The sequence below is a fragment of the Novosphingobium sp. genome, from assembly GCF_027489515.1.
Classification (GTDB): Bacteria; Pseudomonadota; Alphaproteobacteria; order Sphingomonadales; family Sphingomonadaceae; genus Novosphingobium.
In genome coordinates this window covers 1-57,014 of record NZ_JAIXZS010000098.1, presented here as the reverse complement: position 1 = coordinate 57,014, position 57,014 = coordinate 1, and the positions used below count along the sequence as shown (strand labels likewise).

Here is a 57,014-nt window from a genome sequence, read left to right as displayed (position 1 = left end):
ACAAATATTTAATGGAAGCAGCTTGCGTCCTGATTGGCGACCCTCGCAAGTTCGGCCGCGATCTCCGCGCTTCGCACAGGCTTCACGAGGTGCCCTTGCATCCCGGCCGCAAGGCACTGGTCAATGCTTTCCTGATAGCCGTTCGCGGTCACCGCAATGATCGGAAGCATTCCGGCGGTAATGCCGCTTTCCCGCAGCAACCTGGTTGCGGTCATGCCGTCCATTCCCGGCATCTGGATATCCATGAGAACCACTCCAAATGGCTGGGTCTCGGCGATGGCCTCATGAACCATCGCGATCGCTTCTTCGCCTGTCTGCGCCAATGTTACACGATGGCCCAGCTTTTCCAGCATGGCCGTAAGGATCAGCTGGTTGGTGCGGCCATCTTCGGCAACAAGAATGCGCATCGATGGCAGCTCGGGCAAGGATGGCGCCGGGGCAGGTAGCGTGGTGGAAACGGTCGCGGCGTCCGGAAGGGTCAGTTTGATCCGCAGTACCAGGGAAGTACCGACACCAAGCTCGCTCCTGAGGGTCAAGGTTCCGCCCATGGCTTCGGCAATCCGGCGCGAGATCGGCAAGCCCAGACCCGTACCGCCGTAGGAAGCGACAATGCTTTCCTCACCTTGACCGAAGTCTTCGAAGACCTTCGCCTGCGCAGCTTGCGAGATGCCGATCCCGGTATCGTCCACCGCGATCACCAATTGGTCCCCTTCAGTTCGGGCGGAAAGCCGGATCTGCCCCGTCTCGGTGAACTTGACGGCGTTGCCGATGAGGTTTGCAAGGATCTGGCGCAGGCGCAGGCTGTCGCCCACAATCGACCGCGGCACATCGGGGGCGATATCGAGATCGAGCGCCAGCCGCTTGCCAACCGCGCTGGCGGTCATCAGGCTCATGCAATCGGCAAGGCAATCGTGCAGATTGAAAGGCTCAGCCAACAGCTGCAGCCGCCCTGCATCGATCTTGGCGATATCGAGAATGTCGTTGAGCAGCTTCATCATCGTCGCGCCGGATTCGGAAATCAGCCGGACATAGTTTCGGCTGGTATCGTCGAGCGGATGATCAAGAAGCAGTTCCGAGAGGCCGATCACGCCATTCATCGGCGTGCGGATCTCGTGACTGAGGTTGGCAAGGAATGTGCTCTTCGCGGCAGTGGCCTGTTCGGCACGGTGGCGCGCTTCGATGAGATCGGTTTCGAGCAGCTTGCGCGCGGTGATATCGCGCACTGAAGCGACAATCTCGTGCGGGGCGCCCTTGCGGGTCCGTAGCAGCCGGCAATTGGCCTCAAGCCAGCGGTATTCGGTTTCGGTCTTCGCGGGGAGCGCCCGGTAGGCCACGCTGAGATTGTCGACCTTGCCCTGGAGGAGCTGGTCGAACCCGGTGCGGACAGCCCCGATATCATCGGGGTGGATGCGGATCAGCATCGGCACGCCAAGAAGCGCGTTCGGATCGTAGCCGAGGACCTGACGCACCGAAGGCGTGACGTAGAGGCAATGACCGTCGAGCCCGATCCGGAACACCATGTCATTGATGTTCTCGGTAACCAGCCTGAGCTCACGGGTGCGGCTTGCCAGTTCTATGTCGCTCGCCTTGCGCTGGGTCACATCGGTGACCGCGGCGATATAGCCGCTGAGCCGCGAGCCGTTCTCGAACTCACCGGTTGCGGTGAAGGTCAGCCAGCGCTTGAGCCCGGACCTGTCGATGTAGTTGATCTCGTTCTCGAAGACCGCACCCGGGGTCATCAGCGAGTGATTGATCTGATCGATTGCCTGGGTGTTGGCGAGGCCGAGCACTTCGGACCAGAGTTTGCCAACAATCGCCGAGGCCGGCGCCATGACGAGCAGTTCGATGCGCTGGTTGACGTAGGTGATCAGGCCATGGCGATCACAGCGCAGGATGCCGATGGGCGAGGTGTCGCACAGCTGCCGGAAACGCTGCTCGCTGGCCTCCAGCGCGACAACATAGCGCCGTTGGTCGGAAACATCGCGAATACTGCCCGCGATGCCTTCGAACCGTCCGTCCGGCGTGGTGATCCGGCGGATGCTGATGTCCGCTTCGCGGATCTCTCCGTCGCGCCGTGCAAAGCTGCGATGGGTGCGCAGTTCGTCGGGTTCGGCCCCGCGGGACCGCTCGGACTGCACCAGCGTCTCGACGATATCGCCAAGATCGAGCACGGCCGGGCCCGATCCTTCAAGCGTTTCCGCAACGGTGAAGCCGGTCATCGCCTCCCATGCCGGATTGAGGAACGTCCAGCGCCCCCGGACATCGGTGCGAAACACGACTTCCTGCATGTTGTGGAGGATCTCGGACGTGAAGGCCAGCGTCTGCGCAAGCTCCTGCTCGAGACGGCGGCGTGCCTCCATCGATGCCGCGATCGGCAGGAGGCAGCCGTAGCAGCAAAGATACGCCGTCTCGATGAAAAGATACCGGCCCTCGGGCGCTATCGCCAGCACGTCGGCCGGGCCGTTGCCAAAGGCAACCGCCACCGTGGCGATCAGGATGGAGAGCAAGTGCGCTGCGGCGGTATCGCGGATTCCCAATGAGACGCTGACCCAGACCAGCGCGGGGCACACGAAGAAGATGTAGGTGTGCCCACCGCTCAGAAAGACGAGTGCCGTGAGCGCGGCGACTGACACAAACCCTGCCGCCCGCCGGAGCGAGAGCAGGCTGGACAGGTGAAACGAGCGGTCTTCCAGCAACCCGAGGAAGAGCGGCGTAGCAATGACAATGCCGATGGCATTGGGCAGGACCCATCGGAATGCGTTGGTTTCTTGAAGGCCCGAGAGGCTGGACAACTCGGACATGGCAGCGAACGCGCCTCCGGGTTGCTGCACGGAAAGCATGAACACGGTAAATATCAGACTGAACAGCGGCGCGATCACCGTGGCGACAATGCCAAGCTTCAGCACCGCATCTGGCATGGTCAGATCAAGACCACCCGGCGCGAGCTTCTTGAGTGCGGCGCCGCCCATCACGGCCTGCAAACCGGCGAGGAGAGCAGCAACAGCCGCGTTTGCCGGCGGAATGCCGCCAAGCATGAGGCCGAATAGCGAAGCAAGCAGCATGCGCAGGATCTGCGTCCATGGCCTCCGCCAATCGAGCGCGAACACAGCTGCCAGCATCACCGACGGCACGAGCATGACGGTGAGCGCGTCTACATTGGGATAGACGAACCGCGCCTCGAACAGCGACAGCACGAGAATGAACCCATCGCGCGCGCCTTGCGCTCTGTTCATCGAGGGTCCGCTCGCCGCGAGGTTCATGCAGCCTCGCCGGTCGACGCCCATCTCTCGCGCTTGCGGTAGAGCGTCGAGGCGCTGACGCCCAACATTCTGGCGGCGGTCGGCAGGCTTCCGGCAGCGTCCTCGATCGCGCGGGTAATCACGAGACGCTCGATCTCGTCGAGCGTCATGCCGCGAAAGGCGGCGGCAAGATCAGGCAGCGGCGCGGCGGCGGCCACGGAAGCCTCAGCCGGCAAGGGCGCGGGAGAGAGCGGCACTGGCACCGCGCCCGGCTCGGCCGGAAGCGCCGACAGGGGCAGGTCCGGGCCATCCCAGAGGACCGCCGCGCGTCGCAGGACGTTCTGCAGTTCGCGCACATTGCCCGGCCAGCGATAGGCCTTGAGCGCCGCCAGTTGCGCTGGTCCAAGCGGGCCGAAGTGCTTGCCTTCCTCGCGCGCGAAACGCTGGAGAAAGGTCTCGGCCAGTTCAGCGATATCGTTGCCGCGATCGCGCAGCGGCGGCATGTGGACGGGCACCACCGCGAGGCGGTAGTAAAGGTCTTCGCGGAAGCGCCCTTCGGCCACTTCCCGCAGCGGATCGCGGTTGGTGGCGCAAACGATGCGCACGTCGACTTCGTCGACCCTGCTGGTGCCGACGCGCTGGACCGTGCCGGTCTGCAGAAAGCGCAGCAACTTGACCTGCAGCGGCAGGGCCATCTCGCAGACTTCGTCGAGGAACAGCGTGCCCTTATGCGCAGCCTGAACTGCACCGATGCGATCGCTGACGGCCCCGGTGAACGAGCCCTTCACGTGGCCGAACAGCTCGGATTCCAGGAGGTTTTCGGGGATCGCACCGCAGTTGATGGCAATGAAGGCGCCGTTGCTGCGCCCGGATTCGCGGTGGATGGTGTCGGCGCAGACTTCCTTGCCGGTCCCGCTTTCGCCGGTGATCAGCACCGTTGCGCGGCTGCGCGCGATGCAACTGATCTGCCGGTAGATCTCGCGCATCACCCCCGAACTGCCGACAAACCCGCCCGGTGTGGCGACGGGCGCCCGAGGATCTGCCGATTGTGCGGGGGCAGGAGCCACCAGTGTAGGTCCGGCCTCGATCGCGCTGGCGACAACGGCAAGCAGGCGCTTCGCTGCGAGGGGCTTGACCAGAAAGTCGTATGCCCCAAGCCGCATGGCCTCGATCGCGCGCGACAGCGAGCCGTCTGCAGTAACCACTATGACGGGTTGTTTTGCGAGCAGATCGACATTGCTGCGCAGGAGTTCGAGACCGTCAATATCGGGAAGCTGGAGATCGAGCAGCAGCGCGCTGAAGGCCTCACCCTGCGCCAGAGCGCGCAGGACGGCAGCCCCGGTATCGACGACAACCGCCTCGTAGCCGGCCTTCTCGAGATGGCCCGCGTACATGAGAGCGAGGGCAGGAATGTCTTCGACGATGAGGATGCGCTTGCGGGTCATGAACGGTACCAGAGTTAGTAGGTTTCCGGCGTAACTAAGCAGGATGCGTGCCAAATCGCGAAAGGCATGAACGGCAGCATAAGGACCTTTCCTTAGCAGTTCGTTCGCATTTCGCGAATGTTGATGTTTGCAAAATGCCAATCCTGGCCTTTGCAAAATGCGAAGAAGGCGCGATTGCAAAACGGGAATCGGCCCGGATTCAGCCGAAACAGCGCAATTCCATCAGATTTCGGGAACTGGCACAGGGATTGCCATGCTGGGGCAAACCCCGGAGATTCCCATGTCCCAGATGCTTCGCCCCACACTGACCCGATTGAAGGGCTCGCCACGCATCGTCGCGATGATGGTGCTCGCCCTGACCAGCGGCTGCGCGACCATGCCGACGCCCCGCAATGTGGCCAGTGCCCAGTATCAACCCACCCAGCGCCTCGAAGAGACTGCCCGTGCAGAGCGCTGCCTGACCCCGCAGCTGCCCGCCGCCCTCGGCGCACTGGCGGCGGAACCGGCCGAGGCGCTGGCCGCGTTCCCCGATGTGATGGGGCCGGGTGACCGGCTGCGGCTCGATGTCAGCGGCGACAAGGATGTGCTTTCGCACGACTATGTAATTGCGGCGAACGGCAGCCTGACGATCAACGGAATCGGGGCAATCGCTGCGGCCGGGCGCAGCAGCGGCGCCGTGTCTGAAGAGGTGCGCAGCAGGCTCGTTGCAGCCGGCCTGATCCGCGACATCGCCAACAATCTCCGGCTTGTGCCGACCGAGCGCGCCGGGGTTTCGGTGTCGGTCGAAGGTGCGGTGTTCGAGCCGGGCGTGATCGTCGCGGGGGAACGCGCCACCGACGCGCGCGCAACGACAGTTGCCAACCCGGCTCTGGGCGATTTCAACAATGGCCGATCGCTGGCAACCGCCATCCGGGCGGCGGGCGGACTGCGCCCAGATGCAGCGCTCGATGCCGTCTACCTCGTGCGCGGTGATCGCTATGCCCGGATCGATCTCAGCCCGGTGCTGGGCGGTGTCGAAGGCAGCGACGGCACCGGCGGCCTGCCTGTCGATCCGCAGCTTGCCCGCGGCGACCGCATCATCATTCCGTCCAAGGGCTGCTTCCAGCAGAAGCTGGTCCGCCCCAGCCCCGTCACCGCACCGGGCATCCGCGTCTACATGTCGAACCTTTCGCGCCCGGCGGCCAGCAATGCAGCTTCCGCCATCGGCCGGGATGCGACGAGCCTGCCTTATGGCACGCGCTTTCTGCAGGGCCTGATCGCGGCCAACTGCGTCGGCGGCTCGGCGCTCAACGCGGGGCGCAGCGCGGTGCTGATCTCGCGCAATCCGGTCAACGGCCATTCGGTGGTCATTGCCCGGAAGGTCGAGGCCCTCGTCCGCGATGCCGATCGCGACGAGGTCGATCCCTACCTGATGCCCGGCGATGCGATCGCCTGCTACGACAGCACGGCGATGACGTTTGTCGATGCCGTGGGCGTCGTGGGCAGTCTGCTCGGGCCGGCGGTTCTTGCAAAGAATCTCAAGCCATGAACTTCGCACAGCAAATTCAGCCCGACCGGCGGCTCGTCCGGATCTGGGGTTTCGTTCGCAACGGCTTGCCTTCGGTAGGCCGCTACCGGCGCTATCTTGTGATCATCGGACCGGTGATCGCCTCCATCTGGATCCTGACCGCCCTCTATCTGATCGCCGTGCCGCGCAGCTACACGAGCCAGTTCAGCCTGATCCTGCCCGGATCGGGTGTCGGCAGCTCGATCAACGTCGAATCGATCGGTCAGGCACAAGGCACGAGCAATTCCGCCTTCGCCAGTTCCACGCTCAGCCCGACCGAGAACTACAAGCAGCTGCTGACGGCCGATGTCACCCTGCGGGCCGCAGCGCGCATCGCGCACGAGAGCGAGGACACGTTCCCGACACCGACCATAAAGCTCGTGGACCAGACAAACCTCATCGCGATCAGCATCACCGCGCATAGTGCCGAAGGTGCGCATCGCCGCGCCATGGCCTTGCAGCAGGCCTTCGTCGAGGAGCTCACGGCTCTGCGTGCGGATGAGGCCAAGAAGCGCGAGGAAAGCGATCTTGCGCATCTGAGCGAGCTTTCCGACAAGGTGAAGGCGGCGCAGCGCAAGCTGATCGAGTTCCAGGCCAGCCATGGCCTTGCCACGCTCGAGCAGTTCAACAGCCGGATCGCCTCGGTTGACACGATCCGCGACAAGGAACGCGATCTGCGCGTACAGATGCGCATGCAGGGCGGCACGGCCTCGCGCCTTTCGGGAACGCTCGGTGCCAGCCCCGGCGGTGCGAACGTGATCATGCGGCTCAAGGGCGATCCGATCTTTGCGGAACTTGCGCAGCGGTATGCTGCCGCCAATGCCGATGCCCAGCTCAAGGCGGGAACCCTCGGCCCCCAGCACAGCGCACGGGCTCAGGCCGATGCGGAGAGCGCGCAGCTGCGCGCTGCGCTGGTGCATCGCGGGCAGGAGCTGACCGGCCTTTCCGAACAGGCCCTGCTGCGCCAGACCGATCTGCAGCTGGGTGACGGCCGCTCGACTCTGATGCAGGCGATGAGTGCCAGCGATGCGCAGGCGGCAGGTACGCGCAGCGCGCTCGCCGAACTCCACGGCGATCTGGCGCGCGCCCGGGCCGATGCCCCGCAGTTGATCCTGCAGGCCCAGCAGCTCGCAGATCTCCAGCGCGACCAGCGCGTGACCGAGGCGGTGTTCTCCTCCGCGCTTGCCCGGCTCGATACCAACAAGCAGGACCCCTTCGCGTCCTACCCGCTGGTGCAGGTGCTTGCCGCGCCTTCGCTGCCCAAGGCGCCATCGAGCCCTTCGGCGATCATTGCTCTGGCCGGCGCGCTCGCGGCGACCTTGATGACCCTCCTTGCCTTTGGACTCCTATGGCTACGCCAACCGATCCTGCGCCGAATGCTGCAGAACGCCTGATCGCCTTCACGATCGGCGGGAGCTATTGGCTCTGGCTGGTCGGCGGGCTCTACATGGCCGGCCCGCTGCTGGGCTGGGCGCTTGCTATCATGGCGGCGCGCAACTGCTATCTCGCCCCTGCCTTGCCCGAAGGCGAGCGGCCCGGCCCCTTGCCGATCCAGGTCTGGGCCTGGCTGCTCGGCATGGCCGCAATGCTCCTGATCCTGCTGGTCGCGCATGCCCAGTTCGGCCTGGGCAGCGCCCAGACAGTCAAGTCGGCAGTCGGCTGGGCAAAGGGCTGGGCCTTGCTCGGGCTGTTCCCCTTCGCGGGCTATGTCTTGCCGATCCGGCTCAGCGTGTTGGCGCGCGCAGTCTGCCGATTGGGCCGCCAGACCATGATCCTGATGCCGCTGTTCCTCGCTGCGCCGTTCCTCCACCTGCCCTCGATCCTGTGGGTCTCCCCCCTGAAGGTCTTGGGCAGTGCCAGCGATGAATTCTTCGCCGTGGTACTCTACACGGTCGACCCCGAGATCGGCACCCCGCGCTGGCAGTTCTTCGCTCCTTGGTCGCCGGCCGCCGGGATGGTCGCGGTGATCCACTTTCTCATCGCGCGCGAAGAGCGGTCGGCGCCATGGCGCTGGACGGGCTATTCGGCGAGTGTGCTGATCGCCCTCCTCTCGCAATCGCGCATGGCACTGGTCGCGCTGGCGATCATCATCCCCCTCGCCCTGCTCGCGGGCAAGCTCGGCAAGGCGCACACCTGGTTTGCCTTCGCACCGGTTACGCTGGTGGCCAGTTGGCTGCTGCCACAGCTTGCAGCGCTCAGCGAGCAAGCCTCGAGCAGCTTCAACGGCGCGCGCGCCTCCTCGTCGCGCGTTCGCGCAACGCTAGGCCGCATCGCGGTCGAGCGCTGGCAGCACGAAGCCTACTGGTTCGGCCACGGGATTGTCGAACGCGGACCGCACCTCGTCGAATACATGCCGATCGGAAGCCACCACAGCTGGTACGGCCTGCTCTACGTCAAGGGCCTGCTGGGGGTTATCGCCCTTGGAGTTCCGATGGTTTCATCGCTCATCGGCTGCGTGTTGGCAGCAGCCGGAGGCCGGTATGGGCGTCTGGCGCTCACGATGAGCCTTACCTACTGGCTCTACAGTTTCGGCGAAAATCTCGAAGTCCTGGTCTACATCACGTGGCCGGCCCTGCTGGCGCTTGGCATCGGCCTGCGCCTTCAGCGCAGCAATGGGGCGCCCGGCGAGGCTGCGTCATGATATGCAGAATGCGAAGATCGTTGCATTCTGCAAAGCCTGCTTTTGCACAATGCAAAGAATATCCGCCGGCAATTGCCAAGATGCGCGGGTATTAGCCTCAGCGCACAACTGGCATGTGATTTGCTTAACCAGTTTGAGCTGCAAGCCGTGGCCAGTGGAATCGGGAAGTCGGGATGAAGGGTGTTATCATTGCCGAACTAGTCCGATGGATCGAGGAAGCCTTCTCGCCCGCCGTGGCAGATGCCGTGATCGTCCGCTCCGGCCTTCCCGGCAACGGCGTCTACACGACAGTCGGCAACTACCCCCATACGGACGCCCTCGCGATGATGGGCGCGCTCGCCGATATCTCGCGTCAGCCGATTGCTGTGCTGGCCGACAGCTATGGCTACTGGCTGGCAAGCCGGTTCATGGAACTCTATCCCGAGATGTTCGAGGGCTATACCGACGCCGTGACGTTCCTGCGCGATGTCGACGGGCAGCATCACCGCGAAGTCACCAAGCTTTACCCTGATGCGCGCACCCCGAGCATCGTGGTGGTGATCGACGGCGAGGAACTGACCGTCAGCTACGGGTCGCATCGGCCGCTTGCGGATGTCGCCCATGGCCTGGTGCGCGGTTACATTGACTATTACGGCGATGATCTCGAGGTCATCCGCGATCCCGGCTCGCCCGGGCCGCATGCCGCCCGCTTCCTTGTGCGCAAGCCTGCGCGCGTCCTGTCCGGGTAGGGATCAGAGATGCCCGGAACGCCCCTTTCGAGTTTTGCGATGCCTCACGAGGTAGCGGCCGCGATTGAGCCGGTCGATCCCGCGGCGCAGATTGCCTTGCTTGAACGCCGGCTGGCGCGGGCGGAAGCGGCGCGGGCTGCTGCAGAGCACTTGCTCGAACAGAAAAGCCGTATCCTCGCTGCAGCCAATACCGAGCTGACCGCGCGGCAGGACAAGCTGAGCACCAGCCTCGAGCGGCGAACCCGCCAGTTGCTGGACGCGCAGCGGGTGGCAGGCTTTGGCACCATGCTGTGGGATATCAAGCACCAGCAGCTTGAACTCTCGCCGCAGGTCCAGGTCATGATCGGGCTTGAGCCGGGCTCCGCAGTCAAGACCTATCGCTCGCTCGTACGCGGCCTTCTGCGCGAAGACCGCCGGCGCCTGCTGGACTGGATGCACGGCGAATTGCTGGCGCGGCTTGAGCGCGACCACTGCATCAAATACGATGGGCAGCCCTGCCAAGGATCGCCGGGCCCCTGCGAAGAAGCGCTGCGCGAATATCGCATCGAAGTCCGCTGCCCCGCCGAAAAAGGCGGCGAAGGCGTTCGTTCGCTTCGCATCATGGCGCAGTTCCAGGTCGACAGCCAGTGCCGGCCGGCGATGATCTTCGTGACGGTGCAGGACATCACCCGCCAGGTTCGCGCCGACAACGAGGCTGCTGCCCTGCGCGCACGGGAACTGCAGCGCCTCGCGGATCTTGAGCGACTCAACAAGGAATTGCTGCTCGCGCGCGAGCAGGCAGACCTCGCCAACGATGCAAAATCGCGGTTTCTCGCGATGATGAGCCACGATATCCGCACCCCGCTCAACGGTGTGATCGGAATGCTGAGCCTGTTCGACGAGAGCACGCTCACCGCAGGCCAGCGGCGGACGCTGGCGCTGGTGCGCTCGAGCGGGGATCAGCTGCGCGTCCTACTCAACGACATCATCGATCTCGCCCGCGCCGAAGCCGGCAAGCTGGCGCTCACTCCCGGGCCGACCAATCTCGTCGACGTCCTCACCGACGGGGCCGATTTCTGGCGGCACCTCGCGGATGACAAGAGCCTCTCGCTCGATATCGTGCTCGCGCCGGACACGCCCACCTGGGTCGAAGCCGACAGCGTGCGGCTGCGTCAGCTGATCGACAACATGCTTAGCAACGCCATCAAGTATACGAGCGAAGGCGGCGTGTTGCTGAAGACACGTGTCTTGCCTAGCGGCTGGCTGCGCACGGAAGTCATCGATACCGGCATCGGCATTCCTGCCCATCGGCGCACTGAACTGTTCAGCGAATTCAGCCAGCTCAATCTGCTCGGCAGCGAGCCCGGCGGTGCCGGCCTTGGCCTCGCCATCTGCCAGCGCATCATCGAGGTCATGGGCGGACGCCTTGGCGTCGACGATGCCGCGCGAGGAAGCTGTTTCTGGTTCGAGATTCCCGTTGTTCGGATCCCCGTGCCCAAGCGGGTCGCAAACCCGGTCGTTCGTTCCCTCAGGGGGGCGGACGGCCGGGTCCCACGGGTGCTTGTAGCGGAGGATCTGGCGACGAACCGCATCGTCGTGGAAGGCTGCTTGCGCAAGCTGCGCTGCGAAGTCCATGTCGTGGAAGACGGCCAGCAGGCGCTTGACGCCGTCGGATCGGGCGAAGCCTATGATCTTGTGCTGATGGACATGGCCATGCCGGTGATGGACGGCCCCGAGGCTACGCGCCGCATCAGGGCACTGCCTGGCGAACTGGCCCAACTTCCGATCATAGCGCTCACCGCGTTCACGCGGCCTGAGGAGCTGGAACCGATGATGGCGGCCGGAGCCAACGACAGTGTGGCAAAGCCCATCGTCATCGACGATCTCTATCGCGCAATCAGCCGGGTGCTGGGCATACCGGTGGAAGACGACGTCGCGCACTAGACAGCGGGTCGGTTTGCCAGCGATGGAAAGACGACCCCTTCGTCGAATTCATAACAGGGCAAGGCATGCATGGAGCTGATTGATCAAGAGCTGACCCTCAGCCAGTTCGAGGCATTGCCATCGAACGTTGTAGTCCCCCTGTGCGAGGCAACGTCAGCGGACCTGCGCGATTGGAGCACGCGTCTGCTCGACGCCGTGGCTGCGCAAGATGACGAAGCAATTCGGCGCGCACGTCATTCCCTCAAGGGGCTGTGCGGCAACTTCGGTGCAGCTGCGGTCATGCATCACGTGGACAGCGATCTGTCGTCGACCGACGCTCGCGCTCGCTTTCTTGATTGCGTCGAAGCGACGATCGCCGCCGTTGTGGCGATCGCCGCTCCGCTGGTTCCTCAATAGGCGCCGCGCGCGGTCAGCACGGCCGGAACGGTGCGCAGGATCAGCGCCAGATCCGCCACCAGCGACCGCGAGCGCAGGTAGCTCACGTCCAGTTCGACCTGCTGTTCGAACGGCACTTCTGCTCGCCCGCTGACTTGCCAGGTGCACGTGAGCCCCGGTTTGCCGAGCAGGCGCGCGCGGGCCTCGGGTTGATAGCCGACGACCTCGTTGGGCAATGCAGGGCGCGGCCCGACAACCGACATCTCGCCTGCGACGATGTTGATCAGCTGCGGAAGCTCGTCAAGCGAGAGCCGGCGCAAGATCGCACCGATCCGCGTGACCCGCGGGTCGCGCTTCATCTTGAAGCAGGTGCTGTCGCGCTCGGATTTGTCGCGGATGGCCGCAAGCCGGGTCTCGGCATCGATCACCATCGAACGGAATTTCCACATCCGGAACGGCTGGCCACCCACACCGATGCGGGTCTGGCGAAAGAACACCGGCCCGCCATCTTCAAGGCGGATTGCTGCGCCGATCAGGAAGAACAGGGGGGCCAGCACCAGCAGCGCCAAAGCCGCCGTCATGCGGTCGATGCCGTGCTTGACGGCAAGCGAGCCCCGGCCGGACAGATCACGCGCCTGCCAGGCATGGAATGCCGCAGCGGCAAGAAAGCGGGGATTGCCGATCACATAGCGCACAAACAGGCGGCGCGGTTCCTGCGCCAGACGCCAGGCCCATTCGCAGCCCATCTTGCGCAGCGCGAGCGGCGCACGCGGAATTGCGCCGGAATAGTAGTCAAACAACCCGCCCACGCCCATCACCACGCGTGCCATGAGGCGATCGCGGATGCGGTCGATCCAGATTTCCTGGGTCGGCACGCCAAGCCCGACCAGCACGATGGCCGCACCGGACGCATTGATTTCAGCCACCACGGCGTCTTCCTCGCTTGCGCTCCAGTATCCGTGGCGGGTTCCGGCAACATTGAGCGCAGGGTAGCGCGCCTGCATGGCCTGCGCCGCCGCGGCGGCGATGCCTGCCTTGCCGCCAAGCAGAAAGATCGATTGGCCGCGTTCGGCAGCGCAGCGGCAGAGTTCGGGGAAGAGATCGGTGCCGTTGAGGTTCTCGCCCAGTTCGCGTCCAGCCAGACGCGCGGCGATCGCCATGCCGCTACCATCGGGAAGGAGGAAGTCGGCGCGATCGAGCACCTCGCGGTAGGTGGGGTTGGTCTGCGCGACATTGATGCAGTGTGCGTTGATGAACTGGACCGTGGCGCATTCACCGGAGCGCGCCATGGCGACAAGCTCTTCGGCCACATGGAGACGCGTCGACACCATCAGCTCAAGATCGAACAACCGGGTGCGCCGGGCCTGGCGGAGTGTATCGTGCGGCAGCCGAAGTCGTGAGAGGGACGTGAAACGGGCATCGGCCTGATCGAACTGGGTCTCGGAATCAAATCGCTTGAGCATCTGGAAAATCCTGCATTGTGTTGCAGGGTTCAACGCAGGCACTGTGCCAATTTGGATTTTATTGGAGTATCAATGCGTTAGGCGCAGCTGGATCGCAGCGTGCCCGAATTGCATGCCACTTTGCAAAGCCGCGACCCTTGCGGTTCGCACTTTGCATTGCAAAAAAGGAAGGCTAAATATCTAGAAAGTATGAGTTGTACGCTGCTAGCCGACTAGGCAGCACAACGCCCACCCAGCCATGCGGGGCTGAGTGGGCGGGAAACCTGATCTTGCGGTGGGAGGCGATCTGGAACCCGATTTATGAACCTTAATGGTACATAATCAGGACGAGATCACGCAGCGAGGCGTGTGGGCTGATCAGTCCCTTTCGCCGAATAATGGCCGGCCACATGCCGTACCAGACCGGGATCTTCATCGGCCATATCGAGCAGGCTGCCCGCTACATGCAGCGCAGGATTGAGCGCATGGGGAAAAAGCACGACATCGATTTCGCGATCCGCAAAAGCCGGATCGCCTTCCACGGACTCGCCCTTCAGCAATCGTGCAAACGCTGAGGCCAGATCCACGCCGACATGGCTGCCCAGATGATGCACCGGCACCGGGCGCGGGTTGCATTCGATCATAACCGGTTCGCTTCCATCATGCGGAATCATGAAATCGAACGAGACGAAACCGGTCATCCCGAGCGCTGCCACCATATTGCCTGCGGCATCGGCCATCGACTGGTTGTGAGCGATGCGGACCGATGTGCTGGGTCCGTAGGGCCCGACCTTGGCCAGCCGCACCCCGGAGATCCCGCCGATCAGACGGCCCTGCCAGGCCAGCACGCTGAACATCGCGGTACTGCCCGCGATGCCTGACTGGACGTCCATCGCCGTGACTGCCGGATACCAATCGCGGCCGAGCACCTTGCGAACGAGGCGGCGCAACATCATGCCGCGCGGGCGCGCGGCGTTGCAAGCTGCGCGCAAGGCATTTGCATCGTCGCACTTTGCCACGCCCATGCCGGCCCAGCTGAAGGACTGCTTGAGAAAAACCGGGTAACCCATGCGTTCACCCGCACGGTAAGCCTCATTGGCCGATACCACCGTCTCGCTCTTCGGCACGGGAATGCCGAGGCTGCGGGCGAGTGCGATCGTATCTGACTTGAAGAGACTGGCGGCAAACATGCACGGGGCGCCCAGCGACCTGGCGATGATCGCCTTGGCCTCTGGCCCGATCAAGGATGAGCAGCGCCCCATGGCAAAGGCCTGAAGCAGGATTACGGCCTGCTCGTCGCCAGGGATAACCAGCTTGGGCCGCGATGCAGTGATCGCTGCGGCCATGGCCTCGGCAATCACGCGAATATTGCGGGACTGCGGCAGCGCATGATGCGCGCCAAGAAAATCGCTTTGCGCAAGGATATTGTCGCTGGGGCACAGAGCGGCCACCGTGAGGCCGGCCTTATGCAGCATCAGCGGGAAACGTGCGGGACCGAAGCGGCCATCTTCGATCGCGAATATCAGAATGTCCATGTCGGCACCTTATTGAGGAGAGCGAGCTGTTGTCGCGCCCGGTTCAAAGCAGAAGCCGTGCCAGTTTGAATTATTTCGAATATTCAGCGCTATAAGGTCGCCTACCAGATTGCGAAGTTGCATAATGCAAAAGGTGGGCGAGCTTCTGCGCATTTTGCAGCGGCTCCCGGCAATGTCCTTTGCACGATGCACATGGCCGACCCGGCCTGACCATCCGATAACCGTGCAATTCGGGCTTTCCCCTTTCTGGCACGCTTTTTGAAACTGCACCGGCTGAGAAGTTGCTCAGGCAACGCCCACACCGGAGTGCATCCCTTGTCCTTGCGCCTGATCCAGATAGCCGAGCACCGCATCGGTCCGCACTTCGCGCAGCTGGCGCGCGGGCTCGGCAGCTATGGCAGTGCGGAAGTGGCGACGCGCTTGGTCCGGCTGCTGACGACGGTTGTCATTGCACGAAGCCTGGCACCGGCGATTGTCGGTGAGGCCGCACTGGCGCTCACCGTTTTCGAACTGGTGCGCGTGCTCGAACGGATCGGCACCGGCCAGCAGATCGTGCAGGCGCAGCCGGAAGAACTCGCCGCGACCTGCAATTCGGTCCAGCGGTTCTACACGGCCTGGGCCGCTGCGCTGATGATCTTGCAGATGCTCGTCGCGGCGCTCCTCGCCGCCGTGTTTCACCGGCCGACGGCGGCCGCCATGCTCGCCGTCCTCACGCTCGTCTATCCCTTCATGGCGGGCGGCCATGTGCAATTCTACATCGCCATGCGCGCTGGGCTGGTAACCCGCCTCGCCCGGATAGGAGCGAGCCAGTCCATCGCGGATCAGATCCTCACCGCCGCATTGCTCCTGATCTGGCCGAGCCCGTGGTCTATCGTGCTCCCCAAGCTGCTGACCGCGCCGCTCTGGCTGGTCCTTGCCCGTCGCGCCGCACCTTGGCGCCCGGATCCTGCGGCCGGACGGATTCCGGCCGCACGGATGCTGCGCTTTGCCGGCCCGATCATGCTGGCCGACGGGATGAGCGCCCTGCGCACCCAAGGCGACAATCTGATCATCGCGGCGTTGCTGGGCACTTCGGCACTGGGCACCTACTATTTTGCGTTCAACGCCGGTGTCGGGATCGTCAGCTCACTGGTGACGGCATTCGGAACTGTTGCTTTCCCGATGCTCTGCGCCGCGCAGGTCGGGGCTGCCCGCATCGCCATGCTGCGCCGTATCGCGCTGGGCGGCGCTGCCGTATTCGTGCCCATCGTCGCGCTGCAGGCACTGGCGGCACCGTTCTATGTTCCGCTGGTGTTTGGTGCGCATTGGGCCTTTGCGGCGCCGCTGATCGCCCTTCTTTGCCTTGCCGGTATCCCGCTGCTGATCGCGCAGATCACCGGATGCTGGCTGCGCGCACAGGGCCAGGTCGGCACCGATGCTGCCAACAGCACGTTGACCTGCGTGCTGGCGCTCGGGGGGCTATCGCTCGGCGCACACGCTGGCGAGCTCAAGTTCGCCGTCGTCGGCCTGATTGCGGGCCAGACCCTTGGCGCGCTCTGGAACGGGTCGCGCGTCCTGCTTCCCGCGCTCGGCCTGTTTCGAATTCACGTCTTCCCCAAGGAGTCCCGCTCATGATCCAGACTCGCTGTTTTCCCGCTGACACGCGGGACGATTACGCCGACATTCGCCCCGAAATCTCGGTCGTGGTGCCGGTGTACAATGCGGCCCAGACCATCGCCGCAACGATCAACTCGGCTCTTGCCCAGTCGTTTCGCTGGTTCGAGATCGTCGCAATCGATGATGGCTCGACCGACGATAGCCTCGACATCCTGCTTGAGCTGGCCGCCCAGGATCCGCGCATAAGGGTCGTCTCGAAGCGCAACGGCGGCGTTTCAGCGGCCCGCAACCTCGGCGTGGAGCTTGCCACGGCGCCCCTCGTCGCATTTCTTGATGCAGACGATCTGTGGGCGCGGGACAAGCTTGGCCACCATATCGCGCTGCACCGCGAGGAGCCCGAGCTGGCGGCGAGCTTTGCCCGGATCGCGTTCATTGCGCAGAATGCCGAGACGCTTGACGGAGCGCAGACCGTCTCGACGATCTCTTCGCCGATGCCGCAACTCGTGGACGTACTGGGCGAGAACCCCGTGTGCACTGCGTCCAACCTCGTCGTGCGCCGTGACTGGTTCATCATGCTGGGCAAGTTCGACGAGCGCCTGAAGTTCGCCGAAGACCAGGAGTTCGTCGCGCGGCTGGTTTCGCGCGGCGGCAAGGTGTGCGGCATTGACAGCGTGCTGACCGGCTATCGTTTCAGCCCGGACGGCCTCTCCATGGATCATGCCCAGATGCATGCCGGCTGGCGCGTTCTGATCGATCGCTACATTGACGATGCTGCGATCCGCGCTTCGCTCGAGGCGCTCTATTGTCGCTACCTTGCGCGCCGCATGCTCCGCTCCGGCGCCAGCCCGCTCCGTGCGTTGAAGTTTGTCGTGCGCGGCCTTCGCCTCGATGCGCGCAGCTTCTTGGCCGAATGGAAGCGCGGGCTCGCCACGGTCGTGGCCGCCTGCGCCGCGCCGCTGATCCCGCGCGCCATGCGTCGCCGCATCTTCGCCTGAACACCCGTTTGCCACTCAGAAAGTTTGAACAATGGAAATCTCTACCTCGCATCCCCGGGATGTGCCGCGTGTCTCGGTCGTCATGCCTGTCTACAATGTCGAAGCCTATGTCGCCGAGGCGATCAGTTCCGTGCTCGCGCAGACCTTCACCGATTTCGAGCTGATCATTGTCGATGATGGCGGCCATGATGCCTCGATGGAGATCTGCCGATCCTTTGCCGATCCGCGCATCACCATCGTTTCGCAGCAGAACCGCGGGCTTGCCGGGGCGCGCAACACCGGAATTGCCGCAGCGCGGGGGGAATTTGTCGCGCTGCTCGATTCCGATGATCGCTGGCTCCCCGAGAAGCTGATGCTCCACGTTATCCACCTCGATAACGCGCCCGAGATGGGCCTCAGCTTCGCGCCCTCGCGTTTCATCGACGCTGCTGGCCAGCCGCTGCGGATCGTCCAGCGACCGAAGCTCAAGGCCGTGGCGGCCAAGGACATCTTCTGCCGCAATCCGGTGGGCAACGGTTCCGCGCCCGTATTGCGGCGCTCGGCGCTCGATACGGTCGCGTTTGCCCACCCGCACGAACGGTCGCGCACCTGCTGGTTCGATGAATCGCTGCGCCAGTCCGAAGACATCGAAATGTGGCTCCGCCTCTCGCTGACGGGCGGCGTACGCTTCGAGGGCATCGCGCAGGTACTGACCGAGTACCGTATCGGCAGCGGCGGTCTCTCCGCGCAGATCCTGCGGCAATATGAAACCTGGGAAGGCGTGGTCACGCGGATGACCCGCTATGCCCCCGAATTCACAGCCCGCCATATCGCTCGCGCCCGTGCCTATCAGCTTCGTTATCTGGCCCGCCGCGCCATCCAGCTCGGAGATGCCGGCATGGCAATGGCGCTGCTGCGCGGGGCCGCAGCCAGCAGCATCAAGCCTTTGCTGGAAGAGCCGGTGAAGTCGCTGACTACATTGGCAGCTGCAATTGCGGGGCGCTTGATCGGTCCTGACCAGTTCGCCCGCCTCGCCGGGCGCGCAGCCGGTGGGCAGTTGGTGGCATGACCGCAGCAGTTTCGCCCGGCAAGCGCATCCGTGTTGCCAATCTGCTCGACGATTGCTCGCTGGGCGGCGTTACCCGCGCGCTTGGCGTGTTCGCGGCAGTGGAACTGCGCCGGATCGCTGAGGCGACAACCATAGTCCTGCCTCCCGCAACGACCATCGCGCCGCGCATCGCGGCCGATGTCATTATCACGCATTTTCCGCCCAACTGGCGCCGCCTGTTGTTTCTGGCGAGTTTGAAGCTCCGCAACCCACAGGCGCGGATCATCCATGTCGAGCACAGCTACACGCGCGCTTGGGAAACCATTCATGTCCCTAGCAGGTCGCGCTTCCGGGCCATGTTGTGGCTTGCGATGCGGCTCGTTGACCAGATCGTCTGCGTATCACGCGCCCAATCGGAATGGCTGCAGGAAGCGGCGGGTATCGACGCGGGCCGGATGGCGGTGATCCATCCCTTTGTCCAAAACCCCGGACTTGCCGAGCTGCCCTTGCCCAAGGCGGGTCAGCGCTTGCGGATTGGTGCCTATGGCCGATTTTGCGAGCAGAAGGGGTTCGACATCCTGATCGCCGCATTTCTCAGCGGCTGGTTTCAGGATTGTGATCTCATTCTGGGCGGGTTTGGCGAGGACGAGGCGAAGCTGCGGACCATGGCGGGGGACTGCCCGGCGATCCGCTTTGCCGGCAAAGTGGATGATGTGGCCGCGTTTCTGCGCAGGTGTGATGTGGTCGCGGTGCCATCGCGGTGGGAAGCCTATGGCATGGTTGCCAACGAAGCGCGCGAGGCCGGGCGCCCGGTCATGGTTGCACCTGTCGATGGACTTGTCGAACAAGCCGCAGGTGCGGGTGCCATCGTCGATTTCACCGATCAGGAATCAATCGAGGATGCCCTTTGCCACCTCCGGTCGGCAAACTTGCCGGTGATTGCAAGACAGGCCCGCGAAACAATCTGGAACTGCCGTCAGGTCCGCCAAACGCAATGGTCTGCACTCCTGCGATCAGTGCGCGGAGCGCCGCGCGCATTCCAAGGCGCATGAGTGGATCGATAGGGTCGCATCCATCAGGGGCCGCTTGATCCAAGGACACCTGGCGGCGCCCCCCCCCGACAGGCCAGCATGGAACGCCGCCGCCAGCGAAGGGGGCAGCGCTCCTGTAGCAATCCGGCTGCCTCAGCCGAGCCCGGCCGCGGCGATCCCGGCGAGCGCAGCCTGTTCGTCGTTGTCGCTGGTATCGCCCGTCACGCCGACTGCACCGATCACCATGCCGCCGGCATCCTTCACCAGCACGCCGCCCGCTGCGGGCACGATTCCCGCAGGATTGAGGCCTGCTGCCGCGTTGATGAAGGTTGGCCGCTCGATCGCCATCTCGCCGATCACGCGCGAGGAGACGCCGAGCGCCAGCGCACCTGAGGCCTTGGCCGTCGCGATCTGCGGGCGCAGGTTCGAGGAGCCATCCTCGCGCGCGAAGGCGATCATGTGGCCGCCGGCATCGAGCACGGCAACGCTGATCGGCTTGAGGCCCAGCGCGCGCGCTTTGGTGATGGCCCCCGAAACGATGGTCTGGGCCTGTTCGAGCGAAATACGGGTCATTGTCATTACTCCTGGGGAAGATGCTTCAAGGCTTGAGGGGCTGGCCCGCCGGTCGCCCAGTCAAGCAGTTCGATGGTGTGGACGACGGGAAGGCCGGAGTGCCCAAAGGTATGGCGGGCGATCTGCACCGCGCAGCCGACATTGCCGGTCGCGATCACATCGGCCTCCAGCGCCGTCAGCCGCTCGGCCTTGCGCGCACCGAGCTGGCCGGCCAGCTCGCTCTGGAGGATGTTGTAGGTCCCCGCCGAACCGCAGCACAGGTGCGCCTCGGCGGGCAGCCGCACGCTATAGCCCGCGTCCGCCAGTAGCCGCTTCGGTGCCTCGGTCACCTTCTGCCCATGCTGCAAAGAACAGGGCGGATGATACGCGACGGTCAGCCCGCGCGGGGTGGCCGCAGGCAGGCCCGTCTTGGCCAGATACTCGCTGACATCCATCGCCAGCGCGCTCACCCGTGCCGCTTTCTCGGCATAGGCCAGATCCCCGCGCAGCATATGGCCATAGTCCTTGATCGTGGTGCCGCAGCCCGACGTGGTGACGATCACCGCGTCCAACCCGCCGCCTTCGATCTCACGCGTCCACGCATCGACATTGCGCCGCGCCGCATCCAGCGCATCATGCTCGCGCCCCAGATGGTGGACGAGCGCCCCGCAGCAGCCCTCGCCCTGCGCGAAAACCACTTCGCACCCCGCGCGTTCGAGCAGTCGCACCGTGGCGGCGCGGACCTCGGGGCTCAGCACAGGTTCGGCACAGCCCTGCAGCAGCGCCACGCGGCCCTTGGGGCTGGCCATGTGCTGCGGCTGCACCAGAACTGGCGCGGGCACCCGCTTGGGCGCGAGTTCCACCATCGCCGCGAGCGGGCGGAACGCCTTCACGCGCTTCATCAGCGGCAGGAACGGCCGGCCCAGCGGCGCAAGGTCCAGCGCCAACCGCATCCGCCCGGGATAAGGCAGCACCCACGCCAGCAGCTGCCGCGTCACCCGCTCGTGCCAGGGCCGCCGATAATGCTCGTGGATATAGGCCCGCGCATGATCGACGAGATGCATGTAGTTCACGCCCGAAGGACACGTCGTCATGCAGGCGAGACAGGAAAGGCAGCGGTCGACATGCTTGACCGTTTCCGGCCCCGGCGCGCGCTGGTTCTCTAGCATGTCCTTGATCAGATAGATCCGACCGCGCGGGCTGTCGTTCTCGTCGCCGAGCAGCACATAAGTCGGGCACGTCGCGGTGCAGAACCCGCAGTGCACGCACTTGCGGATCACGCCTTCGGATGTCGCCATCGCCGGATCGCTCAGCGCTTCAGGCGGAAACTGCGTCTGCATCACCGTCCTCCGCAAATCGCCCGGTGGCGAAAACGCCTTTGGGATCAAACGCGCGGCGTACGCGGGCTTCCAGCGCCAGCACGCTCCTTGCGCGCGGATGAAACGCGTTCAGGCGGGCGCGCATCGCCTCGGGCGCCACAACTAGCCGCGCTTCGCCGCCGAGCCGTGCCGCAGCCTCGCGCACTGCCTGATCCTCGCGATCCGTGCCGATCCAGAGCCGCCCGCCGCCCCAGTCCATCGCCCAGTCCGTGCCCTCGGGCAGTGCGGCAATCAGCTCGGCCGCGTGGCGCGGCGGCAGATGCACATCCCAGCGCACCGTCCCGCGCAGGGCCTCACCCGCCATAGCCTGTCGCCAGAGCGGCGCAGCTTCATCCTCAGCCATCGCTTCAAGCGCACAATGCCCGGCGAGCAGATCCGGCAGCACCGCGCAGCGCGCCGCCACTGAGGGCGCGAACCCCGCCACGCGCAGCAGCACCGTCCCATCGGGCAGCGCGGCGGCGGCAGAAACGTCCGCCCGGCTCCCCAGCGCGCAGGCCATCGCCGCATGGGCCGCCGCCGGAGCCAGTCCGCGCGCCGCCAACGTCACCACATGGCGCGGAGCGGGCAGCACCTTCAGCGTCAGCTCGGCCATCGCCCCCAGCCGCCCCCACGATCCCGCCATCAGCTTGGGCAGGTCATAGCCCGTCACGTTCTTGACCACCTTGGCGCCTGCGACAAACACCTCGCCCCGGCCCGAAACCGCCGTCAGCCCCAAGAGGTGATCGCGCGCGCTCCCTGCCGTCACCCGCCGCGAACCCGCCACGCCCGCCGCCACCGTCCCGCCGATCGTCGCGGCGGGTTCGCCCCATGGCTCGAACGCCAGCATCTGCCCTTCAGACGCAACCAGCGCCTGCACATCGCTGAGCAGCGTCCCCGCCCGCACAGTCAGCACCAGTTCGGCAGGGTCGTAATCGACCACGCCCGTCAGCCCCGCCAGCGAAGCCACCTCGGCCTCGCGCGGCGCGCCGAATGCCGCCTTGGTTCCGCCGCCGCGCAGTTCCAGCTTGCGCCCCTGTGCCGCCGCATCGGCAACAATCTCGGCAAGGTCCGCCGCGTCCCTCGGCTCCAGCATCAGAATCTCGGCAACTCGGGATGCGGCAGCGCGCCATGATGGACATGCATCCGCCCCAGCTCCGCGCAGCGGTGCAGCACCGGGAACACCTTGCCCGGATTGAGCAGCAGTTCCGGATCGAACGCGCACTTCACCCGCTGCTGCTGCTTGAGGTCCGCCTCGGAGAACATCGCGGGCATCAGATCGCGCTTCTCGATCCCCACGCCGTGCTCGCCCGTCAGCACCCCGCCGACCGAGACACAGAGCCGCAGGATATCCGCGCCAAAGGCCTCGGCCTTGTCGAGCTCCCCCGGCACATTGGCATCATAGAGGATCAGCGGATGCAGGTTGCCATCGCCCGCGTGGAACACGTTGGCCACCCTGAGGCCATACTCGCCCGAAAGCTCCTCCATCCGCCGCAACACATCGGGTAGCCGCCGCCGAGGGATCGTGCCGTCCATGCAGAGATAGTCCGGCGAAATGCGCCCCACTGCCGGAAAGGCCGCCTTGCGCCCCGCCCAGAACGCCATGCGCTCCGCCTCGTTTTCCGAAACCCGAGACGTGACCGCGCCATTCGCGTCCGCAATCCGCGCAATCTCGCCAATCAGGAAATCGCACTCCGCCGCCGGCCCATCGACCTCGACGATCAGCAGCGCGCCCACATCAAGCGGATAGCCCACTTGCACGAACGCTTCCGCCGCATGGATCGCGGGCCGGTCCATCATTTCCATGCCCGCCGGGATGATCCCTTCGGCGATGACTTGCGCCACACAGGCGCCCGCCTGTTCGGCATCGGGAAAGCCCACCAGCACCGCGCGCGCCGTCTCGGGCTTCGGCAGGATGCGCACCGTCACTTCGGTGACGACGCCCAGCAGCCCCTCCGAGCCCACCACCACGCCCAAAAGATCAAGCCCGCAAGGATCGAGATGCCGACCGCCGAGCCGGACGATCTCGCCGTTCATCATCACGATCTCGACACCCAGCACGTTGTTCGTGGTGAGGCCGTATTTCAGGCAATGCACCCCGCCCGAATTCTCCGCGACATTGCCGCCGATGGTGCAGGCGATCTGGCTTGAAGGATCGGGTGCGTAGTAGAAGCCGCGAGCCTCCACCGCTTGCGTGATCGCAAGGTTGGTGACCCCCGGCTGCACCACCGCCACGCGGTCCTCGTAGTCCACCTCCAGGATGCGCTTGAACTTGCCCAGCCCCAACAGGACCGCATCGGCCAGCGGCAGCGCCCCGCCCGAAAGCGAAGTCCCCGCCCCGCGCGGCACCACCTTCACGCCTTCGGCATGGCACCACTTGAGCACGGCGGAAACCTGCGCGGTCGTCTCCGGCAACACGACCATGAGCGGCGGCTGGCGATAGGCCGTCAGCCCATCCGATTCCCACGGCCGCAAAGCCTCAGGCGCATCGATCACGCCCTCCCCCGGCACGATCGCCCGCAGCGCCCGCGCGATCCGCTCGCGCTTGGCGAGCGTCTCCGCGTCAGGCACCGGCATGGCAATCGTCATCAGCGGTTTCTCCGGCTCAGGCGCCAGCTCAGGCCAGCGCCTTCACCTTCTGGCGGAAGGCGTGCAGCAGCGGCTCGGTATAACCGCTCGGCTGCGATACGCCATCGAACACCAGCGCGCGCGCCGCCTGAAACGCCAGACTGCCTTCCGGGTTGCCCGCCATCGGCTGATACAGCGGATCGCCAGCGTTCTGTGCATCAACCTTGGCCGCCATGCGCAGCAGCGCGGCATCGACCTGTTCCGCGGAGACCACACCGTGCAGCAGCCAATTGGCGATATGCTGGCTCGAAATGCGCAGCGTCGCGCGGTCCTCCATCAAGCCCACGTCGTTGATATCGGGCACCTTGGAGCAGCCGATCCCCTGATCGACCCAGCGCACCACATATCCCAGAATGCCCTGCGCATTGTTGTCGATCTCGGCCTGAATGTCCGCCTCGGACCAGTTCTGGCCAGCCGCCACCGGAATGGTCAGCAGCGCATCAAGGCTGGCAATCCCTTCGGCACGGCGCTCCACCTGCCGGGCGAAGACATCGACCTGATGGTAATGCGTCGCGTGCAGAACGGCCGCGGTCGGCGAAGGGACCCATGCGGTGTTCGCGCCGGTCTTCGGGTGCCCCACCTTCTGCACCAGCATGTCAGCCATGCGATCCGGCATAGCCCACATGCCCTTGCCTATCTGCGCCTTGCCCGAAAGCCCTGAGGCAAGCCCGATCTGCACGTTGCGATCCTCGTAGGAGATGATCCACGGGCTCGTCTTCATGTCGCCCTTGCGCAGCATCGCGCCTGCCTGCATCGAGGTGTGCATCTCGTCGCCGGTACGATCAAGGAAGCCGGTGTTGATGAACATGATGCGGTCCTTCACCGCATGGATGCAGGCGGCCAGATTGGCGCTCGTGCGGCGCTCCTCGTCCATCACGCCGATCTTCAGGGTGTGGCGCGCAAGGCCCAGCACGTCTTCCACGGCATCGAACAGATCGTTGGCGAACGCGGCCTCTTCCGGCCCATGCATCTTGGGCTTCACGATGTAGACCGAGCCCGCGCGGCTGTTGCGGCGCGCGCCATTGATGTCATGCATCGCGATCAGGCTGGTGACGATGCCATCGAGGATGCCCTCAGGCGCCTCGCCGCCACCCGGCAGCAGCACCGCCGGATTGGTCATCAGGTGCCCCACATTGCGCACCAGCAGCAGCGAGCGCCCCGGCAGCGTCAGCGTGCTGCCATCGGGCGCGGTATAGATGCGGTCCGGGTTGAGCCGGCGCGTCATCATCGCGCCGCCCTTCTCGAAGGTATCCTCAAGGTTCCCCTGCATCAGCCCCAGCCAGTTGGCATAGGCCGCCACCTTGTCCTCGGCATCGACCGCCGCGACCGAATCCTCGCAGTCGCAGATGGTCGAGATCGCCGCTTCCAGCAACACGTCGGCAATGCCCGCCGGATCGTCCTTGCCGATGGGATGCGCCGGATCGATCACCACTTCGATGTGCAGGCCATTGTGGCGGAACAGCAGGTTCGCGCCCGCCCGGCCGACCAGCTGGCCTGCGTCCTTCAGCACCGGTTCGCCGCCAGTCCAGTCCGTCCACGAGCCCGAAGCCAGCGGCACCGCCTCATCCAGAAACGCCTTGGCCCAGGCGATCACCTGCCCGCCGCGCACCGGATCATAGCCCTTGCCCGCCGCCGCGCCCGGGATCGCATCGGTGCCATAGAGCGCGTCATAGAGGCTGCCCCAGCGCGCATTCGCAGCATTGAGCAGGAACCGCGCATTGAGGATCGGCACGACCAGCTGCGGCCCCGCCGTCAGGGCGAGCTCGGCATCGACATTCTGCGGCGCAACCGTGAACGGCGCGGGCTCGGGCACCAGGTAGCCGATCTCGCTGAGGAACGCCTTGTAGGCCGCCAGGTCCTGCGGTTGCCCGGCGCGGTCCTTGTGCCAGGCATCAATCTTCGCCTGCAGGTCTTCGCGCTTCGCCAGCAGCGCGGCATTGCGCGGTGCGAACTTGCCGAAGATGTCCGCAGCGCCCGCCCAGAAGACGTCCGCTATCAGCCCCGTCCCCGGCAGCGCGCGCGTCTCGATGAAGTCCGCAAGAACCCCCGCGACCTGCAGCCCCGAACGCTCGACATATCCGCTCATCGCACCGACTCCCATATTCCGACGCGCCTCCCTATCCCCCTGCACCGCCTTCCGGTAGAAGGAAATAATTCAACGCAGCTTCTCCGCTGAGGAAACAATGTTCGATCCCGATTACGACCTTTTCCTCGCTATCGTCGAAGCCGGCTCGATCTCCGCTGCCGCCCGTGCGCAGGGTGCTTCCACCGCTGCGCTCTCCAAGCGCCTCGCCCGGCTGGAGGAGCGCCTGTCAGCCCGCCTCGTCCACCGCACCACGCGCCGCCTTGCACTCACCCCGGCGGGCCAAGATCTCCATGACGCGCTGCTCCCCTTGCGCTCCACCCTCAAAGCCGCCGAGGAACGCGTCAGCGGCCGCCACACCCACGTGCGCGGGCCCCTGCGCGTCAACGCGCCAACCTCGTTCGGCCGCATGCATGTGGTGCCCCACGTGCCCACCTTCCTCGCCGCCCATCCGGACGTGCGCCTCCAGCTCGATCTCTCCGACGAGTTTGCCGACCTCCTCGATGGCTCCTGCGATCTCGCCATCCGCATCGGCGCGCGGATCGGGACGAGCCTCGTCGGCCACCGTCTCGGCACCAGCCACCGCGTACTGTGCGCCGCCCCCGCCTACCTCGCCCAGTTCGGCAACCCCGAAACGCTGGCGGATCTGCGGCACCACCGCCTCCTTGCCACCACCAGCCAGCTCCCCTGGCAGCTCGATGGGCCCGAAGGCACGGTCACGCATTCCGGGCAGAGCCATGTGCGCACCAATTCCAGTGAAGTCGTCCGCGAACTGGCGCTCGGCGGCTGCGGCATCGCGCTGCGCTCCTTGTGGGATGTGCACGAGGCGCTGGCCTCAGGCGATCTCGTCCGTGTGTTGCCGCAGTATCAAGGCTCGCAGGATGTCGGCATCTATGCGGTCCATGCCCCCACGCCGGCCCTTCCCGCTCGGATCGAGGCGTTCATCGCGCATCTTGGCGCCCACCTCTCGGCACGCAGCGGCCTCGCCTAGGCAATCACTTTCAGGCAGGCAATCCCGCGCGCCGTGAGCCGCGAACAGATCGCATGGGCATCGCGGCCAGACGCGCGCAGGCGATAGACCTGCACTTGCCGCACCACCGCCGGGATGATCACCGGCTCCAGCGCCTGCAATTCAGGCTCGCTCGACGAAAGCTCCTGCCACAGCTCGTCGGCCCCGGCGACATTGGCGGCTGCGGCCAGCTGGATCGTCTGGACCGCGCCCAGGATCGGCCGGGGTGCCGGTGTCACCGGTGGCGGAACCGGCGGCGCAGAGGCCTGCCGCACCGGCTGCTCGCGCAGCGGCGGTGGCAGCCCCAGCGCCGCGCTCTTCGCCGCCTCGGCATAGTTCAGCGGCTGGCGCAGGATCACCACCGAAGTCGAAGCCGGATTGGTCAGCGCATAGAGCTGGCGCGCGAAATCGTACGGCAGCCGAATGCACCCGTGCGAGGCCGGTGCCCCCGTCACGCGCCCGGCATGGAGCGCCACGCCGCGCCAGGTCAGCCGCTGCATATAGGGCATCGGCGCGTTGCCATAGGTGCGCGAGCGGTGCTTCACATGCTTCTGCAGGATCGTGAACGTGCCCGCCGGCGTGCCATAGCCGCGCCGCCCGGTCGAAACCGTGGTCGAGCCCCACTCCGCCCCGTCCTTGAACACGTAGAGCCGCTGCGAGGGGATGCTCACCACGATTAGCACGCCCTTGCGTGCTGCCGATGCGGGCGTGGGCGGCGGCGGCCCCTCGGGCGCGCCATCGAGCGCCGGGTCAGGTCCACACTGCGCCCCGACTTGCGCCTGCACCGGCTGCGCCACGACCCGCTCGGCAAACACCCCGCGCACCAGCACGCCGCACCCGACCAGCGCCAGCAGCAACCCCGTCACCACGGAGAATCGTCGTGAAGCCCAACCCATGCAGTATGGTTAACGGAACGTTACCTTACGTGACACTGGTTTTTGGTCCGCGACGGGCCGTCCGTCCCTGAGCGGGACGATCCGTAGCGACTGGCCCTCAGCGGGATTGGGCCAACTGCGCCCCCGCTGCCTGCCACCCGCCACCAAGCGCGCGGAAGGCGCTGACACCGGCCCGCGCCGCTTCGGCCCGCGCGGCGATCGCGTCGTCCTCGGCATCAAGCCGCTGCCGCTCGATCGCCAGTGTCTCCACGCGGCTTGTTGCACCCGCGCGGAACGCGCTCTCGATCCGCTGCCGGCTGTCGCCCAGTCGCGCCGCGACGGTTGCCGCCGCATCCGCCTGCTGGCTGCGCTTGGTGAGGGCCAGCAGCGCGTTCTCGCCTTCTGCCGCCGCTTGCAGCGCGGTCTGCTGCCAGTTCGCCACCGCCTCCTTGAGCCGCGCTTCTGCCGCAGACTGCTGCGCCCGCAGCCGCCCGCCGGTGAACAGCGGCACGCTGAGACCTCCGCCCGCGCCTGCCTGCAAGGCGCCGCCCGTAAACAGGTTGCTCATGCCGTTCGCCAGAAACCCGGCAAAACCGGAAATCGTGAAGCGCGGATAGCGCGCCGCGATGGCCTCGGCGACGCGCGCATCACTCACTGCCACCAACCGCTGCGCTGCGACGACATCGGGCCGCCGCGCCAGCAGCGAGGCCGGGCCATCGGGAACCGCCGGCGCGCGCACCGCCGGGATCGTGCCGGCGCCAAGCTCTGCGGCTGCCTGTCCGGGCGCACGGCCCATCAGCACATCCAGACGGTTGCGCTCCACTTCCAGCGCCGTCTCCAGCGCTGGAACCGCCTGCGCCACCCCGGCAAGTTCCGCAGCGCTGCGGTCTGTCTCGGTCAGCGCGCTGACCCCGCGCTCCGCCCGCTGGCGCAGCAGCGCGTCGGTATCGCGTGCCGCCTCCACCCGCGCCTTGGCCACCGCGAGCCGCGCCTCGATCGCGCGCACATCGATATAGGTGTTCACCACCTCCGCCGCGATGGTCAGCCGGGCGCCGCCAAGGCCTGCATCCGCCGCTCCCGCTTCGGCCCGAGCGGCGCGCGCGCCTGCCGAGAGCTTGCCGAACAGATCGAGCTCCCACGAAGCAGCACCGTTCAGGCCATATTGCTCGACCATTCGCTTGAAGCCGGGAAAGCGCGAGAAGGCGCGCCCTTGAACATCCTCGATCGACTGCTGCTTGAACCCGGCCGAGCCATCCAGCGAAGCCTGCGGGAGCAGCGCACCCTTGGCCGCCTTCATGCCCGCCGCAGCTTGCTCCAGCCGCGCTGCCGCTGCCGCGATGTCGAGATTGCGAGCCAGCGCGGTCTCGACCATGCGGTCGAGCACCGGATCGCCGAAGCTCTTCCACCAACCCTCGGCGAGCGGTACGGCATCGGCCGCCGCAGGCGCGTTGTGGAAGGCATCGGGGAGCGCCGGTGGAGCCGGCAGGGCGCGCGGCGCGGCATATGCCGCAGGCGCCACGCCGCAAAGCAGGACAACGGCCGCAACTCCAGCCAGAAGGGTCCGCATGGGAAGAATCCTTGACCTATGAATGCTGAAAGAATATATCGTTTTTCATGAAAATCAACCCAGCCGTTTCAGAAAAGCGCAAGGCAGGCCGGCCCAGCGTGGACCGGCGGGACGAGATCCTCGACGCCGCCGAGCGGCTCTATGATGCCATCGGGTTCGAGAAAGTGACGGTCACCGACGTTGCCCGCGCGCTCGGCATGTCGCCCGCCAATCTCTATCGCAGCTTTGCCAATCGCCAGGCGATCGACGAGGCAGTGACCAGCCGCACGCTCACCGCAGTGGAAGATGCCGCCTGGCAGGTGGCGCGTACTGCCGCGACCGATCCGATCGCCGCATTCGAGCGGCTTTGCATGGATATTGCGCTGAAAATGCGTGATATTCTGTTTGAGAGTGGGCGCTCTTGCGATCTTTGCCTTGCCGCCACGCGCGGCAATTGGCCCCCGGTGCAGCGGTTCATGGATACGCTGCGCGGCCTCATCCGGCATGTTATCGCCGAAGGCCAGCGCCAGGGCGTCATGCGCAGCGATCTTCCGCTTGAGGAAACCACGGCCGCCGCTTTCACGGCCATGGCAAAAGTCTGGCATCCGGTCATGCTCGATACCTTCGGCGTCGCCGATCTTGAACACGAGACGTCCGGGATTGCGCGCCTGCTGCTCGAGGCGCTTAAGACGAAAAACTGAAAAGCGAAAACATTTTTCATCTTTTCACAAAATGACAGGGTGATTATAAGCGAGTCGAAAGTGCCCTCACGGGGCCGGAGGCTCACATGCAACGCCGCGTCATATCCCCTTCCCCGCTCCTTGCTGCGCTGGCCGGCACCGCGCTCCTCGCCGGCTGCTCCGGAACCGCGCCAGACAGCTCCGCCGAACCGCTCGTGGCGACTGCGCTGGCGCAGAGTGAAGGCGGTGCCGGCGCCAACGGCGATGCCTATACCGGCACGGTCCACGCGCGTACGGAAAGCACGCTTGCCTTCCGCGTCCCCGGCAAGATCGTGGCCCGTCTGGTCGATGCCGGCGCGCAGGTCCGCGCCGGGCAGCCGCTTTACCGGCTCGATGCCCGCGATCTCGGCCTCGCCGCTTCCGCCGCGGCAGACAAGGTCCGTGCCGCCGAAGCAGATGCCGCGCGCACCGCCGCTGACGAAGCGCGCCTGCGACCACTTGTCGCCACCGGCGCAATATCGCCCTCCACGTATGACGGCGCCCGGGCCGCGCGCGATGCCGCCGCCGCCACGCTTTCTGCCGCCCGCGCCGCCGCCGCAAATGCCGCCAACGAACGCGGCTATGCCGTGCTCGTCGCCGATGCAGACGGCATCGTCACCGAAGTTCTCGCCGAAGCCGGGCAAGTCGTCGCCGCCGGAACGCCCGTCCTGCGCCTCGCCCGCAGCGGCGCGCGCGAAGCCCTCGTTGCCGTGCCCGAAACCGCGCTCGCCGCACTGCCGAAGGCCGCGCAGGCCACGGTCTATGGCCGCAGCGCCCCCGTAACCGCCACCTTGCGCGAAGTCGCCGGGGCCGCCGATCCGCTGACCCGCACGTTCGCCGCGCGCTATGTCCTTGCCGGCGCGCAGGACGACGCGCCGCTCGGTGCCACGGTCACCGTGCGCCTGCCCGGCAGCACCTCGGGCGCCACCCGCGTGCCGCTCGGCGCGCTCGTCGATCTCGGCGCCGGACAAGGCATCTGGGTGATCCAGCCCGACCGCCGCGTCCGCTTCCAGCGCGCACAGCCGCTGCGCCTGACCGAAGAGGACGCTTACCTCCCCGCTTCGGCCCTGCCCACCGGCACGCGCATTGTGGCGCTGGGTGGGCAGTTGCTCCACGCCGGCCAAAAGATCCGCCCGGCCGAAGGCGCCACGCGGTGAAGGGCCCCAACCTCTCCGCAATCGCGGTCAAGGAACCCTCGATCACCCTGTTCCTGCTCCTCGCCGCGATGGCAGCGGGCATCCTTGCCTTCTTCCAGCTTGGCCGCGCCGAGGATCCCAGCTTCACCTTGAAGGTGCTGACGGTCTCGGCCGCATGGCCCGGCGCCACCGCGCAGGAAATGCAGGACCAGGTCGCCGACCGGCTGGAAAAGCGCCTTCAGGAACTGCCCCACTACGACCGGATCGAAACCCAGACCCGGCCCGGCTTCCTCACCATCACCATCCTGTTCGGTGACAAGGCCCTGCCGAAGGACGCGCCCGAGCTGTTCTACCAGGCCCGCAAGAAGATGAGCGATGAGGCGCTCAATCTGCCCCGCGGCGTGATCGGCCCGATCGTCAACGACGAGTACTCGGACGTCTATTTCTCGCTGATCGCAGTGCAGGCAAACGGCCTGCCCCACCGCGCACTGGTCCAGCGCGCCGAATCCATCCGTAGCGAACTCCAGCGGGTCGAGGGCGTCCGGAAGGTCGCTCTGTTCGGCGAACAGCGTCCGCGCATCTATGTCGAGCTTTCCAACCGCAAGCTTGCCACGCTCGGGCTGGGTGCCGATGCCGTGCTCGGCGCGCTTGCCAATCAGAACCTCATCCAGCCCGCCGCCCAGTTCGAGACGTCCTCGCGCCTCATTCCCGTCCGCGTCACTGGCGGCTTCGATGATCTCGATGCCGTGCGGGCCACCCCGATCAGTGCGGGCGGGCGCGTCGTGCGCGTCGGCGATATCGCCGAGGTCCGGCGCGGCTATGAAGACCCGCCGAGCTTTCAGGTCCGCCATGAGGGCGGCGAGGCGGTCATGCTCGGCGTCGTCATGCATCCGAACTACAACGGCCTCACCCTTGGCCGTGCGCTCAATGCCAAGCTTGACGAGATCCGCACCCGGCTTCCCCTCGGCATCACCGCTGCCGAAGTCGCCGATCAGGCCGCCAACATCAGCGAAGCCTACGGCGAATTCATGCTCAAGTTCGCAGTGGCGCTCAGCGTCGTCATGGTCGTCAGCCTCATCGCGCTCGGCTGGCGTGTGGGTATCGTCGTCGCGCTCTCCGTTCCCCTCACGCTCGCCGCCGTGTTCGTGATCATGTGGATCACCGGGCGCCAGTTCGACCGCATCACCCTGGGCGCGCTGATCCTCAGCCTCGGCCTGCTCGTCGACGATGCGATCATCGCGATCGAGATGATGGTGGTAAAGCTCGAGGAAGGCATGAGCCGGATCGAGGCCGCCACCTTCGCCTGGGGCGCGACCGCCGGGCCGATGCTGGCTGGCACCATCGTCACCATCGTCGGCTTCCTCCCCGTTGGCTTCGCGCGCTCAACCGCGGGCGAATATGCCGGTAACATCTTCTGGATCGTCGGCTTTGCGCTCCTCGTCTCGTGGATCGTCGCGGTCTATTTCACCCCCTATCTCGGCGTTCGGATGCTGCCGGATATCAAGCCGGTGACGGGCGGGCACGACGCGATCTACGCGACGCCCCGCTACGAACAGCTGCGCGGGTGGATCACCCGCAGCGTCGCGCAGCGCGGCCGGATCACGCTCGCTGTCCTTGGCGGAATGGTGCTGTGCGCGGTGCTGCTCGTGGTCGCCATCCCCAAGCAGTTCTTCCCGATCTCGGACCGCCCCGAGCTCCTGATCGAGGTCTACAACCCCCACGGCTCCAGCCTCGCCGCCACGCGCAGCGTCGTCGAGAAGGTCGAACATGACCTGCTTACCCGGCCCGAGATGAAGGCTGAGATCCGCTACGTCGACAGCTACCTCGGCGGCGGCGCCCCGCGCTTCTTCCTCTCGCTCAATCCCGAACCGGCCGATCCCTCGTTCGCCAAGCTCATCGTGCTGACCCACAGCCCCGCCGCGCGCGACCGGCTGCGCCTGCTCGTCCAGAAGCTTGCGGCGGAGGGCCACTACCCCGGCGCCCGCGTCCGCGCCCTCAGTCTGCTGTTCGGCCCGCCGGTGCCCTATCCCGTCGCGTTCCGCGTCACCGGCCCCGATCCCGATCAGCTGCGCCGCATCTCGGCCGAGGTTGCCGCCGTGGTACGCGCCAATCCCAACACCGTCGCCGTCAACACCGATTGGGGCGACCGCACCCCCGCCGTCACGCTCCAGTTCGACGACGACCGCCTGCGCCTGCTCGGGCTCGATCCCGCCAGCGTCGCGCGGCAGGTTTCCGCGCTGATTTCGGGCACAACTGTTGCGCAGGCTCGCTATGGCGACCGCACCACCGATGTCGTCGTGCGCACCCCGGGCGCCGAACGCCACGCGCTCGGCGATCTCGGCAGCCTCGTGATCGGCACCGCGAACGGGACGGGCGTGACGCTCGCGCAAGTCGCAAAGCTCGTCCCCACCAGCGAGGACCCACTGCTCGTGCGCCGCAATCGCGTGCCGACGATGACCGTGCGCGCCGATATCACCAAGGGCATCCAGCCCGCCGACGTGACCGCCGCCATCCTGCCCAAGCTGCAGCCGTTGATGGACAAGCTCCCCGCCGGCTATGCGATCATCGCCGCCGGCTCGGTCGAGGAAGCCGGCAAGGCCAACGCCGCGCTGGCCCCGCTCTTCCCCATCATGATCGGGATCATGCTGCTCGTGCTCATGCTGCAGACACGCTCGTTCCGCATGACCGGCCTCGTCTTCGCGACCGCTCCGCTGGGGCTGCTCGGCGCAATCCCGTCGCTACTGGTCACCGGCTTCCCGTTCGGCTTCAACGCGATCCTCGGCCTGATCGGCCTTGCCGGGATCCTCATGCGCAACACGCTGATCCTCGTCGACCAGATCGATTCCGAACGCGCCCGCGGGCTTGGCCTTAAAGACGCGGTGATCGAGGCGACCGTGCGCCGCGCGCGCCCTGTCCTCCTCACCGCGCTCGCTGCCGTGCTCGCATTTCTGCCGCTCACGCTATCGAGCTTCTGGGGCCCGCTCGCGGTCGTGCTGATCGGCGGCACGCTGGTCGGCACCGCGCTCACGCTGTTCTTCCTTCCCGCGCTCTACGCGCTGTGGATGGTGCGAGCGGACGGCAGTGCGCGGCGCGCGGAGAAGCCGCTGGAGGCCTGACCCGTCACCAGGTCCCGGTGTTCTCCATGCTCGCCCAGGGTTCGGCGGGTTCAAGATGGCCATCCTGCAAAAGCTCGATCGAAATGCCGTCCGGGCTCTTCACGAAGGCCATGTGCCCGTCCCGCGGAGGGCGGTGAATGATGTGGCCCGCGGCCTGAATCTTCGCGCAGGTCTCGTAGATGTTGCTGACCCGGTAAGCGAGGTGGCCGAAGTTGCGCCCGCCGGTGTAGACCTCAGCAGGGCTGCCGTCTTCAGGCGGCCAGTTGTAGGTCAGCTCCACTTCGGCGATGCCTTCCTCGCCGGGGGCTGCGAGGAAGATCAGCGTGAAGCGCCCCTTGTCGCTCGAGAACCGGCGCACTTCCTTCACCCCGAACAGCTCGAAGAAGGCGATGGTCGCCTCGGGATCGGTCACGCGGATCATCGCGTGGAGAAACTTGGTCACGGCGGGCAGCTCCTTTGATTATTCAAACTCGGTTCATCGATAGAATCGCACAGTTCACCGCAGGGCGACGAGCCCGACAGGGAGACCAGCTTGTGACCACCACCGATACTGAGGCCGACGCCGATTCCCAATCGTTTCTTGCCCGCCTGACCCCATCGGGTCTGCAGCGCCCCTTGCTCGCCGCCGCCGGCGTGCTCGCGCTCGGCATGGTCGTGGGCGGCTATCTGCTCGGCGACGGCCTGCGCCGCAGCCGCGAAGCGGACCGCGCCGTGACCGTGCGCGGCCTGGCCGAACGCGAAGTGACCGCAGACCTTGCCACCTGGACCATCGCCTATTCCGCCACCGCCGAAGACATGGGCAGCGCGCAGGCCAGCGTCGATCACGACAGCCAGGAAATCCGCGCCTTCTTCGCCAGCCTCGGCTTCCCCGCCGAAGCCCTCCAGCCGACCGGCGTCAACGTCAACACCAGCACCGACAACGGGATAACCCGCTTCACAGTCCGCCAGCGCATGGCGCTGCGCACCACCGATATCAAGCGCGCGCAGGATGCCGTGCGCCGCCAGTTCGATCTCGTCCGCCGCGGCGTGATGCTCGAGGAAGGCTCTGGCATGGCCTATACCTTCACCGGGCTCGACAAGATCAAGCCCGAGATGGTCGCCGCCGCGACCAAGGACGCGCGCCGCTCCGCCGAACAGTTCGCGCAGGACAGCGGCACCGGCGTCGGCGGGATCAAGAACGCGACGCAGGGCTATTTCGAAGTCACCGCGCGCGATGGCGATGGCGGCGGCGGCTGGGGCGTCTCGGACACGCCCTTCAAGAAGGTCCGCGTCGTCACCACGATCGATTTCTATCTGCGCTGATCACCGCGAGGCAGAGAGGGGCGCACTGCATTGCGGCGCGCCCCTTGCTGCTGCAATCAGGGCTGATCAGAACGAAGCGGTCAGTGAAACCACGCCGACCGGCTTGGTCGTGCGGTAGAACGAATTCGAGCATACATCGATCGCGGTCGGCGAACCCGCACCGCTGCACAGGCCGCTCTTGGCAAAGTCACTCTGGTGCATGTTCGTGCCTACCACTGAGGCATCGAGCGCCAGGTTCTTATACTTTGCGGTAACGCCGACGTTGTAATCAAAAAACGGCTTCGGAAGGTCGAAGCCGCCGCCGGTGTGCGCGAGGTGCGAATGGATGCTCAGCGGAGTGCCCGGGATCGCCCCGCCCAGCTCGCCATAGACGTAGAGATTTTCGCGATGGGTCGAGGTGAAGTTGTAGTTGAACACCTTCTGCGCGGGCGCGAAGTTCGCGCCGACCTTGGCCGTCACCGGGCCGAGCGTCTTGGCCAGCGAACCGTAGATCTCCCAGTAGTTGCCCACCGTCGCGCCCGGATAGATGTAGCCATAGAGGCCGCCGTCGATCGTGAAGCCGGTGTTGCCGATGCTGTGGGTATAGCCGCCGTAGACGTCGATCTCGGTCCCGCCGATGTTGATGGGGCTGTTGCCGGCCGACGCGCTCGAACCCCAGGTCGAAATGTAGAAGCCCGATTTGTGCGCGATCGTGAAAGTACCCTGCACGACGGGCTTGTTGTCGGACTGCGCGACGCCGCGGAATCGGTACTGGCTGGCGATGGTCGCGGCGCCAGTCACGGTGATGTCGCTGGGCGGTGCGGTTTCGTCGGCGAACGCGGGTGCAGCAGCGGCAAAGCTCAGGGCGAAGCCAAGGGTGCGAAGGGTTGCAGCCACGAAGGCCTTGCTGGACGTACGCATGGAAAATCCTTTGTTTTTGGGTTTGCGTCGTCCCACCTGCACAGCGCGCGCCGACTCGATATGTCTGGTCTACTTCCACGCTGTAACTTTTTGTTGCCGAACTATGCTGCGTCGCACAAGACGGCGGCAACGGCTGATCGCGGCTTTCCCACGCTCTGTTGCAATTCCGCACCATTCCCCCCGCTCGCCTTGTATGGCGGGGCCTCAGGCCCATATATCTTTCGTGAGGCCCATCCTTGATGCTCAAGCTGCTACGTTCCTTCCTTGAATCCCGCGCCGAGCCCGAAGTGATTCCCGCGGTGCCGGATGGGCAGCGAGTCTATGCGATCGGCGATATTCATGGCCGGTACGATCTGCTGTGCCGGATGATCGCGCGGATCGAGGCGGACGAAGTCGGCCGCCCCCCGGCAGACACCACCGTCATCCTGCTTGGCGATCTCGTTGACCGGGGGCCTGACAGCGCCCGCGTCATCGCCACCGCGCGCGAATGGGCAACCCGTCGGCGCGTGCGCATCCTTGCCGGCAATCACGAGGAGATGTTCCTCGGCAGCTTCGAGCGAGACGAGACGCTGCGCCATTTCCTGCGCCACGGCGGGCGGGAGACCTTGCTGAGCTACCCGATCGCGCCGGAAGTCTACAGCCGCGCAACGCTCGAAGAGCTGCGGGCGATCATGCAGGAAGTCGTCCCGGCCGAAGACATCGAATTCATGAGGTCGATGGAAGACCGCATCCAGATCGGCGATTACGTCTTTGTCCACGCCGGCGTCCGTCCGGGTATCCCGCTCGAAGAGCAGAAGATCTCCGATCTGCGCTGGATCCGCGGCGAGTTCATCGAGGGGCCCGAGACGCGCGATTTCGCGGTCGTCCACGGCCACACCATTCTCGAGGCGCCACACGTCTCATCGCTGCGGATCAGCCTCGATACCGGCGCCTATGCATCGGGCCTGCTCACGGCAATCGGCCTCGAAGGCACCGCGCGCTGGCTGATCTCGGTGCAGGGCGAACCGGCGGCCGAGGCAGCCTAAAACAGCACCGTCCGCACGGCACCGTCCTCGCGGTAGACCGGCCCGTCGCGCCCTGCCTCATACATCCGGTTCCAGAGCGCAGTCGGCCCCAGCCCCACCATCGTGTCGCGCATCGCGGCATAGCAGGGATGCTGGAAGTGAGCGACGAGCGAGGCGTGGTCCTCCCACAGCTCGTGGATCGTCACCCGGTGCGGGATGCATGGATCGGCGGCAAAGCAATATTCAAGGCAGCCCGGCTCCTCGGTGCGCGATTGCCACTGGATCGGCGCCGCCAGCCGCACCGCCTCATCGCGCGTCGCCTGATCGGCAAACTCGATCCAGGCGTGAATGATGACCTGCGGCATCGCTGGTTCTCCCGCGGCCCTGCACTGGCAGGGCCTTCTTGACCCGCCCAGTCAAGCACAGCGCGCCGCGCCGCGCCCCTATTGATAAACGCAGGTGTCGTAGTCCGCGCGCACCGTGTTCACGCGCCTGGCGATCACATTGCCGTGCCGCCGGGTAAAGCCGGTCGCCCCGGTCACCGCGCGCACCTTGGGCTGCGGGAAGGCCGCCGCGATCCGCGCCGCTTCGACCCGGCTGAGCTGCGCGGCGGGCTTGTTGTAATAGCGCTGCGCCCCGGCCTCGACACCATAGGTCCCGATCCCCGTCTCGGCGACGTTGAGGTAGACTTCCATGATCCGCCGCTTGCCCCAGATCGTCTCGATCAATACGGTGAACCAGGCCTCGAGCGCCTTTCGCACATAGCCGCCGCCCTGCCACAGAAACACGTTCTTGGCGGTCTGCTGGCTGATCGTGGAGCCGCCGCGAATGCGCCCGCCTTCCTGGTTGCGTTCCCACGCCTTGAGGATCGCCTCCTGATCGAAGCCGTGGTGCTGGCAGAACTTGCCGTCCTCACCCGCAATGGCCGCGTCCACCATGTTGCGGTCGATCTTCGAAAGCGGCACCCATTCCTTGGTGATGCCGTTGGGATCGAAGATCATCGTCAGCGTCACCGGCACCGGCACGAAGCGGTAGACCACGACCATGAACACGCTGAGGAACAGGAACGCCGCGACCAGCCGGGCCAGCAGCCAGCCAGCCTGATGCAACCGGCCGGGCCGCCCCGCGCGCTCGATCCGCGGGTTCTTGAGCTTGAGCAGTTCATCGTCCATGGAACGACCGATATTACCCGGCGGATCGCCGCTGGCAATCGGGAGCACACAGCTTTGCACTGGTCCCTCCGCACCGGCCTGGCCGCCCTGGCGCTTGTCGCCGCCCCTGCCATGGCCCGCGCGGACGATATGCCCGATCTCTCGGTCAATCGCCCTGGGCTCGATACGCCGCCGACAACGCTCTCCGCCGGACGGGTAGTCGTCGAAGTCAGCGCCGCGGACTGGGAATTCAGCACCAGCCCAGCCGGCCGCGACGACAGCCTTGCCTTTGCCGATACAGTCGTCCGCCTCGGCCTCGGCCATGCGACGGAGATCGAGGTGGGCCTCGGCGGCTGGACCCGCCAGCGCAGCCGCGTCGGCGCCGCCGTCAGCACCCTGAGCGGCCTTGGCGATGCGACCTTTGCGGTGCGACACGGGTTCGGCGGCGAAGCCGATGCAAAGGTTGCGGTGGAAGGCTTTGTCTCCGCACCCGTGGGCCGCGCGCCCGGCGGTGCGGGCGATTGGGGTGCGGGGCTGCTCCTGCCGGTCGCGCTCCCGCTGATGGCCGGCTTCACGCTCGCCACCACGCCGGAAATCGATGCTGCGGTCAACGCTTCGGGCCATGGCCGGCACCTCGCATGGGGCTCGGTCGTCGGCCTGTCGCACGCGCTCACCCGCACGGTGTGCGCATCCGCCGAAGTCTCTGCCTTCCGCGACGAGGACCCAGACGGCGCTTCGACCGAAAGCCGCCTTGCACTCGCCGCCGCATGGCATGCTGCGCCAAGGCTGCAGATCGACGTGGAGTTCGATACCGGCCTGACCCACGCCACGCCCGATCACGCCCTCATCGTCGGCTTCGCCCGGCAGTTCTGAAACGCAAAACGGCCAGGGTCGCCCCCGGCCGCCTTTGCGTTCAAACGTAGCGGACCGTTCAGGCCGGCAGCAGTCGCCGTTCGCCGGCAATGCGCTGCATCGCCTTCTGCAGCTTCTCGAAGGCACGCACCTCGATCTGGCGCACGCGTTCGCGGCTGACGTTGTAGACCTGGCTCAATTCCTCGAGCGTCTTGGGCTCATCGATCAGGCGCCGGTCGGTCAGGATATGCCGCTCACGGTCCGAAAGGCTGTCCATCGCCTCGACCAGCAGGGCATGGCGCAGATGCGCTTCCTCGGCATCGGCCACGGTCTCGTCCTGCAGCGGGCTGTCATCGACCAGCCAGTCCTGCCACGAACCCTCGCCGTCCTCGCGCACCGACACATTGAGGCTGGCATCGCCGCCCATCATCATGCGCCGGTTCATGTTGACGACTTCGGTCTCAGACACGCCGAGGTCGGTCGCGATCTTCTTCACGTCGTCCGGATGCAGGTCCGAATCCTCGAACGCCTCGAGGTTCTTCTTCATCCGGCGCAGGTTGAAGAACAGCTTCTTCTGCGCCGCGGTGGTGCCCATCTTCACGAGGCTCCACGAACGCAGGATGTACTCCTGAATCGAGGCCTTGATCCACCACATCGCATACGTCGCGAGGCGGAAGCCCCGATCGGGCTCGAACTTCTTGACGCCCTGCATGAGGCCGATGTTGCCTTCGGAGATCAGCTCGCTGACGGGCAGGCCATAGCCGCGATAGCCCATGGCGATCTTCGCCACGAGCCGCAGGTGGCTCGTCACCAGCTGTGCGGCAGCCTGCGGATCGGCATGCTCCTGATAGCGCTTGGCGAGCATGTATTCCTGCTCGGCCGCCAGCACCGGGAACTTGCGGATCTCGGCAAGATAGCGGTTGAGCCCGGCTTCACCGCCGCCAAGGGCAGGAACCAGTGCGCTCGATTTCTTCTCAGACACCTGAACACATCCTTTCGCCGCGCCCGCTGGGAGAGGGAGGGGGCGCGAACCTCACAGGCCAAACCTTGTCATGCCAGGCCCTGTATTGGCTGTGTCGCGAGACGTTCGCGGCTTGTTCCGGTATATCGGAGCCTCGCGAGTCGTGCCACACAGCAAAACTATTCGCCCACGTAGCGCCGATCGATACAGCGCGTTTTTGGGGCATTGCACCTTTGATCCATAGGCAGGCGTCAGCCACCACGCCCTCCCAGTTCGACAATGAGCGTCCTGAGATCGACGGGCGTCGTGCTGGTGAAACGCACCGAGTCGCCGCTCGCCGGATGGATGAAGCCCAGTTCGGCCGCATGAAGGGCCTGACGGCGGAAACCGAGCCGGGCAAGCAGGGGCCGATGCTGGGGAGACGTGCGTCCATAGACTGGATCGCCCACTAGCGCATGGCCAATTGACGCAAGGTGAACGCGCACCTGGTGGGTTCGCCCGGTCTCCAGCTGGCACTCGACCAGCGCCGCGCCCTGAAGCAGTTCGATCGTGCGGTAATGCGTGACGGCGTGCTTGCCGCGTCCATCCGCCACCAGCGCCATCTTCTTGCGGTCGCGCTCGCTGCGCCCGATCGCCCCGCGCACCGTGCCAGCCGCAGGCACCGGCACACCGGTTGTCACCGCCTGGTAGATGCGGTGGATCGAATGGTCGGCAAATTGCCGCGCCAGCCCTTCGTGCGCCGCATCGGTCTTGGCGACGACGAGCAGCCCCGAGGTATCCTTGTCGATCCGGTGGACGATCCCCGGCCGTGCCACGCCGCCGATGCCCGAAAGCTGGCCCCGGCAATGGTGCAGCAGCGCGTTGACGAGCGTGCCATCGAGATTCCCCGCCGCCGGATGCACGACGAGGCCCGCCGGCTTGTCGACCACGATCAGATGCGCGTCCTCGAACACGACATTCAGCGGAATATCCTGCGCGGCCGCTGCGGCGGGCGCGGCTTCGGGCACGCGGATGGCAAAGCGCATGCCTTCGGCCGGCTTCAGCGAAGCCTGCCCCGTCACCTTGCCGCCCAGTTCCACCCGGCCCGCATCCATCAGCGCCTTGACGCGTTCCCGCGACAGGCCCGAGGCATCTGCCAGCGCCCGGTCGAGTCGCAGCCCGCCGGTGGGAATGGTCCCCTCGATCACATGTTCGCCAAGCCCCATCGCGGGGATATGGGAATGCCGTGCCGAAGCGGCAAGAGCAGGCCCGGAACGAGGCGCAAGGACGCTCCCGCTTCCTCCAAACTGGCACAGGATCCCCGGCGCGAAGCCCCGCGAAGCGCTTGCCGCGCGCCGCCGCAAAGCATAGCATCGCAGTCTCTAGGCAACATGGCGCAGGCATGAAGATGGCATCTGTTGGTTCTTGGCAGGTGCGGTGCCTGCTTGCGGGCGGCGCCTTCATCGCGCTTGCCACTCCTTCGCTGGCTCTCGCCGGAAACACCAGCCTCGCGGGCAAGCTCGTCAGCGAGACGTTCACCGGCACGGCTGTCAGCGGCACCGCGAAGACCGTGCCGCCGGGCACGATCATCGGCACCGCCGGCGCATCGACGGTTTCAGTCCGCTACGATGCGACGCAGAACGCCTACACGATCACCAATGCCGCGAGGTCGCGCAGCCAGACCTTCAGCCAGGCCGATGCGGTCACCTCGGCCGACCCCAAGCTCGTCACCTTCAGGAAGACCGGTATCGGGCAGGTCGATACCCTGACGCTCACGAAGGCAACTGCGTTCGGCAAGGGCGGATACGAATGGGTCCAGGGCGGCTGGTGGCAACGCAGCAAGGGCGCCGCGCTCACCACGTCCGATGTCGTGGCCTTCGGCATTCCCACAGCAGGCACCGCGGTTCCGCGAAGCGGCAGCGGCACATACGCGCTCTCGATCTACGGGATCGGCGCATGGGAACGCGCGCAGACCTTCGGCGGCGGCTCCGGCACGATGACGGCCGACTTCGTGAAGGGCAACCTCACTGGCAACGGCGATATCTTCCAGTTCAACACCGCCACGAAATCGCTTTCCTCGCGCGATAGCTGGGCCTTCACCGCGCGGCTGTCTTCTTCGGCCAACACGGTCACCGGCACGTTCGGCTTCGATGGCGTCTCGGGCAGCCTCAAGGGCCGGTTCTACGGGCCCACAGGGCAGGAGTTCGGCGCCACCGTCTTTGCGCGCGGGCAGAACTTTGCCGGCGCGGGTGCCTTTACCGGCGTGCTGCTCGGCAGCCAGACCGGCTACAGCAACCCGGCGAGCGGCCTCGTCGATCTCAAGGGCGATCAAACCTTCGGCCCCAACCTCCCCACCTTCTGGGGCCTTACCTTCAACCCCGACGGCACCTACAAGGACCGCTTCTACAACGGCTCCCCGGTCTCGATCCTCTATTCGGCAAAAGACGGCAGCTTTGCCGTACGCAGCGATTTCAACAACGAGATGCTGGGGTCCTCGGCAGACCCGGTGGCAGCCACGCTCACCAATGCGCAATTCCTCGGCTATGCGCGCAATGCACCGCTCTATGGCGGCAAGCTCCGCACCGAATTGCAGCTTTACCGGCGCGGGGCAGACAATCCCGAGGTCCAGTTCACCTACCTCAGCTTCGCCCACGCCTCCTATGTGTTCACCGCAGCCGACAAGTCGCGCAGCACGGGGGACCGCTGGGTCGCCTTCGGCATTCCCACCTTCACCGACCGTATGCCGGTCAAGGGCAAGGGCGCCTACACCGGCGTGATCTACGGCACGGCGCTGCGTGATGGGACGGGGCAGAGCTACCGGATCGAGGGCAAGTCCAGCTTCATCGCGGATTTCCTCGCCCAGACGGTGACCGCCAAGATGCTGCCCACGCTGGTCGATGCCAAGGGCACCCGCACCGCACTCGGCACACTGACCGGTGGCGGCGGGATCCAATCCTACGTCTACCCGGGGCAAGAGGGCAAGTTCGCCAGCGGTTTCTCGGCGGTTCTGCAAGGCGACGGGTTCGGGCAGGCCGGTATCGACGCACTGTTCTATGGCCCCCGGGCGACCGAGATCGGCGGGACCTTCGGCTTCGATTTCGTGCTGCCGAACGGCAGCTGGGGCGGCAAGGCGCAAGGGGTGGTCGCCGCCAAGCGCTAAGCCTTTGCGACGCCCGATGCGCCCCCTTCCCGCCGTTCTGGGCCTCGCCCTCGCGCTCGCCCATGCGGGCGCGGCAGCGGCGGCGCAGACCGCTCCTGCCCCGCAAGCCACGGCCACTGAGCCGCCCGCTACCGATGGCGCGGACAGTGTAAAACTGGATGCAGCCGCGCTGTTCCATTTCGCCGAGGCGTCCGAAGCGGAGGGCGATCTCGCCTCAGCCGAGGCAGCCTATCGCGCGCTTGCGGAAGACCCCGACCCCGAATACCGCACCGAAGCGCGTTTCCGGCTCGCCCGCCTGCTGGCAGACCAGCTCGCCCGGCCCGAAGAGGCCGTCGTCCAGCTTCGCCGCATCCTTGCCGAAAAGCCCGGCGCCAGCGCGGTGCGCCTCGCACTGGCCCGGATCGAGACGCAGCTCGGGCACCGCGGCGCCGCCGCGCGCGAACTGCGCGCCGCCGAAGCAGCCGGGCTCCCGCCGGATGTGGAGCGGATGGTCCGTTTCTTCAGCTCGGCGCTCCTCGCGGTGAAGCCGGCGGGCGGCAGCCTCGAACTCGCTGCATCCGCCGATAGCAACATCAACCGCGCCACCCGCTCCGATACGCTCGGCACGGTGCTTGGCGATTTCGTGCTGGGCAGCGATGCGCGTGCGCGCGCCGGCTGGGGCTTTTCGGCGCAGGCGCAGGGCTTTGTCCGCACCGGGATTGACCGCAATGCCAATCTTCTCGCCGAAGCCTCGCTGGCAGCGGAGCTCCACCCGCATGCCGGCCAGTTCGAGGATGTCGTGCTCGCCCTCCGGCTCGGCCCCGAATATACCTCGGGGGCCGACCGCATCACGTTCTCCGCCGGTCCGGTCTGGCGCTGGTTCGGCCGCACGCCCTACAGCCGGGCGCTGTCTTTCGCGGCGATCTGGCAGCATCCGCTGGGCAAACGGGCGCAGCTGCGCGCCAATCTCGGCGTCCTGCTGATCGACAACTTGCGCAACGACCTGCAGGACGGCACGACCGTCTCGCTCGGGGTTTCGCTCGACCGGCAGCTGGGCGCAAATGGCGGCGCGGGTCTGCAACTCACCGCGATCCGGACCGATGCCGATGATCGGGGATATGGCGACCGCACCGTGAACACCGGCGCCTATGGCTTCCGCACGTTCGGCAAGCTCACCGGGGTCGTCTCGCTTGGCTACAGCCACCTCGAAGGCGATGCGCGCCTGCTGCTCTACCCGCGCCGCCGCGTCGATGATCGGACTTCGCTCATCGCCAGTCTCACCTGGCGGCGCAGCACGCTGGCACGGCTTGCGCCGTTCATCCGTCTGCGCGCCGAGCAAAACCGGTCCACCGTCGAGCTCTACGACTATCGCCGCACCGCCGCCGAACTCGGCCTCACCGCCAGCTTCTGATCCGGCTTTCTCCGCCGGCGCCCACAGCGGCGCGTCACCGCAAGCCGCTACCGAGGCTGTCGCAGTGCCGGTCACTGCGCTAGGCCCGGCGGATCATGGACATGACCCTGACCCAAAGCGCTCACGCCGCCATCCTCGACGCCGCCGCACTGGCCGCGCTGCACGAGGCTTGCGGCCTGCTCCTGGGCACCGGCAGCCACATTGCCGCCGCCATTCCCACGGCCAACGTCCACCCCGATCCGGCCCGCCATTTCGAGATTGATCCCGCTGCACTGATCGCGGCGCACAAGGCCGCTCGTGAAGGCGGTCCGAAGCTCATCGGCTACTTCCACTCGCACCCCAATGGGCTCGCCCGCCCCTCGGCCACCGATGCCGCCTCGGCTTCTGGGGATGGCCGGATCTGGGCCATTGCCGCCGCCGGGGCCGTCACCTTGTGGCGTGATGGCGCATCCGGGTTCGAAGCGCTTTCCTACCAGGTCAAGGAGGGTTAAGGCAGGCGAGTGACGTCACGCCCGGTCCTTCCTCGCGCGCTTCGCGGCCACCCCGATCCGGCTCCGGCCAGGGCCCGCGAAGTTTCGCTCAGGACTGTGTCAACTGTGTCAACCTATTCAGCGAAAAGGCCTGAATTCTGAACATGACCACCGATTCGCTCGATCTCGCCAGCCTGCTCTGCTCGCGCCTGTGCCACGATATGCTCTCCCCCGTCGGCGCGCTTACCAATGGTCTCGAACTCCTTGCGGAGGAGAAGGACCCCGAGATGCGCCAGAAGTGCTTCGAGCTGCTCGAACAGAGCGCGCGCATCTCGGCGGACAAGCTGCGCTTCTTCCGTCTCGCCTTCGGCGCGGCGGGTGGTTTTGGCGATATGGTCCCGCTCGATGAGCCGCGCGCGCTGATCGATGCTCTCGTCGGCAACAACGGCCGCATCCAGGCCAATTGGGCGCTGGCCGGCAGCAGCCTGCCCAAGCCGGCGGTCAAGACGCTGCTCAACCTTGCGCTGATCGGGATCGAGGCGCTGGTGCGCGGCGGCACGCTCGATATCGCCGCAGAGCTGCGGACGGACGGCGCCAAGCCCTGCAGCGAAATCGTGATCCGCGCGAGCGGCGCGCGCGTGGTGTTCGATCGCAACGTCGGGCTCGCGCTCGAAGGCGTGCTCCCGGCGGAGGAGCTCTCCAGCCGCACCGCGCCTGCCGCCATGCTGCGCCAGCTCGTCGATGGCCTTGGCGGCACGCTGCAGTATCACGCCGCGCCCGAAGCACTCGTCATGGGTGCCATGCTGCCAGTGTCTGCCTGAAGCCTCGCAGCCCCATCCGCCATGAACCGCTGGCTGGTCCACCGCGAGGTCCCCTCGCCCAACTGGAACGAGCGCAAAGCGCGCGTCTCCATGGTGGTCCTGCACTACACCGGCATGCGCACCGCAGCCGAAGCGCTGGAGCGGCTCTGCGATCCGGCCGCCGAAGTCTCTGCGCACTACATGATCGACGAGGATGGCACCGTCATCCGTCTCGTCGATGAGGCCAAGCGCGCATGGCATGCCGGCCGCTCCTACTGGCGCGGCGAGACGGACGTGAACTCTGCCAGCATCGGGATCGAGCTCGTCAATCCGGGGCACGAATTCGGCTACCGCCCGTTTCCCGAAGCGCAGATGGAAGCGCTGATCCCGCTGCTCGGCGATATCGTGAAGCGCCACGATATTCCCCGCGCCAACGTCGTCGGCCACTCCGACGTGGCACCTGCGCGCAAGGAAGATCCCGGCGAGCTCTTCCCGTGGGACCTTCTCGCCCGCTACCGTCTCGTGCTCCCCAAGCCGCAGCTCACCATGCGCCTCGTCTACGACAATCCTGGCGCCTTCTACCTCGCGCTCGAACGCTTCGGCTACGACATCACCGACCCCACAGCCGCTGTCCGCGCTTTCCAACGCCGCTGGCGCCCTTCGCGCATCGATGGCGAGATCGACGGGCAGATCGGCGCACTGCTGTTCGAGCTTTTGTTGGAACGCGACACCGGGCGTGCTAGGTGACCCCTCGCCAGGGGGCCGGGCAGCCGCGTGATCGCAAGATCCCGAGGAAAGTCCGGGCTCCACGAAACAAGGGTGGCGGGTAACGCCCGCCGGGCGGAGGATTTCGGTCCGAAGCCAAGGGAAAGTGCCACAGAGAGCAGACCGCTAAGCCCGGCATGTTGAAAGACATCAGGGCCAGCAAGGGTGAAAGGGTGCGGCAAGAGCGCACCGCGCGACTGGCAACAGGAGCGGCATGGCAAACCCCACCCGGAGCAAGACCGAATAGGGACTGCGCGCTCCTTCCTGGAGCAGGCCTGTTTCGGGCCAGCAGTCCGGGTTGGTCGCTTGAGCGCGCCCGGCAACGGGCCGCCTAGAGGAATGGCTGCCGACGCGGATACGGTCCACAAGTGGGATACCGTCCGCGCCACAGAACCCGGCTTACAGGCCCCCTGGCATTCAAAGCGTTTCCTACCCGGCACGAAGGCGCTAGGAAGCGCCGCATGTCCGGCGCGCACCACCATCACCATCATGGCCATGATCATGCGAATGATCATGGCCACGGGCACGCGCATGGACATGGGCACAACCACGCCCCCGCCAGCTTCGGCCGCGCTTTTGCCATCGGCATCGCGCTCAACAGCGCCTTCGTGGCTGTCGAGGCGGGCTACGGCATCGCTTCCGGCTCGATGGCGCTCGTTGCCGATGCCGGGCACAATCTGTCCGACGTGCTGAGCCTTGCCGTCGCCTGGGCGGCCAGCGTGCTCGCCATGCGGCCACCTTCGGCGCGCTTTACTTATGGCTACAAGTCGAGCTCGATCCTTGCCGCGCTGTTCAATGCTTCGCTGCTGATGCTCGCGCTTGGCGCCATCCTCGTCGAAACGATCCGCCGCCTGATCGCGCCCGAGCCGGTCGCGGCCGGCCCCGTCATGGTCGTCGCCGGGATCGGCATTGCGATCAACACGATCACCGCGCTGCTCTTCCTGCGCGGACGCGAGCATGACATCAATATCCGCGGCGCCTATCTCCACATGGCCTCGGACGCTGCCGTTTCGGCCGGTGTGGTCGCAGCAGGCGCACTGATTGCCTTGACCGGCCTGTGGTGGATCGATCCCGTCACCAGCCTCGTCATCGTCGGCGTGATCGCATGGGGCACCTGGGGGCTTGCCAAGGATTCGCTGCGGATGGGGCTCCACGGCGTCCCCGCCTCGGTCGATGCGCACCGGGTCGAGCAGTTTCTGAGCACCCTCCCCGGCGTCAGCGCGGTGCACGATCTCCATATCTGGCCGATGAGCACGACCGAGACCGCGATGACCGCGCATCTCGTGATCCCCGCCGGCCACCCGGGCGATGCGTTCCTCAATGATCTCTCCCATGCGCTCGCGCACGATTTCGCGATCTGCCACGCAACGGTGCAGGTCGAGACGGTGGACCACGCTGGCCATGGCTGCGCGCCCGCGCACGGCACGCTCACCGCAGCAGAATAACGCCTCACGCCGGGCCGCGCCGGAAATCGGATGGACTTTGGTGCTAGCACCTTGGGGTGTCTCTGTTCGCCTGCACATCCCGCCTAGATCGGTGGCGGGGGGGTCAACCTTCAGGAGACCCAGCATGATTCGCAGCAAGTTCAAGATCTTCGGCCTGTCGCTCGCCGCCGCCATCGCGGTCCCGGGCATGGCCTACGCAGCCGCCAACCCGATGGTTGGCGGTGCCGAGATGTTCCCGATGAAGACGATCGTCGAGAACGCCGTCAATTCGCAGGATCACACCACGCTGGTCGCCGCGGTGAAGGCTGCCGGCCTCGTCGAAACGCTCAGCAGTACGGGGCCGTTCACCGTCTTCGCGCCGACCAACGCCGCTTTCGCCAAGCTCCCGGCGGGCACGGTCGACACGCTGCTCAAGCCCGAAAACAAGGCCACGCTGGTGAAGATCCTCACCTACCACGTGGTCCCCGGCAAGGTGACCGCGGCCGATCTCGTCGCGCAGATCAAGGCGGGCGGCGGCTCGGCCACGCTGACCACGGCCTCGGGCGGCAAGCTCGTCGCCTCGCTCACGGACGGCAAGGTCATGCTCACCGACGAGAAGGGCGGCATGGCAACCGTCACCCAGGCCGACGTCCTCCAGTCGAACGGCGTGATCCACGTGACCGACGCGGTTTCGCTGCCGAACTGATCCCCCACCGGGGTGAGCAACGAAGGGGGCGGCCGCCAGCGGCCGCCCCCTTTTCGCACCAGCTACCCCGCTTGCCCGGTAGACAGCGCCGCGTTCCTGAACAAGATGCGCGGCATGCCTTCCAAGGAGTCGCATCCCATGCAGATCGATCGCCGCACCGCCCTCACCGCCGCCATGACCGCCGCCGCAGCCGGTGCCATCCCCGCTGCAGCACAGACCGCAGCCGCGCCGCCCGCGCCTTCTGGCCCCGTCTTCGCGCCCGCGCCGGCACCGCTACCCTTCGATCCCGCCACGATCCCCGGCCTTTCCGCCAAGCTCCTCACCAGCCATCACGACAACAACTACGTCAGCGCGGTGAAGCGTATCGGCGCGATCAAGGGTGAACTGGCGAAGCTCGACATGGCGACGGTTCCCGGCTTCATGCTGAATGGCCTGAAGCGCGAGGAGCTCATCGCGTGGAACTCGATGCTCCTCCACGAAGTCTACTTCTCGTGCCTCGGAACCGGCGGCAAGCCGGGCGCCAAGCTGGGCGCTGCAATCGAGCGTGATTTCGGCAGCTTCACCCGCTGGGCGGCAGAGTTTTCCGCGATGGGCAAGGCGCTCGGCGGCGGTTCGGGCTGGGTCCTGCTGCAATGGTCCCCGCACGATGGCCGCCTCACCAACCAGTGGGCGAGCGACCACACACAGACCCTCGCCGGCGGCATGCCGATCCTCGCCATGGACATGTACGAACACGCCTACGCCATGGACTACGGCGCAAAGGCCGCTGCCTACGTCGACGCCTTCATGGCCGCTGCGACATGGGGCGCGGCGGACGCGCGGTTCGCCAAGGTGGCGGGGTAACCTGCTCGAAAAAAAGAACGCCCGCCGGTTGGTACCGACGGGCGTTCTTGTTTGAAAGTTGGTGTGGGCTGATTAAGCCGCTTCTTCCTTGCCCTTGAGAACCTGAACCGGCTCCTTGCGGCCATCGACGACATCCTTGTCGACGACCACTTCGGTCACGCCTTCGAGCGTCGGCAGGTCGAACATCGTATCGAGCAGCAGCCCTTCGACGATCGAGCGCAGGCCGCGCGCACCGGTCTTGCGTTCGATGGCCTTCTTGGCGATCGCTTCGAGCGCCTCATCGGTGAAGGTCAGCTGTACGTCCTCGAGGTCGAACAGCTTCTGGTACTGCTTGATCAGCGCGTTCTTGGGCTCGCGCAGGATCTTGACCAGCGCCTCGATGTCGAGGTCGTTCAGGGTCGCGATTACCGGCAGACGGCCGACGAATTCGGGGATCAGGCCGAACTTGAGGAGATCCTCCGGCTCTGCCTTCTGGAGCAGTTCGCCCACCTTGCGCTTGTCGGGATCGGCGACATGCGCGCCGAAGCCGATCGAGCGCTTCTGCAGGCGGTCCGAGATGATCTTTTCAAGGCCCGCGAAAGCGCCGCCGCAGATGAACAGGATGTTGGTCGTGTCCACCTGCAGGAATTCCTGCTGCGGATGCTTGCGCCCGCCCTGCGGCGGCACGCTCGCGGTGGTGCCTTCCATCAGCTTCAGCAGCGCCTGCTGCACGCCCTCGCCCGAAACATCGCGCGTGATCGACGGATTCTCGGCCTTGCGGCTGATCTTGTCGATCTCGTCGATGTAGACGATGCCGTGCTGCGCCTTCTCGACGTTGTAGTCGGATGCCTGCAGCAGCTTGAGGATGATGTTCTCGACGTCCTCGCCCACGTAACCAGCTTCCGTCAGGGTCGTCGCATCGGCCATGGTGAAGGGCACGTCGAAGGTCTTCGCCAGCGTCTGCGCCAGCAGCGTCTTGCCCGAGCCCGTGGGGCCGACGAGCAGGATGTTCGACTTCGACAGTTCGACGTCGCCGCCCTTGCCGCTGTGCTTGAGGCGCTTGTAGTGGTTGTGCACCGCGACCGAGAGCACACGCTTCGCGCGGTCCTGGCCGATCACATAATCGTTCAGCGTAGCGAAAATGTCGCGCGGGGTGGGTACGCCGCCATCCTTCTTTCCGGCGAGACCGGCCTTGGTCTCTTCGCGGATGATGTCGTTGCACAGCTCGACGCATTCATCGCAGATGAACACGGTGGGGCCGGCAATGAGCTTGCGCACTTCGTGCTGCGACTTGCCGCAGAAACTGCAGTACAGCGTGCTCTTGGTATCCGATCCGGAAAGCTTGGTCATTCTTCAATCCCAGACGCCCCTCCACGAGGGGCGGGCCCGATTATCCTACTACCCGGAGGGCATTAATCAACCGGACACAAAAATAGCGAACAATCCCTGATCCAGCACCCTGTCATTTTAGTGCAAAATGCTGAAATCAGAACGAAATCATGCAGACGGCGCGCCGCCCGAACCTTCCTCGCCGCCCATCTGGTCACCTTCGGGACGCGATTCGTAGACCTTGTCTACGAGTCCGAACTTCAACGCTTCGTCGGCTTCGAGGAACGTGTCACGGTCCATCGCCTTCTCGATTTCCTCGAGCGTGCGGCCGGTGAACTTCACGTAGAGGTCGTTCATCCGCGAACGCATGCGCAGGATCTCGCGCGCCTGGATCTCGATGTCGGAGGCCATGCCGCGCGCGCCGCCCGAGGGCTGGTGCACCATGATGCGGGCGTTGGGAAGCGCGATGCGCATGCCCGGCTCGCCCGCCGCGAGGAGGAAGCTGCCCATCGAGGCGGCCTGGCCGATGCACACGGTCGAAACGCGCGGACGGATGTACTGCATGGTATCGTAGATCGCGAGACCCGCCGTCACCACGCCGCCCGGCGAGTTGATGTACATGGCGATGTCCTTCGAGGGGTTCTCGCTCTCGAGGAACAGCAGCTGCGCCACGATCAGCGACGCCATGTTGTCCTCAATCTCGCCAGTCACGAAAACGATGCGCTCGCGCAGCAGGCGCGAGAAGATATCGAAGCTGCGTTCGCCGCGGCTGGTCTGCTCGACCACCACCGGCACGAGCGCCCCGGTAACGGGATCGTGGCTGAACTTACCCTGGTTTCCATAAACCGATGCGCCGTGGCCGCCGTAAAGATCGAGCATAGTGTCCTCTTGGATGTGCAGAGCCTATGTCGCGTGCCACGACAGGATGTTCAAGGGCGTTAACCTCGCATCCGCGCTGTCCCGCGTTAAAAGTGGTGCAAGATCGGCAGAATCGGCCAGCGATGTCCTTCGAGTCCATTGCGCCGGCGCACCGTTGGCAGCAGACACCCCGCAAAACAGCAAAGGGTGTTCGATGTCCAGACTTGCCGCCGCAACCGTCTCCGCCGTCCTGCTCGCCACCGCCGCCCCCAGCGACGCCAAAACTTACGCGCAGCACAGCGTTGTCCACTACCTTGCCCGGATCAAGGCGATCGACAAGGCGAGGCAGCAGCGTGCAGCAGAGGCCCACGCGCCGCAAAGCGTTGGCGCCTACCTTGCCCGCATTAAGGCGATCGACAAGGCAGGGCCGAAGATCAATGCCGTGATCGCGCTCAATCCGGATGCCGCCAAGGCCGAGGCAGCGGCCAAGGCGGTAACCGGACCGCTCGCCGGCAAGGTCATCCTCGTCAAGGATAACATCGAGACCGCCGATCGGATGCCGACGACTGCGGGCAGCCTGCTCCTCAAGGACAACTTTGCGGGCCGCGATGCCCCGTTCATGCTGGGCCTGCGCGCAGCCGGTGTGGTCGTACTGGGCAAGACCAACCTCTCCGAATGGGCCAACATGCGCTCCGGCCAGTCCTCCAGCGGGTGGAGCGCGGTCGGCGGGCAAACGCGCAACCCGCATGCGCTTGATCGTTCGCCTTGCGGCTCCTCTTCCGGCAGCGGCGCGGCAATCGCCGCCGGCATGGCGTGGGCCGCGATCGGCAGCGAAACCGATGGTTCGATCACCTGCCCCGCATCCCTCAACGGCATCGTCGGTTTCAAGCCCACCGTCGGCATGATCAGCCGCACCCATGTCGTGCCGATCAGCCACAGCCAGGATACCGTCGGCCCGATGACGACAAGCGTGCGCGATGCCGCGCTCATGCTCACCGCGATGGCCGGCAGCGATCCAGCGGACTCCGCCACCGCCGAAGCCGATGCACACAAGACCGACTTCGCCGCCGGGCTTGCCGCATCGAGCCTTAAGGGCGTGCGCCTCGGCGTGCTCCGCAAGGCGGTGGGCAGCAACCCCAAGGTCATCGCGCTGTTCGGCAAGGCGCTCGCCGATCTCAAGGCCGCGGGCGCCGAGCTCGTCGATATCGACTACACCCCGCCCGGCGAAATGGGCCGCGATGAATACACTGTGCTGCTTTACGAGCTGCGCACGGACCTTGCCGCCTATCTCCAGTCCGTCCCCGCCTCCTCGTTCAAGGACACGCCGCCGGCGCGTACGCTTGCCGATGCCATCGCCTTCAACAAGGCCCACCCGGAAGAGCTCAAGTGGTTCGGGCAGGACAGCTTCGAGGAAGCCGAAGCGATGACCGACACCGCGGCCTACAAGAAGGCGCGCGAGAACTCGCTGCGGCTAGCGGGTGTGGACGGGATCGACAAACTGCTGACAGACAATCGCGTCTCGTTCCTGATCGCCCCCACCGCGCCGCCAGCCTGGGCGATCGACCTCGTGACGGGCGATCACAGCATCGATGTCGGCATGGGCAGCCTCGCAGCGATTGCAGGCTATCCGCACCTCACCGTGCCGATGGGCGCGGTCGAAGGGCTGCCGATGGGCCTCTCGTTCATGGGCACCAAGTGGGACGACAAGCGCGTGCTCGAAGCCGGGACGGCCTATGAACGCGCGCGGACGGTGCCGGTGCCCAAGCCCTCGCTGAAGCGCTGGGGCGAATAGGGCAGCCTCAGACCTTCGGACGCTGCAACGCGTTGAGCGCTTCGAGTTCGCGCTGCAGATTGAGCTGCCGTGCTTCGGCCCGGCGCAATGCAGCCTGCTCCTCGCGAGTCTTGTGCCGCCGCGCCGACCAGCGCGCCAACCGCCGCCCGGAATCGCGCAGCAGGAAGGCGATCACGTCGATCAGCCCCTGCCGCCGCGCGGGGACAAGCGCCCGCGCGCGGGGCAGCGGTGCATCGGCGAGCGCCGCGAGCGCAATCGCGGGCTCGGTTTCGGGCGCAGGCTCGGGTTCAGGCGCGGCTGGCAGCACCAGCGGCTCTGGCTCGGTGGCATGCGCAAGGACCTCTTCCCTGAGTTCGGGCATCGCATCGAACGTCAGCAGACGCAGCGGCTCAGCAGGCGCGGCAAGCACCAGAGGCTCCGGCAAACTCGGCAAGGGCAGCGCCGCAACAAGGCGCTGTTCGAGCAGCGGCGCCGCCGGGATCGCCGGAAGCTGCTCTGGCCCGGCGGGCTTGCGGGGCGCACATCGGGCTTTCGCCTTGCCTTTCTTCACCGCCTTGTTCGCCCGGCGCGGCGGCTCGGGCCCGTCCGGCAACGCCACCACCAGCGTCGGCGCCTCCTGTGCTGCGGCGAGCCGAGCGGCAGCCTTGCGCGCCTTCTTGCCCTTGGGGTTGCGCCGCCGGGTCTGGCGCGGATCAACCACCCCCGCCTCCTCCAGCGCTGAGAGCGGCACGGCCATCGAGCCGCGCTGGATATAGGCCGCATCGTGCCGCATGGCGGCGACGTTCGGCAGTGGCGACGTAGCCGCAGGGGCACGGCCATCGGAGGCCGCGAAGCGAGGCGATTGCGAACGGTATGCATCGGGGGTCCCTCCCAGGAGCCGAGCCTGCCCGAATCTCTCATGTGCCGATTCGCGGGGTCAATTGCGGGCGAATACGGATGCCGCACATATGCAAGAAGGGCGCCCCGTCTCCGGAGCGCCCTTCTTAGTTTTCAGTGCCTTGCGGCGAAGATCAGGCGTCGGCGGCCTTCTTCTTGGCCGGTACCTTCTTCTTCGGAGCAGGCGCTTCCTCGCCCGGAGCGGCTTCAGCAGCCGGAGCTTCAGCAGCGGCCTTCTTCTTCGCCGGGGCCTTCTTGGCAGGCTTGGCTTCGGCTTCGGCGGGAGCGGCTTCCTCGGCGGGAGCCTCTTCCGCGACTTCAGCCTTTGCCTTCTTGGCGGCCTTCTTCGGCGCAGCCTTGGCGGGCTTGACGTCTGCCGGCTTGCCCGTCTCGTCTGCTTCGATCACCGCCTGCAGTTCCTCGCGGGTCACGGTCCGCTCGGTCACTTCGGCCTTGTCGAACAGGAAGTCGACGACCTTGTCCTCATAGAGCGGCGCGCGCAGCTGCGCCGCGGCAAGCGCATCCGAACGGATATATTCGACGAAGCGCTGGCGGTCCTGCTCGCGATACTGCTGCGCGGCCTGACGGATCAGCATTTCCATTTCGTTGGCATTCACCTGAACGCCGTTAGCCTGGCCGATTTCCGAAAGCAGCAGGCCCAGACGCACGCGGCGCTCGGCGATCTTGCGGTAATCGTCCTTTTCCGCCTCGATCTCGGCCATCGCGGCGGCGGGATCTTCTTCCTTGGCGGCTTCGCTGGTCAGCTGCTGCCAGATCTGCGCGAACTCGGCCTCGACCATCGAGGGCGGAACCGCGAAATCGTGACCGGCGGCCAGCTGGTCGAGCAGCGAGCGCTTCATCGCGGTGCGCGTGAGGCCACCGTTTTCCTGCTCGATCTGGCCCTTGATCAGGCCGCGCAGCTGCTCGATGCTCTCAAGGCCGAGCGACTTGGCAAACTCGTCGTCCGCGGTGAACTCAGCCGCCTGCTTGACCGCCTTGACGGTGCACGCGAACTGGGCGTCCTTGCCGGCAAGGTTCTCGGCCGGATAGTCGGCCGGGAAAGTCACGGTGATGGTGCGCTCGTCGCCCGCCTTCACGCCGACAAGCTGCTCTTCAAAGCCGGGGATGAAGCGGCCCGAGCCAAGCTCGAGCGGCTGGTCTTCGGCCGTACCGCCATCGAAGGCGACGCCGTCGATCGAGCCAGCGAAATCGATGATCAGCTGGTCGCCATCGGCGGCAATGGTGCCCTCGGGCGCATCGTTGTAGCGCTTCTGACCCTGCGCAATGCGGCCGATAGCCTCATCGACTTCGGCATCGCTCACTTCGACGATCAGGCGTTCCAGCTTGATCCCGTCGATCGCGGGCGCCGTGATCTCCGGCAGCACTTCGAGCGCGACGGTGAGCTCGGCATCCTTGCCTTCCTCATATCCCTCGGCGAGCGAGACGTCCGGCTGGGTCGCGGGGCGCAGGCCCTTTTCGGCCACGAGCTTGTCCATCGCCTCGCGGATCGAGGTTTCCAGCGCCTGCTGGTGCAGCGCCGGGCCATGCATCTTGCGCACGAGATTGGCGGGAACCTTGCCGGGGCGGAAGCCGGGCATGCGGACCTGCGGCGCGATCTTCTTGACCTCGCCCTCGACCCGCGCGGCGATATCGTTCGCGGCAATAGTCAGGGCGTAGGCGCGCTTGAGGCCCTCGTTGCTGGTTTCGACGATCTGCATCTGTGATCCAACTTTCTCGTACGACGTCGCGTCATGATGGTCGCGGACTGCTCAGGCAGGAGCAGGCCGATTGCTGCCGACTGAAGCGGGGCGGTTCTGGTGCGGGCGAAGGGACTCGAACCCCCACATCTTGCGATACTGGAACCTAAATCCAGCGCGTCTACCAGTTCCGCCACGCCCGCATCCGGCGAAAAACGAGCGCCGCCCCTATCG

General features: G+C 66.0%; 47 protein-coding genes, 1 tRNA gene and 1 other RNA gene. 27 read left to right on the top strand and 22 right to left on the bottom strand.

Annotated elements, in window-relative coordinates; translation table 11 throughout:
* Nucleotides 1-8 precede the first annotated feature (8 nt).
* Both Q0082_RS16760 and Q0082_RS16755 read right to left on the bottom strand, forming a co-directional pair.
* Nucleotides 9-3,233 carry a PAS domain S-box protein gene (locus Q0082_RS16760; RefSeq protein ID WP_298194755.1) on the bottom strand — a complete coding sequence of 1,075 codons (3,225 nt, stop codon included), beginning with the start codon at nt 3,231-3,233 and terminating at the stop codon, nt 9-11.
* A 23-nt stretch (nt 3,234-3,256) separates the two neighbouring features.
* Nucleotides 3,257-4,684: a sigma-54 dependent transcriptional regulator gene (locus Q0082_RS16755; protein WP_298194754.1), complete on the bottom strand. Its 1,428-nt coding sequence runs from the start codon at nt 4,682-4,684 to the stop codon at nt 3,257-3,259.
* Between the two features lie 280 nt (nt 4,685-4,964).
* Here Q0082_RS16755 and Q0082_RS16750 point away from each other — a divergent pair, with 280 nt between their 5' ends.
* From Q0082_RS16750 to Q0082_RS16725, 6 genes are all read left to right on the top strand, one after another.
* Entirely contained in the window at nt 4,965-6,212 is a 1,248-nt protein-coding gene (locus Q0082_RS16750; protein ID WP_298194753.1) for a polysaccharide biosynthesis/export family protein, read from the top strand.
* Nucleotides 6,209-7,624: a hypothetical protein gene (locus tag Q0082_RS16745; protein WP_298194752.1), complete on the top strand. Its 1,416-nt coding sequence runs from the start codon at nt 6,209-6,211 to the stop codon at nt 7,622-7,624. The genes Q0082_RS16750 and Q0082_RS16745 overlap by 4 nt, the downstream gene beginning before the upstream one ends.
* Nucleotides 7,579-8,871, top strand: a complete 1,293-nt coding sequence (locus tag Q0082_RS16740; protein WP_298194751.1) for an O-antigen ligase domain-containing protein — start codon at nt 7,579-7,581, stop codon at nt 8,869-8,871. The genes Q0082_RS16745 and Q0082_RS16740 overlap by 46 nt, the downstream gene beginning before the upstream one ends.
* A 173-nt stretch (nt 8,872-9,044) precedes the next feature.
* The gene (locus Q0082_RS16735; RefSeq protein ID WP_298194750.1) at nt 9,045-9,599 is read left to right on the top strand and encodes a heme NO-binding domain-containing protein; all 555 of its coding nucleotides are present in this window, start codon (nt 9,045-9,047) and stop codon (nt 9,597-9,599) included.
* Between the two features lie 39 nt (nt 9,600-9,638).
* Nucleotides 9,639-11,522: an ATP-binding protein gene (locus tag Q0082_RS16730; protein ID WP_298194749.1), complete on the top strand. Its 1,884-nt coding sequence runs from the start codon at nt 9,639-9,641 to the stop codon at nt 11,520-11,522.
* A gap of 69 nt (nt 11,523-11,591) precedes the next feature.
* Nucleotides 11,592-11,918, top strand: coding sequence for an Hpt domain-containing protein (locus tag Q0082_RS16725; RefSeq protein WP_298194748.1), 327 nt, complete (start codon nt 11,592-11,594; stop codon nt 11,916-11,918).
* Here Q0082_RS16725 and Q0082_RS16720 read toward each other — a convergent pair.
* Nucleotides 11,912-13,360: a WecB/TagA/CpsF family glycosyltransferase gene (locus Q0082_RS16720; protein WP_298194747.1), complete on the bottom strand. Its 1,449-nt coding sequence runs from the start codon at nt 13,358-13,360 to the stop codon at nt 11,912-11,914. The genes Q0082_RS16725 and Q0082_RS16720 overlap by 7 nt on opposite strands.
* A gap of 332 nt (nt 13,361-13,692) precedes the next feature.
* The gene (locus tag Q0082_RS16715) at nt 13,693-14,874 is read right to left on the bottom strand and encodes an ATP-grasp domain-containing protein (RefSeq protein WP_298194746.1); all 1,182 of its coding nucleotides are present in this window, start codon (nt 14,872-14,874) and stop codon (nt 13,693-13,695) included.
* Between the two features lie 315 nt (nt 14,875-15,189).
* On the opposite strand from Q0082_RS16715, the gene Q0082_RS16710 reads away from it, so the two are divergent.
* From Q0082_RS16710 to Q0082_RS16695, 4 genes are read left to right on the top strand one after another with little or no spacing between them, the layout of a single operon-like run.
* On the top strand, nt 15,190-16,488 hold the full coding sequence (locus Q0082_RS16710; protein WP_298194745.1) for an oligosaccharide flippase family protein: 1,299 nt from the start codon (nt 15,190-15,192) through the stop codon (nt 16,486-16,488).
* Nucleotides 16,485-17,465: a glycosyltransferase family A protein gene (locus Q0082_RS16705; RefSeq protein ID WP_298194744.1), complete on the top strand. Its 981-nt coding sequence runs from the start codon at nt 16,485-16,487 to the stop codon at nt 17,463-17,465. The genes Q0082_RS16710 and Q0082_RS16705 overlap by 4 nt, the downstream gene beginning before the upstream one ends.
* A 31-nt stretch (nt 17,466-17,496) precedes the next feature.
* The gene (locus tag Q0082_RS16700) at nt 17,497-18,513 is read left to right on the top strand and encodes a glycosyltransferase family 2 protein (protein ID WP_298194743.1); all 1,017 of its coding nucleotides are present in this window, start codon (nt 17,497-17,499) and stop codon (nt 18,511-18,513) included.
* Entirely contained in the window at nt 18,510-19,544 is a 1,035-nt protein-coding gene (locus tag Q0082_RS16695; protein WP_298194742.1) for a glycosyltransferase family 4 protein, read from the top strand. The genes Q0082_RS16700 and Q0082_RS16695 overlap by 4 nt, the downstream gene beginning before the upstream one ends.
* A 132-nt stretch (nt 19,545-19,676) precedes the next feature.
* Here the strand turns inward: Q0082_RS16695 and Q0082_RS16690 are convergent, their stop codons facing one another.
* The 5 genes from Q0082_RS16690 to Q0082_RS16670 are packed head-to-tail and all read right to left on the bottom strand — an operon-like array spanning nt 19,677 to nt 26,144.
* Nucleotides 19,677-20,096, bottom strand: a complete 420-nt coding sequence (locus tag Q0082_RS16690; RefSeq protein ID WP_298194741.1) for a heme-binding protein — start codon at nt 20,094-20,096, stop codon at nt 19,677-19,679.
* Nucleotides 20,097-20,101: 5 nt separating this feature from the next.
* Nucleotides 20,102-21,415 (bottom strand): glycolate oxidase subunit GlcF, encoded by a 1,314-nt coding sequence (gene glcF / locus Q0082_RS16685; protein ID WP_298194740.1) that lies wholly within the window; start codon nt 21,413-21,415, stop codon nt 20,102-20,104.
* The gene (locus Q0082_RS16680) at nt 21,393-22,526 is read right to left on the bottom strand and encodes an FAD-binding protein (protein WP_298194739.1); all 1,134 of its coding nucleotides are present in this window, start codon (nt 22,524-22,526) and stop codon (nt 21,393-21,395) included. Before Q0082_RS16680 ends, glcF begins: the two co-directional genes overlap by 23 nt.
* Nucleotides 22,526-24,019, bottom strand: coding sequence for an FAD-linked oxidase C-terminal domain-containing protein (locus Q0082_RS16675; protein WP_298194738.1), 1,494 nt, complete (start codon nt 24,017-24,019; stop codon nt 22,526-22,528). The genes Q0082_RS16680 and Q0082_RS16675 overlap by 1 nt, the downstream gene beginning before the upstream one ends.
* 28 nt (nt 24,020-24,047) lie before the next feature.
* The gene (locus Q0082_RS16670; RefSeq protein ID WP_298194737.1) at nt 24,048-26,144 is read right to left on the bottom strand and encodes a malate synthase G; all 2,097 of its coding nucleotides are present in this window, start codon (nt 26,142-26,144) and stop codon (nt 24,048-24,050) included.
* A 97-nt stretch (nt 26,145-26,241) separates the two neighbouring features.
* Here Q0082_RS16670 and Q0082_RS16665 point away from each other — a divergent pair, with 97 nt between their 5' ends.
* Nucleotides 26,242-27,132 (top strand): LysR family transcriptional regulator, encoded by an 891-nt coding sequence (locus Q0082_RS16665; protein ID WP_298194736.1) that lies wholly within the window; start codon nt 26,242-26,244, stop codon nt 27,130-27,132.
* Here the strand turns inward: Q0082_RS16665 and Q0082_RS16660 are convergent.
* Entirely contained in the window at nt 27,129-28,016 is an 888-nt protein-coding gene (locus Q0082_RS16660; protein ID WP_298194735.1) for a L,D-transpeptidase family protein, read from the bottom strand. The genes Q0082_RS16665 and Q0082_RS16660 overlap by 4 nt on opposite strands.
* A 127-nt stretch (nt 28,017-28,143) precedes the next feature.
* On the bottom strand, nt 28,144-29,592 hold the full coding sequence (locus Q0082_RS16655; RefSeq protein ID WP_298194734.1) for a TolC family protein: 1,449 nt from the start codon (nt 29,590-29,592) through the stop codon (nt 28,144-28,146).
* Nucleotides 29,593-29,639: 47 nt separating this feature from the next.
* Between Q0082_RS16655 and Q0082_RS16650 the strand changes: the two genes are divergently transcribed.
* The 3 genes from Q0082_RS16650 to Q0082_RS16640 all read left to right on the top strand — a co-directional run bounded on the left by Q0082_RS16650 (nt 29,640) and on the right by Q0082_RS16640 (nt 34,542).
* Complete coding sequence (locus Q0082_RS16650) at nt 29,640-30,272, top strand: TetR/AcrR family transcriptional regulator (RefSeq protein ID WP_298194733.1); 633 nt, start codon at nt 29,640-29,642, stop codon at nt 30,270-30,272.
* 86 nt (nt 30,273-30,358) lie between these two features.
* Nucleotides 30,359-31,447 (top strand): efflux RND transporter periplasmic adaptor subunit, encoded by a 1,089-nt coding sequence (locus tag Q0082_RS16645; protein ID WP_298194732.1) that lies wholly within the window; start codon nt 30,359-30,361, stop codon nt 31,445-31,447.
* Nucleotides 31,444-34,542: an efflux RND transporter permease subunit gene (locus Q0082_RS16640; RefSeq protein ID WP_298194731.1), complete on the top strand. Its 3,099-nt coding sequence runs from the start codon at nt 31,444-31,446 to the stop codon at nt 34,540-34,542. Before Q0082_RS16645 ends, Q0082_RS16640 begins: the two co-directional genes overlap by 4 nt.
* 4 nt (nt 34,543-34,546) lie before the next feature.
* Here the strand turns inward: Q0082_RS16640 and Q0082_RS16635 are convergent, their stop codons facing one another.
* On the bottom strand, nt 34,547-34,984 hold the full coding sequence (locus Q0082_RS16635) for a VOC family protein (RefSeq protein WP_298194730.1): 438 nt from the start codon (nt 34,982-34,984) through the stop codon (nt 34,547-34,549).
* A gap of 206 nt (nt 34,985-35,190) precedes the next feature.
* Here Q0082_RS16635 and Q0082_RS16630 point away from each other — a divergent pair, with 206 nt between their 5' ends.
* Nucleotides 35,191-35,844, top strand: coding sequence for an SIMPL domain-containing protein (locus Q0082_RS16630; protein ID WP_298194786.1), 654 nt, complete (start codon nt 35,191-35,193; stop codon nt 35,842-35,844).
* Nucleotides 35,845-35,910: 66 nt separating this feature from the next.
* On the opposite strand, the gene Q0082_RS16625 is transcribed toward Q0082_RS16630, so the two are convergent.
* Nucleotides 35,911-36,744 (bottom strand): TorF family putative porin, encoded by an 834-nt coding sequence (locus tag Q0082_RS16625; protein ID WP_298194729.1) that lies wholly within the window; start codon nt 36,742-36,744, stop codon nt 35,911-35,913.
* A gap of 239 nt (nt 36,745-36,983) precedes the next feature.
* Between Q0082_RS16625 and Q0082_RS16620 the strand changes: the two genes are divergently transcribed.
* A complete protein-coding gene (locus tag Q0082_RS16620; protein WP_298194728.1) occupies nt 36,984-37,769 on the top strand; it encodes a metallophosphoesterase family protein in 786 nt (261 codons plus the stop codon).
* Here the strand turns inward: Q0082_RS16620 and Q0082_RS16615 are convergent.
* Together Q0082_RS16615 and mtgA are read right to left on the bottom strand one after the other, a co-directional pair.
* Nucleotides 37,766-38,113: an antibiotic biosynthesis monooxygenase gene (locus Q0082_RS16615; RefSeq protein WP_298194727.1), complete on the bottom strand. Its 348-nt coding sequence runs from the start codon at nt 38,111-38,113 to the stop codon at nt 37,766-37,768. The genes Q0082_RS16620 and Q0082_RS16615 overlap by 4 nt on opposite strands.
* Nucleotides 38,114-38,191: 78 nt before the next feature.
* A complete protein-coding gene (mtgA, locus tag Q0082_RS16610; RefSeq protein ID WP_298194726.1) occupies nt 38,192-38,920 on the bottom strand; it encodes a monofunctional biosynthetic peptidoglycan transglycosylase in 729 nt (242 codons plus the stop codon).
* A 54-nt stretch (nt 38,921-38,974) separates the two neighbouring features.
* Between mtgA and Q0082_RS16605 the strand changes: the two genes are divergently transcribed.
* On the top strand, nt 38,975-39,772 hold the full coding sequence (locus tag Q0082_RS16605) for a transporter (RefSeq protein WP_298194725.1): 798 nt from the start codon (nt 38,975-38,977) through the stop codon (nt 39,770-39,772).
* A 58-nt stretch (nt 39,773-39,830) separates the two neighbouring features.
* Here the strand turns inward: Q0082_RS16605 and rpoH are convergent, their stop codons facing one another.
* On the bottom strand, nt 39,831-40,733 hold the full coding sequence (rpoH, locus tag Q0082_RS16600; protein ID WP_298194724.1) for an RNA polymerase sigma factor RpoH: 903 nt from the start codon (nt 40,731-40,733) through the stop codon (nt 39,831-39,833).
* Between the two features lie 230 nt (nt 40,734-40,963).
* Nucleotides 40,964-41,917, bottom strand: a complete 954-nt coding sequence (locus Q0082_RS16595) for an RluA family pseudouridine synthase (protein ID WP_298194723.1) — start codon at nt 41,915-41,917, stop codon at nt 40,964-40,966.
* 176 nt (nt 41,918-42,093) lie between these two features.
* Between Q0082_RS16595 and Q0082_RS16590 the strand changes: the two genes are divergently transcribed.
* The 9 genes from Q0082_RS16590 to Q0082_RS16550 all read left to right on the top strand — a co-directional run bounded on the left by Q0082_RS16590 (nt 42,094) and on the right by Q0082_RS16550 (nt 50,249).
* A complete protein-coding gene (locus Q0082_RS16590; protein WP_298194722.1) occupies nt 42,094-43,851 on the top strand; it encodes a transferrin-binding protein-like solute binding protein in 1,758 nt (585 codons plus the stop codon).
* 16 nt (nt 43,852-43,867) lie between these two features.
* Entirely contained in the window at nt 43,868-45,241 is a 1,374-nt protein-coding gene (locus Q0082_RS16585) for a porin family protein (RefSeq protein WP_298194721.1), read from the top strand.
* A gap of 101 nt (nt 45,242-45,342) precedes the next feature.
* Nucleotides 45,343-45,732, top strand: a complete 390-nt coding sequence (locus tag Q0082_RS16580) for a M67 family metallopeptidase (RefSeq protein WP_298194720.1) — start codon at nt 45,343-45,345, stop codon at nt 45,730-45,732.
* Nucleotides 45,733-45,875: 143 nt separating this feature from the next.
* On the top strand, nt 45,876-46,532 hold the full coding sequence (locus Q0082_RS16575; RefSeq protein ID WP_298194719.1) for a histidine phosphotransferase family protein: 657 nt from the start codon (nt 45,876-45,878) through the stop codon (nt 46,530-46,532).
* 21 nt (nt 46,533-46,553) lie between these two features.
* Nucleotides 46,554-47,258 carry an N-acetylmuramoyl-L-alanine amidase gene (locus tag Q0082_RS16570; RefSeq protein WP_298194718.1) on the top strand — a complete coding sequence of 235 codons (705 nt, stop codon included), beginning with the start codon at nt 46,554-46,556 and terminating at the stop codon, nt 47,256-47,258.
* Nucleotides 47,259-47,265: 7 nt separating this feature from the next.
* Nucleotides 47,266-47,694, top strand: an RNA gene (gene rnpB, locus Q0082_RS16565) — RNase P RNA component class A.
* A 43-nt stretch (nt 47,695-47,737) separates the two neighbouring features.
* Complete coding sequence (locus tag Q0082_RS16560) at nt 47,738-48,721, top strand: cation diffusion facilitator family transporter (RefSeq protein WP_298194717.1); 984 nt, start codon at nt 47,738-47,740, stop codon at nt 48,719-48,721.
* A 124-nt stretch (nt 48,722-48,845) separates the two neighbouring features.
* Nucleotides 48,846-49,406 (top strand): fasciclin domain-containing protein, encoded by a 561-nt coding sequence (locus Q0082_RS16555; RefSeq protein ID WP_298194716.1) that lies wholly within the window; start codon nt 48,846-48,848, stop codon nt 49,404-49,406.
* A 138-nt stretch (nt 49,407-49,544) separates the two neighbouring features.
* Entirely contained in the window at nt 49,545-50,249 is a 705-nt protein-coding gene (locus tag Q0082_RS16550) for a Fe-Mn family superoxide dismutase (protein WP_298194715.1), read from the top strand.
* A 72-nt stretch (nt 50,250-50,321) separates the two neighbouring features.
* Here the strand turns inward: Q0082_RS16550 and clpX are convergent, their stop codons facing one another.
* Both clpX and clpP read right to left on the bottom strand, forming a co-directional pair.
* Nucleotides 50,322-51,578 carry an ATP-dependent Clp protease ATP-binding subunit ClpX gene (clpX, locus tag Q0082_RS16545; RefSeq protein WP_298194714.1) on the bottom strand — a complete coding sequence of 419 codons (1,257 nt, stop codon included), beginning with the start codon at nt 51,576-51,578 and terminating at the stop codon, nt 50,322-50,324.
* A 147-nt stretch (nt 51,579-51,725) separates the two neighbouring features.
* Nucleotides 51,726-52,436, bottom strand: coding sequence for an ATP-dependent Clp endopeptidase proteolytic subunit ClpP (clpP, locus tag Q0082_RS16540; protein ID WP_298194713.1), 711 nt, complete (start codon nt 52,434-52,436; stop codon nt 51,726-51,728).
* A gap of 193 nt (nt 52,437-52,629) precedes the next feature.
* Here clpP and Q0082_RS16535 point away from each other — a divergent pair, with 193 nt between their 5' ends.
* On the top strand, nt 52,630-54,207 hold the full coding sequence (locus tag Q0082_RS16535) for an amidase (RefSeq protein ID WP_298194712.1): 1,578 nt from the start codon (nt 52,630-52,632) through the stop codon (nt 54,205-54,207).
* Nucleotides 54,208-54,214: 7 nt separating this feature from the next.
* On the opposite strand, the gene Q0082_RS16530 is transcribed toward Q0082_RS16535, so the two are convergent.
* From Q0082_RS16530 to Q0082_RS16520, 3 genes are all read right to left on the bottom strand, one after another.
* Nucleotides 54,215-54,979: a hypothetical protein gene (locus Q0082_RS16530; protein WP_298194711.1), complete on the bottom strand. Its 765-nt coding sequence runs from the start codon at nt 54,977-54,979 to the stop codon at nt 54,215-54,217.
* 238 nt (nt 54,980-55,217) lie between these two features.
* Nucleotides 55,218-56,801 (bottom strand): trigger factor, encoded by a 1,584-nt coding sequence (tig, locus tag Q0082_RS16525; protein WP_298194710.1) that lies wholly within the window; start codon nt 56,799-56,801, stop codon nt 55,218-55,220.
* Between the two features lie 97 nt (nt 56,802-56,898).
* A tRNA-Leu gene (locus Q0082_RS16520) sits at nt 56,899-56,983 on the bottom strand.
* Between the last annotated feature and the right edge of the window lie 31 nt (nt 56,984-57,014).

Coding starts and splice junctions, on each gene's coding strand:
- Q0082_RS16705 (WP_298194744.1), top strand. CDS start 16,485: ATGATCCAGACTCGCTGTTTTCCCGCTGACACGCGGGACGATTACGCC.
- Q0082_RS16755 (WP_298194754.1), bottom strand. CDS start 4,684: ATGACCCGCAAGCGCATCCTCATCGTCGAAGACATTCCTGCCCTCGCT.
- Q0082_RS16535 (WP_298194712.1), top strand. CDS start 52,630: ATGTCCAGACTTGCCGCCGCAACCGTCTCCGCCGTCCTGCTCGCCACC.
- Q0082_RS16725 (WP_298194748.1), top strand. CDS start 11,592: ATGGAGCTGATTGATCAAGAGCTGACCCTCAGCCAGTTCGAGGCATTG.
- Q0082_RS16580 (WP_298194720.1), top strand. CDS start 45,343: ATGACCCTGACCCAAAGCGCTCACGCCGCCATCCTCGACGCCGCCGCA.
- Q0082_RS16655 (WP_298194734.1), bottom strand. CDS start 29,592: ATGCGGACCCTTCTGGCTGGAGTTGCGGCCGTTGTCCTGCTTTGCGGC.
- Q0082_RS16690 (WP_298194741.1), bottom strand. CDS start 20,096: ATGACCCGTATTTCGCTCGAACAGGCCCAGACCATCGTTTCGGGGGCC.
- Q0082_RS16745 (WP_298194752.1), top strand. CDS start 6,209: ATGAACTTCGCACAGCAAATTCAGCCCGACCGGCGGCTCGTCCGGATC.
- Q0082_RS16670 (WP_298194737.1), bottom strand. CDS start 26,144: ATGAGCGGATATGTCGAGCGTTCGGGGCTGCAGGTCGCGGGGGTTCTT.
- Q0082_RS16550 (WP_298194715.1), top strand. CDS start 49,545: ATGCAGATCGATCGCCGCACCGCCCTCACCGCCGCCATGACCGCCGCC.
- Q0082_RS16760 (WP_298194755.1), bottom strand. CDS start 3,233: ATGAACAGAGCGCAAGGCGCGCGCGATGGGTTCATTCTCGTGCTGTCG.
- Q0082_RS16570 (WP_298194718.1), top strand. CDS start 46,554: ATGAACCGCTGGCTGGTCCACCGCGAGGTCCCCTCGCCCAACTGGAAC.
- glcF (WP_298194740.1), bottom strand. CDS start 21,415: ATGCAGACGCAGTTTCCGCCTGAAGCGCTGAGCGATCCGGCGATGGCG.
- Q0082_RS16720 (WP_298194747.1), bottom strand. CDS start 13,360: ATGCTCAAGCGATTTGATTCCGAGACCCAGTTCGATCAGGCCGATGCC.
- Q0082_RS16730 (WP_298194749.1), top strand. CDS start 9,639: ATGCCTCACGAGGTAGCGGCCGCGATTGAGCCGGTCGATCCCGCGGCG.
- Q0082_RS16650 (WP_298194733.1), top strand. CDS start 29,640: ATGAAAATCAACCCAGCCGTTTCAGAAAAGCGCAAGGCAGGCCGGCCC.
- tig (WP_298194710.1), bottom strand. CDS start 56,801: ATGCAGATCGTCGAAACCAGCAACGAGGGCCTCAAGCGCGCCTACGCC.
- mtgA (WP_298194726.1), bottom strand. CDS start 38,920: ATGGACGATGAACTGCTCAAGCTCAAGAACCCGCGGATCGAGCGCGCG.
- Q0082_RS16560 (WP_298194717.1), top strand. CDS start 47,738: ATGTCCGGCGCGCACCACCATCACCATCATGGCCATGATCATGCGAAT.
- Q0082_RS16620 (WP_298194728.1), top strand. CDS start 36,984: ATGCTCAAGCTGCTACGTTCCTTCCTTGAATCCCGCGCCGAGCCCGAA.
- Q0082_RS16715 (WP_298194746.1), bottom strand. CDS start 14,874: ATGGACATTCTGATATTCGCGATCGAAGATGGCCGCTTCGGTCCCGCA.
- Q0082_RS16575 (WP_298194719.1), top strand. CDS start 45,876: ATGACCACCGATTCGCTCGATCTCGCCAGCCTGCTCTGCTCGCGCCTG.
- clpX (WP_298194714.1), bottom strand. CDS start 51,578: ATGACCAAGCTTTCCGGATCGGATACCAAGAGCACGCTGTACTGCAGT.
- Q0082_RS16645 (WP_298194732.1), top strand. CDS start 30,359: ATGCAACGCCGCGTCATATCCCCTTCCCCGCTCCTTGCTGCGCTGGCC.
- clpP (WP_298194713.1), bottom strand. CDS start 52,436: ATGCTCGATCTTTACGGCGGCCACGGCGCATCGGTTTATGGAAACCAG.
- Q0082_RS16680 (WP_298194739.1), bottom strand. CDS start 22,526: ATGCTGGAGCCGAGGGACGCGGCGGACCTTGCCGAGATTGTTGCCGAT.
- Q0082_RS16695 (WP_298194742.1), top strand. CDS start 18,510: ATGACCGCAGCAGTTTCGCCCGGCAAGCGCATCCGTGTTGCCAATCTG.
- Q0082_RS16555 (WP_298194716.1), top strand. CDS start 48,846: ATGATTCGCAGCAAGTTCAAGATCTTCGGCCTGTCGCTCGCCGCCGCC.
- Q0082_RS16530 (WP_298194711.1), bottom strand. CDS start 54,979: ATGCGGCACGATGCGGCCTATATCCAGCGCGGCTCGATGGCCGTGCCG.
- Q0082_RS16630 (WP_298194786.1), top strand. CDS start 35,191: ATGGTCGTGGGCGGCTATCTGCTCGGCGACGGCCTGCGCCGCAGCCGC.
- Q0082_RS16675 (WP_298194738.1), bottom strand. CDS start 24,019: ATGACGATTGCCATGCCGGTGCCTGACGCGGAGACGCTCGCCAAGCGC.
- Q0082_RS16700 (WP_298194743.1), top strand. CDS start 17,497: ATGGAAATCTCTACCTCGCATCCCCGGGATGTGCCGCGTGTCTCGGTC.
- Q0082_RS16625 (WP_298194729.1), bottom strand. CDS start 36,744: ATGCGTACGTCCAGCAAGGCCTTCGTGGCTGCAACCCTTCGCACCCTT.
- Q0082_RS16740 (WP_298194751.1), top strand. CDS start 7,579: ATGGCTACGCCAACCGATCCTGCGCCGAATGCTGCAGAACGCCTGATC.
- Q0082_RS16735 (WP_298194750.1), top strand. CDS start 9,045: ATGAAGGGTGTTATCATTGCCGAACTAGTCCGATGGATCGAGGAAGCC.
- Q0082_RS16665 (WP_298194736.1), top strand. CDS start 26,242: ATGTTCGATCCCGATTACGACCTTTTCCTCGCTATCGTCGAAGCCGGC.
- Q0082_RS16595 (WP_298194723.1), bottom strand. CDS start 41,917: ATGGGGCTTGGCGAACATGTGATCGAGGGGACCATTCCCACCGGCGGG.
- Q0082_RS16615 (WP_298194727.1), bottom strand. CDS start 38,113: ATGCCGCAGGTCATCATTCACGCCTGGATCGAGTTTGCCGATCAGGCG.
- Q0082_RS16585 (WP_298194721.1), top strand. CDS start 43,868: ATGCGCCCCCTTCCCGCCGTTCTGGGCCTCGCCCTCGCGCTCGCCCAT.
- Q0082_RS16590 (WP_298194722.1), top strand. CDS start 42,094: ATGAAGATGGCATCTGTTGGTTCTTGGCAGGTGCGGTGCCTGCTTGCG.
- Q0082_RS16750 (WP_298194753.1), top strand. CDS start 4,965: ATGTCCCAGATGCTTCGCCCCACACTGACCCGATTGAAGGGCTCGCCA.